The organism is Sphingomonas sp. FW306-05-A, assembly GCF_058782275.1.
In genome coordinates this window covers 1,647,970-1,705,640 of record NZ_JBYSXN010000001.1, presented here as the reverse complement: position 1 = coordinate 1,705,640, position 57,671 = coordinate 1,647,970, and the positions used below count along the sequence as shown (strand labels likewise).

41 protein-coding genes, 1 tRNA gene and 1 riboswitch (1 of these 43 running past the window's edge) are annotated in these 57,671 nt (G+C 64.6%); of the genes, 19 read left to right on the top strand and 23 right to left on the bottom strand.

Translation table 11 applies throughout. The features are described from left to right. The 3 genes in view from AC3WJR_RS07735 to AC3WJR_RS07725 are tightly spaced (at most 4 nt apart) and all read left to right on the top strand, a layout consistent with a single transcriptional unit that may run on beyond the window. Window positions 1-1,615: the final stretch of a type 2 lanthipeptide synthetase LanM family protein gene (locus tag AC3WJR_RS07735; RefSeq protein ID WP_492723644.1), read on the top strand. It extends 1,670 nt beyond the left edge of the window; the window shows 1,615 of its 3,285 coding nt (coding positions 1,671-3,285); its start codon lies beyond the left edge, outside the window; its stop codon occupies window positions 1,613-1,615. A 4-nt stretch (window positions 1,616-1,619) separates the two neighbouring features. Then, complete coding sequence (locus tag AC3WJR_RS07730; protein WP_492723641.1) at window positions 1,620-2,531, top strand: Nif11-like leader peptide family natural product precursor; 912 nt, start codon at window positions 1,620-1,622, stop codon at window positions 2,529-2,531. Next, window positions 2,518-3,969, top strand: coding sequence for an alkaline phosphatase family protein (locus AC3WJR_RS07725; protein WP_492723639.1), 1,452 nt, complete (start codon window positions 2,518-2,520; stop codon window positions 3,967-3,969). The genes AC3WJR_RS07730 and AC3WJR_RS07725 overlap by 14 nt, the downstream gene beginning before the upstream one ends. Window positions 3,970-4,171: 202 nt before the next feature. Here AC3WJR_RS07725 and AC3WJR_RS07720 read toward each other — a convergent pair whose 3' ends face one another. The 3 genes from AC3WJR_RS07720 to AC3WJR_RS07710 all read right to left on the bottom strand — a co-directional run bounded on the left by AC3WJR_RS07720 (window position 4,172) and on the right by AC3WJR_RS07710 (window position 9,063). Then, entirely contained in the window at window positions 4,172-5,551 is a 1,380-nt protein-coding gene (locus tag AC3WJR_RS07720; RefSeq protein WP_492723637.1) for a family 43 glycosylhydrolase, read from the bottom strand. A 99-nt stretch (window positions 5,552-5,650) separates the two neighbouring features. Further along, the gene (locus AC3WJR_RS07715; protein ID WP_492723635.1) at window positions 5,651-6,784 is read right to left on the bottom strand and encodes an acyltransferase family protein; all 1,134 of its coding nucleotides are present in this window, start codon (window positions 6,782-6,784) and stop codon (window positions 5,651-5,653) included. Continuing rightward, the gene (locus AC3WJR_RS07710) at window positions 6,781-9,063 is read right to left on the bottom strand and encodes an alpha-N-acetylglucosaminidase (RefSeq protein WP_492723633.1); all 2,283 of its coding nucleotides are present in this window, start codon (window positions 9,061-9,063) and stop codon (window positions 6,781-6,783) included. Before AC3WJR_RS07710 ends, AC3WJR_RS07715 begins: the two co-directional genes overlap by 4 nt. 526 nt (window positions 9,064-9,589) lie before the next feature. Here AC3WJR_RS07710 and AC3WJR_RS07705 point away from each other — a divergent pair. Beyond that, entirely contained in the window at window positions 9,590-12,607 is a 3,018-nt protein-coding gene (locus AC3WJR_RS07705) for a TonB-dependent receptor (protein ID WP_492723631.1), read from the top strand. Window positions 12,608-12,839: 232 nt separating this feature from the next. On the opposite strand, the gene AC3WJR_RS07700 is transcribed toward AC3WJR_RS07705, so the two are convergent. Further along, window positions 12,840-13,625 (bottom strand): LytTR family DNA-binding domain-containing protein, encoded by a 786-nt coding sequence (locus AC3WJR_RS07700; protein ID WP_492723629.1) that lies wholly within the window; start codon window positions 13,623-13,625, stop codon window positions 12,840-12,842. 67 nt (window positions 13,626-13,692) lie between these two features. Here AC3WJR_RS07700 and AC3WJR_RS07695 point away from each other — a divergent pair, with 67 nt between their 5' ends. The 3 genes from AC3WJR_RS07695 (at window position 13,693) to AC3WJR_RS07685 (ending at window position 16,418) form a co-directional block, all read left to right on the top strand. Continuing rightward, the gene (locus tag AC3WJR_RS07695; protein WP_492723627.1) at window positions 13,693-14,724 is read left to right on the top strand and encodes an alpha/beta hydrolase family protein; all 1,032 of its coding nucleotides are present in this window, start codon (window positions 13,693-13,695) and stop codon (window positions 14,722-14,724) included. Between the two features lie 100 nt (window positions 14,725-14,824). Next, window positions 14,825-15,955 carry a TonB-dependent siderophore receptor gene (locus AC3WJR_RS07690; RefSeq protein ID WP_492724224.1) on the top strand — a complete coding sequence of 377 codons (1,131 nt, stop codon included), beginning with the start codon at window positions 14,825-14,827 and terminating at the stop codon, window positions 15,953-15,955. Window positions 15,956-16,121: 166 nt separating this feature from the next. Beyond that, window positions 16,122-16,418, top strand: coding sequence for a DUF3325 domain-containing protein (locus tag AC3WJR_RS07685; protein ID WP_492723625.1), 297 nt, complete (start codon window positions 16,122-16,124; stop codon window positions 16,416-16,418). A gap of 104 nt (window positions 16,419-16,522) precedes the next feature. Here the strand turns inward: AC3WJR_RS07685 and AC3WJR_RS07680 are convergent, their stop codons facing one another. Together AC3WJR_RS07680 and AC3WJR_RS07675 are read right to left on the bottom strand one after the other, a co-directional pair. Further along, complete coding sequence (locus AC3WJR_RS07680; protein ID WP_492723622.1) at window positions 16,523-17,959, bottom strand: PepSY domain-containing protein; 1,437 nt, start codon at window positions 17,957-17,959, stop codon at window positions 16,523-16,525. Window positions 17,960-17,966: 7 nt separating this feature from the next. Then, window positions 17,967-20,099 (bottom strand): TonB-dependent receptor, encoded by a 2,133-nt coding sequence (locus AC3WJR_RS07675; RefSeq protein WP_492723618.1) that lies wholly within the window; start codon window positions 20,097-20,099, stop codon window positions 17,967-17,969. Between the two features lie 206 nt (window positions 20,100-20,305). Then, window positions 20,306-20,545: riboswitch (cobalamin riboswitch) on the bottom strand. Window positions 20,546-20,905: 360 nt separating this feature from the next. On the opposite strand from AC3WJR_RS07675, the gene AC3WJR_RS07670 reads away from it, so the two are divergent. Continuing rightward, window positions 20,906-21,190, top strand: a complete 285-nt coding sequence (locus AC3WJR_RS07670; RefSeq protein WP_492723613.1) for a hypothetical protein — start codon at window positions 20,906-20,908, stop codon at window positions 21,188-21,190. Window positions 21,191-21,232: 42 nt separating this feature from the next. Here the strand turns inward: AC3WJR_RS07670 and AC3WJR_RS07665 are convergent. From AC3WJR_RS07665 to AC3WJR_RS07645, 5 genes are all read right to left on the bottom strand, one after another. Next, window positions 21,233-21,307: transfer RNA gene (locus AC3WJR_RS07665), tRNA-Glu, on the bottom strand. Between the two features lie 69 nt (window positions 21,308-21,376). After that, entirely contained in the window at window positions 21,377-23,140 is a 1,764-nt protein-coding gene (gene recJ, locus AC3WJR_RS07660; protein ID WP_492723609.1) for a single-stranded-DNA-specific exonuclease RecJ, read from the bottom strand. Between the two features lie 56 nt (window positions 23,141-23,196). Continuing rightward, on the bottom strand, window positions 23,197-23,877 hold the full coding sequence (locus tag AC3WJR_RS07655) for a prolyl hydroxylase family protein (RefSeq protein ID WP_492723607.1): 681 nt from the start codon (window positions 23,875-23,877) through the stop codon (window positions 23,197-23,199). A 73-nt stretch (window positions 23,878-23,950) separates the two neighbouring features. Beyond that, entirely contained in the window at window positions 23,951-24,904 is a 954-nt protein-coding gene (locus tag AC3WJR_RS07650; RefSeq protein ID WP_492723605.1) for an RcnB family protein, read from the bottom strand. Window positions 24,905-25,015: 111 nt separating this feature from the next. Next, complete coding sequence (locus AC3WJR_RS07645) at window positions 25,016-25,555, bottom strand: (2Fe-2S)-binding protein (protein WP_492723603.1); 540 nt, start codon at window positions 25,553-25,555, stop codon at window positions 25,016-25,018. Window positions 25,556-25,662: 107 nt separating this feature from the next. Here AC3WJR_RS07645 and AC3WJR_RS07640 point away from each other — a divergent pair, with 107 nt between their 5' ends. After that, window positions 25,663-27,102: an alginate export family protein gene (locus AC3WJR_RS07640; protein ID WP_492723601.1), complete on the top strand. Its 1,440-nt coding sequence runs from the start codon at window positions 25,663-25,665 to the stop codon at window positions 27,100-27,102. Between the two features lie 154 nt (window positions 27,103-27,256). After that, entirely contained in the window at window positions 27,257-29,518 is a 2,262-nt protein-coding gene (locus AC3WJR_RS07635) for a glycoside hydrolase family 3 C-terminal domain-containing protein (protein WP_492723599.1), read from the top strand. Between the two features lie 180 nt (window positions 29,519-29,698). Here AC3WJR_RS07635 and AC3WJR_RS07630 read toward each other — a convergent pair whose 3' ends face one another. The 4 genes from AC3WJR_RS07630 to AC3WJR_RS07615 form a co-directional block, all read right to left on the bottom strand. Next, entirely contained in the window at window positions 29,699-30,460 is a 762-nt protein-coding gene (locus tag AC3WJR_RS07630) for a class II aldolase/adducin family protein (protein WP_492723598.1), read from the bottom strand. Window positions 30,461-30,519: 59 nt separating this feature from the next. After that, complete coding sequence (locus AC3WJR_RS07625; RefSeq protein ID WP_492723596.1) at window positions 30,520-31,638, bottom strand: CaiB/BaiF CoA transferase family protein; 1,119 nt, start codon at window positions 31,636-31,638, stop codon at window positions 30,520-30,522. Continuing rightward, window positions 31,638-32,822 carry an acyl-CoA dehydrogenase gene (locus tag AC3WJR_RS07620; protein WP_492723594.1) on the bottom strand — a complete coding sequence of 395 codons (1,185 nt, stop codon included), beginning with the start codon at window positions 32,820-32,822 and terminating at the stop codon, window positions 31,638-31,640. The genes AC3WJR_RS07625 and AC3WJR_RS07620 overlap by 1 nt, the downstream gene beginning before the upstream one ends. A 166-nt stretch (window positions 32,823-32,988) precedes the next feature. Further along, complete coding sequence (locus AC3WJR_RS07615; RefSeq protein ID WP_492723592.1) at window positions 32,989-34,245, bottom strand: TetR/AcrR family transcriptional regulator; 1,257 nt, start codon at window positions 34,243-34,245, stop codon at window positions 32,989-32,991. 156 nt (window positions 34,246-34,401) lie between these two features. On the opposite strand from AC3WJR_RS07615, the gene AC3WJR_RS07610 reads away from it, so the two are divergent. From AC3WJR_RS07610 to AC3WJR_RS07590, 5 genes are all read left to right on the top strand, one after another. Further along, a complete protein-coding gene (locus AC3WJR_RS07610) occupies window positions 34,402-35,679 on the top strand; it encodes an acyl-CoA dehydrogenase family protein (protein WP_492723590.1) in 1,278 nt (425 codons plus the stop codon). A 191-nt stretch (window positions 35,680-35,870) separates the two neighbouring features. Next, complete coding sequence (locus tag AC3WJR_RS07605; RefSeq protein ID WP_492723588.1) at window positions 35,871-36,956, top strand: Zn-dependent alcohol dehydrogenase; 1,086 nt, start codon at window positions 35,871-35,873, stop codon at window positions 36,954-36,956. Further along, on the top strand, window positions 36,953-38,008 hold the full coding sequence (locus AC3WJR_RS07600; RefSeq protein WP_492723586.1) for a phosphotransferase family protein: 1,056 nt from the start codon (window positions 36,953-36,955) through the stop codon (window positions 38,006-38,008). The genes AC3WJR_RS07605 and AC3WJR_RS07600 overlap by 4 nt, the downstream gene beginning before the upstream one ends. Window positions 38,009-38,122: 114 nt before the next feature. Then, on the top strand, window positions 38,123-38,887 hold the full coding sequence (locus AC3WJR_RS07595) for an SDR family oxidoreductase (RefSeq protein ID WP_492723584.1): 765 nt from the start codon (window positions 38,123-38,125) through the stop codon (window positions 38,885-38,887). 13 nt (window positions 38,888-38,900) lie between these two features. Further along, window positions 38,901-39,704: an SDR family NAD(P)-dependent oxidoreductase gene (locus AC3WJR_RS07590; RefSeq protein WP_492723581.1), complete on the top strand. Its 804-nt coding sequence runs from the start codon at window positions 38,901-38,903 to the stop codon at window positions 39,702-39,704. Here AC3WJR_RS07590 and AC3WJR_RS07585 read toward each other — a convergent pair whose 3' ends face one another. From AC3WJR_RS07585 to AC3WJR_RS07555, 7 genes are all read right to left on the bottom strand, one after another. Then, entirely contained in the window at window positions 39,705-40,805 is a 1,101-nt protein-coding gene (locus tag AC3WJR_RS07585) for a catalase family protein (protein WP_492723579.1), read from the bottom strand. Window positions 40,806-40,894: 89 nt separating this feature from the next. Continuing rightward, window positions 40,895-41,776: an acyl-CoA thioesterase gene (locus AC3WJR_RS07580; RefSeq protein WP_492723577.1), complete on the bottom strand. Its 882-nt coding sequence runs from the start codon at window positions 41,774-41,776 to the stop codon at window positions 40,895-40,897. Between the two features lie 148 nt (window positions 41,777-41,924). Next, window positions 41,925-43,052, bottom strand: coding sequence for an acyl-CoA dehydrogenase family protein (locus tag AC3WJR_RS07575; RefSeq protein WP_492723575.1), 1,128 nt, complete (start codon window positions 43,050-43,052; stop codon window positions 41,925-41,927). Between the two features lie 144 nt (window positions 43,053-43,196). After that, window positions 43,197-44,378, bottom strand: coding sequence for an acyl-CoA dehydrogenase family protein (locus AC3WJR_RS07570; protein WP_492723573.1), 1,182 nt, complete (start codon window positions 44,376-44,378; stop codon window positions 43,197-43,199). A 4-nt stretch (window positions 44,379-44,382) separates the two neighbouring features. Next, window positions 44,383-45,690, bottom strand: a complete 1,308-nt coding sequence (locus AC3WJR_RS07565; protein WP_492723571.1) for an amidase family protein — start codon at window positions 45,688-45,690, stop codon at window positions 44,383-44,385. A 144-nt stretch (window positions 45,691-45,834) separates the two neighbouring features. Then, window positions 45,835-47,868 carry a 3-hydroxyacyl-CoA dehydrogenase NAD-binding domain-containing protein gene (locus tag AC3WJR_RS07560; RefSeq protein WP_492723569.1) on the bottom strand — a complete coding sequence of 678 codons (2,034 nt, stop codon included), beginning with the start codon at window positions 47,866-47,868 and terminating at the stop codon, window positions 45,835-45,837. A gap of 126 nt (window positions 47,869-47,994) precedes the next feature. Then, window positions 47,995-49,230, bottom strand: a complete 1,236-nt coding sequence (locus AC3WJR_RS07555) for a serine hydrolase domain-containing protein (RefSeq protein WP_492723567.1) — start codon at window positions 49,228-49,230, stop codon at window positions 47,995-47,997. 140 nt (window positions 49,231-49,370) lie between these two features. Here AC3WJR_RS07555 and AC3WJR_RS07550 point away from each other — a divergent pair, with 140 nt between their 5' ends. From AC3WJR_RS07550 to AC3WJR_RS07540, 3 genes are all read left to right on the top strand, one after another. After that, a complete protein-coding gene (locus AC3WJR_RS07550) occupies window positions 49,371-51,116 on the top strand; it encodes a class I adenylate-forming enzyme family protein (RefSeq protein ID WP_492724222.1) in 1,746 nt (581 codons plus the stop codon). Between the two features lie 48 nt (window positions 51,117-51,164). Next, complete coding sequence (locus AC3WJR_RS07545; protein ID WP_492723564.1) at window positions 51,165-52,913, top strand: chloride channel protein; 1,749 nt, start codon at window positions 51,165-51,167, stop codon at window positions 52,911-52,913. 364 nt (window positions 52,914-53,277) lie between these two features. Beyond that, window positions 53,278-54,615 carry a hypothetical protein gene (locus AC3WJR_RS07540; protein WP_492723562.1) on the top strand — a complete coding sequence of 446 codons (1,338 nt, stop codon included), beginning with the start codon at window positions 53,278-53,280 and terminating at the stop codon, window positions 54,613-54,615. Between the two features lie 335 nt (window positions 54,616-54,950). Here AC3WJR_RS07540 and AC3WJR_RS07535 read toward each other — a convergent pair whose 3' ends face one another. Then, window positions 54,951-55,883: a glycosyltransferase family 2 protein gene (locus tag AC3WJR_RS07535; protein ID WP_354280686.1), complete on the bottom strand. Its 933-nt coding sequence runs from the start codon at window positions 55,881-55,883 to the stop codon at window positions 54,951-54,953. A gap of 530 nt (window positions 55,884-56,413) precedes the next feature. Between AC3WJR_RS07535 and AC3WJR_RS07530 the strand changes: the two genes are divergently transcribed. After that, a complete protein-coding gene (locus tag AC3WJR_RS07530; RefSeq protein ID WP_354280688.1) occupies window positions 56,414-57,646 on the top strand; it encodes an AI-2E family transporter in 1,233 nt (410 codons plus the stop codon). Window positions 57,647-57,671 lie beyond the last annotated feature (25 nt).

The window sequence follows — 57,671 nt, the reverse complement described above, 5'->3', positions numbered from 1 at the left end:
CAGCGCGCTCCATTCGATCGACCATCCAAAATGTCTGATGGACCCGCTGGAAGTCGACCTCGTCTTCGCAACGTTCGAGGAACACCCCCGCCGCTGGGATGAATCCCGCCGGATCGGCCGCGTCGAACGGGCCGCGCTGTGGCGCCGCGACGTGCCGTATTTCCTGCTGCCTGCGCAGGGGAGGGATCTTGCCGCGCCGGATCTCGACACCTGTCCCGCCGGGGTCGCCTGCTTTTCGTGCAGTCCGCTGGAATGGGCACGGCACCGGATCGCCAGCCTCGACGACGATCATCTCGACCGACAGATACGGTACATCCAGGCGAGCCTGGACCCCGCCTTCGAGGAGCGTTCGGCATTTGCCGAAAGCGCCATCGACTATGCGCAGCAGTTGGCCGACCGGATCTGCGCAACGGCGGATGCGACCAACGCTGACGCGCCCTGGCATGGTTTCGGCTTCAACGCGGCAGGCAAGTACCGGATGCCGATCGGCCCGGACCTGTATGACGGCAGCGCGGGTATCGCATTGTTCCTCGCCTATATCGATCGACTAAGGCCTGACGACCGGTTCCGTGAAACTGCCGAACTGGCGCTTGCCCATTGCCGTCGGCAGCAGGATCGCACGAGGATCGGCGGTTTTTACGGGTTGGGCGGTACGCTCTATCTGCTCGTCCACCTCCACGCCTTGTGGAGGGACGACAGCCTGCTCGACGAAGCCGAAGCGATCGTTGGGAAGATTGAGCAGTTGATCGGCACCGACCGCTATTTCGACATTCTGTTCGGCGCTGCAGGGGCGCTTCCCGCGCTTCTCGCACTCGAGGCCGTTCGGCCGGGTGCGCCGCTTGCCTGCGCAAGGGCCTGCGGCAATCACCTGCTGCGGCATGCCGTTGACCGGGACGGCGCGCTCAGCTGGCCGCCGAGGGAAGACGATGGCGCGCAAGACCATCTGACAGGCTTCGCCCATGGTGCGGCAGGCATTGGGTGGGCGTTGATTCAGCTGGGCGAAGCCACCGGCGATCCACGCTACGGGGAAGCCGGGCGTCAGGCGTTTTGCTATGAGATGCGCCATTTCGACGCGCAGCAGGGGGATTGGCCGGACCTGCGACAGACCGCCCTGTCGGTTGCGGGCGTGCCTCGCTATGCCAATGCCTGGTGCAATGGTGCGGCAGGCATCGGGCTCAGTCGTATCGATTGTTGGGATCGGCTGGGCCGGTGTGATTCCGCGATGCTGCAGGAAGCGCTCACTGCCCTCAGCGCCACGATCCGGAATTATCACCGCCTGGGCAACGATTCGCTCTGCCACGGCCGCGCCGGCAACGCCGAGTTGCTGCTGCGCACTGCCCTGATGCGCGACGATCCTGCGCTCCAGATGGAAGTAAAGATCCAGGCCCGCTCAATGTGGCAGGAGTTTGAACACTCCAAGGCATGGCTGTCAGGAGCAAGCGGTATCGATGTGTCGCCCGGGCTGATGGTTGGGCTGTCCGGGATCGGGATGTACCTGCTGCGCCTTGGCCGTCCTTCGTCCATTCCGTCGCCGCTGCTGCTCGATCCGCCAATGATACAGGCCGCTGACGATCCTGTTCCCTCGGAAAAGGAAGAACTCTATGTCGCGGCGTGACTGCATGGCTTTCCTGCGCGCGGTGGAGGCATCACCTGTTCTGGCGTTGAAACTGGGGGCGATAACGGCACCCCAGGAAATCGTGCATCTGGCCCGCTCGCTAGGCCACGCCTTTTCCGCCAGCGAGTTTTTCGCCGCCTGCGCCGGGATGCAACATGCCCCCACGGCATTGGGGGTCCCGATCGAACCGGGGCAGTCCGACGCTGCGGTCGATCCCGTCGAACTGCCGATGGGCGCGCTGCCGAATGGGGATGCCGTGCTCGCCGCGGTATGCGCGCTGCGGGCGGCGATGCCGCTGCCCGAGGGCGGGGGGAGTGCACCCGAGCAATGGCCCGCGGTCCGACATAAGCTGGCAGACCCGTTCTCGGACCCCGATGCCGCCGCCGGGCCAGTGCGCACTGCGTCCATCTTCGATCTGGATGCCGATCCAGGCCGACCCGGCTATGCCCGCTATTTCGAAGCGAAGCTGGAACTGCTGCAACTTTTGCGCGGCTGGCTGGGCGATACCGCTCGATTTTCCGGCAGCTTCCTCTACCCGCCGGGCGGTTGGCAGGCGTGGCATACCAACGAGAACCAGCCTGGCTGGCGCCTGTACCTGATCGATCCCGGCAGCCCCGGCGACAGCAGCGGAGAGCAGTTCTTCCGCTATCGGCGGCCCGACACCGGCGAGATCGTCACGCTGCGGGAGGATCAGCCGATCGCCCGCTTCTTCCGCATCGAAGGCGCCGGTAGCGGGGTGTTCTGGCACTGTGTTGCTAACCTAGCGCGCGCGCATCGCTGGAGCTTCGGCTTTTCCATTCCTTCGGACTGGCAACGGCAGCTCGCCGTTGCGCGTGCAGGCGTACCAACGCCGAGGCCGTTTGTCGCAAGTTTAGGTAAGTTAACCACAGGGGAGACCATCAATGACGTTGCCTAACATCACACATGTGTTCGTCCTGATGCTGGAAAATCGGTCCTTTGACCACATGCTCGGTGCGTCGGGTCTCCCAGGAATTGCGGTTCCACCCGCAGGCACCTCTAACAGTTACAAGGGCGTTAACTACCCGTTTGGCAATCAAGCCCCCGCCGTGATGGCGGTCGATCCGGGGCATGAATTTCCGGATGTTGTTGTCCAGCTCGCAGGCAATGGCGCCTCGTATCCGTCGGGAGGTCCTTATCCGGCGATCAATATGAGCGGATTTGTGGCCGATTATGCCTCGTCGCCGAGTTCGGGGGAGGGTAATGCGCCCACGGCGGATCTGGGGCAGATCATGCAGGGATTCCCGGCCAGCGCCTTGCCTGTCCTCAATACCCTCGCGGCCGAATTTGCGGTGTGCGACCATTGGTTCTCGTCGATGCCCGGGCCGACCTGGCCCAACCGCTTCTTCGTCGCCGCGGCGTCGTCGGGCGGATTGGACCACAGCCCCTCCGCTTCGGACATCATCACCTGGGAAACGGTCAGCGGATTTTCCTTCCCGAACGGAACGATCTTCGACAAGCTCGGCAGTAATCGCTGGCGCCTGTACGCCGATGGCAGCCTGACGATCTTCGGCGGATTGAAGGGCATTTTCCCGTGGAGTATCGACTGGTACGCCAATTTTGCGACCGACGTTGCGAGCAGCAGCTATCCCGGTGGCTTCACCTTCATCGAGCCGGACTATGGCAATATCGTCACTTTCCAGGGGGGCACGTCCCAGCATCCGCTGGATACCGTCTCGGGTGGGGAGCTGCTGATCAAGCAGACCTATGAGGCGATCCGCAATTCACCGCACTGGAACACCAGCCTGCTGATTGTCACGTATGACGAGCATGGCGGGTTTTTCGATCACGTGGCCCCAGGGCCAGCACCGGCACCAGACGACGGCTCGCCCAAGAAGTACAATGAATATGGCTTTGATTTCAAACAATATGGTGTGCGTGTACCAGCGGTGATCGTGTCGCCGCTTATCCCCAAGGGCACCGTCAACAGCCAAGTGTACGACCATAGCTCCGTACTCGCCACGGTAGAGCCGTTGTTCGGTATCAAGGCGCTTACCAAGCGCGACAAGACCGCAAACAACCTCCTGTCGCTGCTCTCGCTTTCCACGCCGCGTACCGATACGCCGACGGTCCTGCCCGACCCCGCACCGACGCCCAAATCCGGCCTTCGTTATGTCGCGCCGCCGCCGGCCAATTCAACAGTAGACGCGGGGAATTTGCCCGGGTTCCTGCATTCGGCCATGGTGCAGCATGCGGCGTTGCTGCCGGAAAGTCAGCGAAAGGAACTGCTGGCGCGGGTACAGGCGATCCGCACCAAGGGCGATGCCGCGCATTATTTCATGGAGGCAGAACCCAAGCTGAGGCTCGCCCGAAGCAAGGACTTCGTGCGACCTTGACCAAGAGGAACCGCCGCCGTGTAACCCACGGCGGCGGTATTTCTTTGTTCAAATACAGTACATTAGCATATTTTTTGATGACGTAATAAGAAGATGTCGTCATCATCGTCACATCCGCGCATCATTATCGCGTGCTAGGCCCGCGCAGGACTGCGCTCGACCGATCGCCATTTACACGGGGTCAGCGACGCGAGCGCGGATATCACTTGATCGTCCACTCGATCACCGCCGATTGTTTCGCGTAAAGACGCAGGTAACGCGCCTTGACGACGTGACGCATGACGATCGGCGATCCCTGTTTGGAAGCGGGTGCTACGATCGTCGTCCAACGACGTCCGTCCGTGGACGCGGCAACGCTGATATCGACCGCCCGTCCGGGAAAGAACGGCCGCACGCTGCTGCCTTGGATCTGCCGGACCCGTCCGAGATCCGCCTGCAACCACGGGGCGGAATCGTCTCCGCGTGCGATCCATGCCGTGGCGTAATTGTCGTCACCCGCCCGCTGTGGGGCGTGTTCTGCGTCTATAGCGCTCGACGCGCTTGCCCGCCACGGCAGGCCGGTTGCCCGATGCGCCGCCTGACCCGGCAAGTTAACGCCGTCATGCGTCGGGGTCACGCGCGCGATCCGGTCGCCGTCGATCGTCAGGGCGTCGACCGCAACCTGTCGCAAGACGGTCTTGTTGGCGGGGGGATAGGGCAGGCCATTCCGGTGGTAGAGGATGTACGGGCGATTTTCATAGCGGAAGATGGCGTGGTGCCCGGGACTGATGATCTGCCGGTCGGCGTGTGTTTCAAGGATCGGACTGTTCGGCGCTTCGGTGAACGGTCCCATCGGCGACTTTCCCACCGCGTATCGCACCTGATAGGTGTCGCGCGTGGTGTTGCCCCAACTGTAGGTCAGCAGATACGACCCTCCCGATTTGACGAGGAATGGCGCCTCAAAATAATGCGCGGGCGTGCAATCCTTCGGCGCACCGTCGAGCTTGGTCATCGTCTTATCGAGGCGCGCGACGAAGCACCGCCCGTTGACCCAGTTCAGCCCCGATCCCCAGAACAGGTAAGCCTGGCCGTCGTCGTCGATGAACGCCTCGGCGTCGATCATATGGTAGCCGGGGCGGAAGTCCCCGGGGATCAGCGGTTTGCCGCCGTTCGCGTCCGCCCACGGACCCGCCGGGGAGGGGGCGCTTCCGACCCAGATCTCGCTGCCGACCGAGACGTACATGTACCAGCGCCCATTCGCCGCCTTGACGACCGATGGCGCCCAGACCTTGGCATCCCCGGACGTCTTGCTGGTGGCGGCGGCCTTGGTCGGCCAGGCGGGCGTCGAGAATGTCCAGTTGCGGAAGTCGTCCGATGTCCACAGCCCGAGGCGGTCGTCGCCCCACGGATCGATCGTCGCGAAAATGTACCAGCGGCCCTTGTCCCGGACGATCGACGGATCGGCGAAATAGCCGGGCAGCAGCGGATTGCGCGCACCGGGCGCATCCCAGCGGGACGGTGCCGGGGGTTTTGCCGCCGAGGCCGATACCAGCGCCGCGATCGAAAGCGCAGCGATCGAAGATGCAATGGCTATTCTACGCATTGGTCGGGCCACTTCCGGTCAACCGGATGCCTGGAGACGGTAGCGCCGGCCCAATCGCTTGCTTGCAACTTGCTACCATGACGCATCTCCCTCTTATCATTATGCCTTCAGGACGAGGCCCTTGCGATCCATCCACCAGCCAACCGCCCAGCACAGCATGGTGTAGGCGAACGCGCAGAGCAGCGATCCCAACGCACCCGGCGCGACCCGCTGTAGGACTTCGATCCCGACCCATCCGTACAGGCCGTGGTCTCCACCTGCGGGTATCAGGTTGATCGCAGTTATGAACAGTTCGGAAAAGAGGTAGATTGCCAATGGATTGCGCCCCAGAATGAGGAAAAAGCGCGTACCCCGACGAATACCGGCGATCTCGACCAGCGCGATGACGCCGGCGAGCGCGATGCAATCGATCCCCGTTGTCACCAAGACATACGAGCCGGTCCAGAGCTTCTTTGCGATCGGGAACCACGGCGACCACGCAAGCCCGGCAACAATCAGCGCAGCACCGATGACCGTCATCAGCCGCACCGTCCGGGACAGAACGGCCTCGCGCTGCACGGCGCGCCCGGCCAGATAGCCCGCCAGCACGTTGACGATCGCCGGGAGCGTGCCGAGCAATCCCTCCGGATCGAAGCCACCATCCTTTTTGTAAAGATGTCCCGGCCCGAGCAGCCACAGATCGAGTTGCGTGCCGATCGTACCGAACTTGTCATAGGCCATGCCGGGTGCGGACAGGAGCAACAGCATCGCCCAATAACCCAGCAGCAGTCCAGCGCACGCCATCAGGATCTGCCGTACGCTCAGCCAGCGCACGAGAAGGCCCGCCGCGACATAGCATAAGGCGATCCGTTGCAGCACGCCCGGGACGCGCGTCAGGGCAAACGGGATCGGGGCCCATCCGTCATCGCCTTCCGCTACGAAAGGAAACCAGTACATTAGGAAGCCGAGCACGAAGATGATGCTGCCCCGCCGCAGCAAGCGCGCGAGATAGGCGCGCGCGGGCAGCGGATTGCGCATCGCGAAGCTCATTGCATTGCCCATGGCGAACAGGAAGCTGGGGAAGATCGCATCGGCGAGCGTGAAACCGATCCACTTGGCATGTACCAACTGCGTAAAAGCAGGCGCGCCGGGCCCGGCGGTATTCACCAGGATCATCAGGAAGACGGTGATCCCGCGGAACACATCCAGCGCGGTAAAGCGGCGGGGGCGGGGGGTATCGATCGTGCTGGTCATGTCCGGTCTGCTTCCGCCAGCAGCGCGCGGACCGCGACGAGCGGTGCGGCTGGCCGCTGACGCGGCCAGGTGCGGCCGTCCTTGAGCCACGACTGCTCCCACGCCTTGATCGCTGCCAGCGTCGCCGCCTGGTCGAGCGGGGTATGGGCTTGCGCTGCCTTGCGCTGGGCCGCGAGAAAGATCTGCCAGCGCGGCAGGTAATAGCCGGCATACAGGCCTTGCCACGCCCGCGAGCCATAATCGGACAAATTGCCCTCGCCGCCCCAGACGGTCACGATCGCCTTGGCCTGCTGCTCAAAATCGGCTTTCTCGGAAGGCGTGTCGCCATAGGCGCGGGCATCGGCGATCCAGCTGCCGAGCGTTTCCTGCTGGTTGCCGATCAGCGCATCGATCCCTTGAGCGAGCCGGGCGGCGGCTGCGGCGTCCGCGTCGCCTTTCGCCACGTCGCCGGCGGCATAGGCCGCAACCGCTGCGCGCAGTCGCACGTCGAGCCGGAGGCTGGCATAATGGCGCGTAAAGTCGATCACGTCATAAAGCAGCAGCGGCGCAGGCTGACGGGGTGCGTTGGCGAGCAAGCCGGCGATCCCCGCGCGCAAAGCCGGGGCATCACCCGGCGCGGCCGGATAGTCGGCACCCGACAGCGTGGGGCGCTTGAAGAAGAGATACGCGCCCGCCTTGGTCTCCCACCAGCGCGGCGTCCAATAGCGGGTGGTGTATGCCCCCGCGATCACCTTCTCCCATGCTGTTACGATCCCGGTGGGCGCCGCACCGTATCGCGCCCGGGTATATTCGGCGATCCAATCGGCAACCGGACGGCGCGGTTGCTCCCCCCATGCGAGATCATAGGCGTAGGTATAGGCCACGGAGTTGCTGTGCAGCCCCTCGGGGAACAGTCCGAAGCCCGTCAGATTGCCGCGTCCCGCGCTTTGCGCCAACGCCGCAAGATCGTCTCGGTAAAAACCGAGATCGCCATAGACGGGATTGCTGCCACCGTAATTGTGGACATAGCCATATACCCAGTTCTTGCCGTTGAACGCTTCGGTCGACTTCCAGATACCGGGATAGCGATCGTTGCCGATGTCGAGCACGAGCATGCGTTCGTTCGGGACACGGCTGAGGAACGCGCGGATCGCCTCGGGCGTCCAGAAGGTCTTGTCGGCGCCGAACAACCAACCTTGCATGACCCAGGTCGCGTTCGGGGCGGCGGCGGTCACCGACTGGAACAGCTTCTCTCCATAAGCCGCAAGCCGCGCGTCGCGCACCGTGGCGGGCAGGGCGGCGGCGCGGGTCGCGGCGGAATTGGCGATGCTGTCGCCATATTGTGCCGAACGGGCGTCGCTGCCGTCCTCGGCGATCGGTGGCACCATTTCGTTGAAGGCATCGGCGAGGTAATAGTCGCCGGAGCCGTACGCCCGCGTATAGAGTTGCGTGAAGCGCTTCGCGAGGGTCGCGAACAGCGGATCGGACGGGTCGAGCCAATAGGTTGGGGCGAACCCTTCCCACGCCCGCATCCGGTAGATGCGCGCCTGCGGATGACGGTCGGCGAATGCCTTCGGGACATAGCCGGAAAAAGCCGGAAGGATCGGCTTCATCCCCAAGGCGTGCATCCGCGCCAGAATCTGCCGCTGCAACTGATGCTTCTTTTCGATCCAGCCGGCGGACAAAGGCGCGCGATAGCCCGCGATGTTGCCCATCCGCTGCCACGGCAGGAACGGCGCGGCGGACAGTCCGGCGGCAATGGTCGCGTCGTCGAGTCCCTGATCGCGCCACAGCGCGCACCAGAGATAGTCCTGGCCCTCCATCGCGAGCGGCGTGTCGATGCCGCGCGCCGCCATCCAGTCGATCTCGCTGCTCCAGCGATCCCAATTCCACCACGGCGTGGTGTAGCCGAAGGTGCACGTGTTGAGATACGTCCGCAGCGTAAACGCCGATTCCACCGGGCCAGTATCGTCGTTCGGCATCGTGCCGATCGGCGCGACCCGGCGCCCCTCCCAACTGAGCGACAAGCGGCCTTGCCGCTGCAAATATTGCGTCGCGCCGTGTACCAGCGCGACGGACGAGGATCCCTCCACCAGCATGTGACCCCCGCGCGCGACGCGCACACGGTAATAGGGTTTGGCCGCGGGTTTGACCGCCAGCGTCACCCGTGCGGCGGGGATGCCGAGCCGCCCGAGCGCATCACGTGCCGCGATCGTATCGCGGGTCTGCGCCGGAGCGGCATCGGCCATCACCAGCAGGACAAGGCTCGTCAGAAGCGGGAGATACAAAGATCTCTTCATCGAGGTGTAATCACTGCTCTTGAGGACCGTTGGGCCTGAATCGGGGGGTGGCGGACAAACAGTACGTCCGCCCCGTGCAGCTGGCCAGTTGTGAGATGGCTGCCGTGGTTTTCCAAACCTCAGAGTGACTGACCTTCTGCCGATGGCCAACGCGCGCCCGGCGGGCAATCGGTTGCCGGTGCTGTAGCCGTCGGACGCCACCTGATCGCGAGCTACGCGCCGCCGGAGTCGACGACTACGATCGAGGATCATTGTGCTGTTCGTCCGGTACCAATCGTTTCATTCCCACACCGTAAATGATCGCGCAAGGCTGGTCCCTTGGCGCGGTTTCTTCAAACTTCGTAGCAGCTACTGTCTGCCGACAAAATGGCCAAATCACCAATTTGACTGACCAATCCATGATGTATGGTTGACATGTTGGTAAGATATGTGAAATCCCCTTATTTAAGAACAAGGCCGGATCGGTCCGTCTCGGGAGGGATATTTCTCCCCGTGATCGGTCTGGCCGCAACAAGGGGGGATTATCATGATGGGCGTATCCAACGTGTCGAGCCGTATGCGCATTACGGCGTTGCTGGGGGCGACAATGCTGGCCGGTGTTCCGGCCTTTGCCCAGACCGCGCCCACGCCGGCACCGTCGCAGCAGGACACGCCGACCCCAACCGTCGCGACGCCCGCCAATCCCGACCAGTCGACCGCGGCAGAGCCCGGCGTGCCGCAGGATACCGCGTCGGCTACCGATGGCGACATCGTCGTAACCGGCTTCCGGCAAAGCTACGCCAACGCGATCGCGTCGAAGCGATCGCAGGTCGGGATTACCGACGGCATCTCCTCCGATGGACTGGGCCGCTTCCCCGACCTGAACGTGGGTGAGGCGCTGCAGCGTGTTCCCGGCGTCCAGATCAATCGCGAGGCGGAAGGGCGGAACGCAACGATCAACCTGCGCGGCTTGCCGGGCGAATATGCGCGGCTGACCGTCAACGGCGTTGCCTTCGCAGAGCCGATCCTGAGCGATGCCGCCCCGCTTGGCGCGTTCAACTCGGATATCTTCAGCGGCATCGTCATCGACAAGAGCCCGCTCGCCAATGCCCAGTCGGGTGGCCTGAGCGGCAACGTCGATCTCCAGATCGCGCCCGCGCTGGGCCGCAAGGACGGCGGATCGCTCAAGTTCGCCTATGAGTATAACGAGCTGGGCAACAAGAAGTCGCCCGCCGCCACGGCAAGCTACAATCATCACTTTAGCGACGACTTCGCCATGTTCGGTGTGTTCGCGTACAAGCGGGAAAACTTCCGCCGCGATTCGCTGCTGTTCAACAGTTATCTGACCGCGACGCCCGCACAGGCGCAGGCCAATGCCGCGACCCTTGGTGCCTACTACCCGACTTCTGCGGCCTGTCCGTCGTGCACGGGGGCGACCTCCACCGCTGGCGTGCTCTACAATTCGCAGCTCCGCCAGTATAGCCGCCTGAACGAAGGTAACTTGTACAGCGGCGCTGCCGGCGCGGAGTATCGCCTGTCGGACAAGGCGAAGATCGGTGTCACCGGCTTCTACACTGATCGCAACTTGCCCAAGACGCGGCAATATCTGCTCATCACGTCGCAGACCGCCGCCAGCGCGATCAAGGCGCTCAGCGCGCCGGTGTTGCAAGGGGACGGTCGCTACGTCCTGAACGACTATGATTATTCCAATGCCGACGTGGTGTCGTCCTCGCGCGACAATGCGCAGCATCAGAAGGCGTGGGGCGTCAACGCGAACGGCGAATGGAAAAACGACGACTGGCGGCTGAACGCGGTTGGCACGTTCTCCAAGGCGTCCAACAACTCGGTCGAAATCGGCCTGGATGCGGAAACGCTGCAGACCGCTGCGGGCAACGGTGTCAACGGCACGCTGCATACCGGCGCGGGCAATCTGGACGATTTCTCCTTCGCGCTTGCTCCCACCCCGGCGGTCAGCTTCTCCGGCATACCGAACGGCACTTGGGGCGGCGTGTCTCAAGGCCTGCCACAAGCCTATCTGGACGGGGCGACGCTGGCGACCAGCACCAACCGGTTCAACTTCCAGGGGTCGCAATCCTACGCCTTCAACGACCTCTTCGCCGGCCAGTTCGACGTCGAGCGCAAGTTGGGGGGCTTGATTACCGGTCTCCAGGTCGGTGCCCGCTTCGAGCATAACAAGTTCACGTCGCGCGGTTATCGCATCATGGCCTTTGGCCTGCCGGTGCAGAACATCACGAGCGCGATGCTGACCCAGAATCCGGTCGCGGGCGATTTCTTCAGTGGCAACGGCGGCAGCCCGACGCAGAACTGGCAGTCCATCGACCTCGATGCGATCCTGCCCGCCTTGCGGCCGGTGCAGACCTATCCGGGGGGAGGATTGTCGCCGACGGGCTACAACATCTTCTATTCCGACAACAGTTATCAGCTGTACAACTTCACCAACCAGAACAACCTGGCGATTGGCTACGGACAGGTGAAGTATGAGTTCCAACTGGGCGGCGTCACCATCCGGGGCAACGGTGGCCTGCGCTTCGAGCATACTGACAACAAGATCGAGACGCTGAACCGCGTGACACTGACCGGCGTGATCGGCACGCCAAGCGATTTCCGGACGCTCATCAACGAGAACAAGTACGACAAATGGCTGCCGTCGTTCATCGCGGTCGCCGACATCACCGACAAGCTGATCGTTCGCGGTGCATTCTACCGGACGTATGTCCGGCCGCAGCCGCGCCAATTCTATCCGACCACGGTGGTCAGCGCGCCGAACAACGGCGTCTATACGCTGACGTTGGGCAATTCCAGTTTGAAGCCGTATGATTCGACGTCGTTCGATATCTCCGCCGAATGGTACAACCGTCCGAACAGCCTGGTATCGATTGCGGCGTTTCAGAAGCGGATCACGGGTCTGATCGCGACAATCACCGATCCGCGACAGCTTTGCCCGTCGGACGGCTCGCCATACGGCCTGGGTACGTTGACGATCAACGGGGATCGTTGCGAAAGCAGCCTGACCTTTACCGCCGGCGGCGTCACTCAGCCTTACCTCGTTGCGGCATCCGGCTTCGTCAATCGCGACAATCCGATCACCGTTCGCGGCGTCGAGGCGAACGTGCAGCAATCGTTCGACTTCCTGCCGGGCATCCTGCGCAATCTGGGCGGCGGCGCGAACTATGCCTACACCACGATCAGCGGCACCACGAATTCGGGCGCCGACGCGACGCTGCCCGGCGTATCCAAGCACAACGTCAACGTCATCGGCTATTACGAGACGCCCCGCTTCGGTGTCCGCACCGTCTACAACTGGCGCAGCAGCTACGATCTGGCGTCGGCGGGTACCTTTACCGGTGCCGCACGGAAGGTGCGCTCACGCGGTCAGGTCGACATGTCGGCGTCCTACAACCTGACGGACCGGTTTTCGCTGTCGGTCGACGCGTTCAACCTGACCAACGCCAACCGCTACGAATATGAGAACCAGCAGAGCCTGCCGCGCCGGTTCGACTATGACGGGCGGACCTACACCGCAACGGTGCGCGCCACCTTCTGATCTTGAGGAGGACCGGGCGCTTCCGGCTTTCGCGCTAGCCTCTACCCTGTTGCCGGTCGGTCCGAGAGGTCCGGCCGGCCTTTTTGGGTAACGAAAGCATCACCGCGGGCTATGATGCTAAAGGGCGGTATCGCACGATGTGATCCGCCAGCCGGGCGCAATGCTTTCGCGCAATTGTCGATAAGTGCATCGCTTCTGCGCTTGTATCGGCAGACCGAACTCGGCGAAATTGTTATCGTCCCAGTGTATCTTTGATCCACCCGGCCGTCCGCAGGTGGGTGACAGCGGATCGGGCAACGGGTGCGACGACGCCATTGGTCAACCGCAACCGCAAGGATCGAGCATTCCCTTCGACGGCCGTGACGGCATGGGTCGCCACCCACCAAGAGCGGTGTGTGCGCAGCCCCTCTGCCTTTACCGCTTCGATCGCGCGGTTGAGCGGCATGAGGATCAACTCGGAGCCACCGGGGCGATGCACGCGAACGTAGTGGTCCTCCATTTGCAATGCCAGAACCTCTCCCCCCAATGGCGTTGCCACTGGATTCAGCAAGAGCGGCATCCCAGCAGCAGTATGCGACATCGCAGCAGAACGATGCAGGACAAAGCCGACAGCCGCCATCACGATCACGCCGATTGTTGCCGTCTGCGCGAACCACAACGGGAACGACAGGTTGAGCCGCGCCAGCTCGGGCCACAGCCGGAACGCGGCCATGCGCGTTGCCAACGCTTCGGGAATGCTGGCGAGCAACGCCGCCCCGACCAGCGCAAGCCACCATCTTCGCGAACCGACCACGGTCGAAACCCCGACGATCCCATATGCCGCACCGTAGAGGGCGAGCCCGAGCAACATCGCACCGACCCAATAGGCGAGCAGCCGAATGGGGCCCCCGTTCATGTAGCTGCCGAACGGTCCAAGGATCGCCAGGAGGGCACCGACGACAATCGCCAGACTGACCCAGCGCACCACGGGGATCGCCACGCGGTTGCGGGCAGAAACAAGGTTGGGCGGATGGGGCATGCCATCTTCTACCGCGATTACGGGTGCGGACGAAACCCGATTGCCGACTGGCGTACCCATTCGCCCATTGGCGAATAGCGGGCTTCCGCGAAGCGCGTTTGCCGGGTCATCCAGATGCTTCACCCGGGAGTCCCTTATGTCGTTGCGCCTCACTATCGCTGCCCTGTTCCTTGCCGCTGTCGCCCCTGCGGTCGAAGCCCAATCCGTAGCGGCCGGGTTTCAGCATCGTGTGACGCCAGATGGTATCGAGGTGGGCGTCTGGTATCCGACGTCGGGGATACCGGTTCGCCAGCGACTCGGGCTCTATACGCAGGACGTGGTGCCCGACGCTCGCCTGCCGAAGGGCAGGCATCCGTTGGTCGTCATCTCGCACGGCACCGGGGGGGATTTCGCCGGTCACGTCGATACGACCGTCGCGCTTGCGCGGGCCGGCTTCATCGTCGCCGCGCTCACTCACCCGGGGGATAACTGGCGCGACAACAGCCGAGCCACCCGGATCGAGGGTCGCCCGCCCGCACTGAGTGCGACCATCTCGTACATGTTGAAGGCCTGGCCGGGCCACGCCGCCATCGACCCCAATCGCGTTGGCGCCTTCGGTTTCTCTGCAGGTGGCTTCACGGTTCTCGCGGCGGCGGGGGGAAGGCCCGACATGACGCGCTTTGCCGATCATTGCGCGCAGCATCCCGTCTTCTTCGTATGCACGCTCCTGAAGGCGCAACCCCGAACGCTGACGCGTGTCTGGCCGTCGATGACTGACCCGCGGATCAAGGCAATTGTCGTCGCTGCCCCCGCGATCGGTTTCACCTTCGATCGTGCTGGATTAAGGGGCGTGCGTGTCCCCGTGCAGCTCTGGCGCGCGGACGACGACGGGATCCTCCCTGCGCCGTTCTACGCTGATGCGGTTCGTGCAGCGCTGCCGAAGACGCCGGAGTTCCATTCCGTGCCGGGCGCAGGGCACTTCGACTTTCTGACCCCATGCGCCGATCCGGCGACCATGCCCCAGCTATGCGCCAGCGCACCGGGCTTCGACCGAACTGCCTTTCATGCCGACTTCAATGCAGACGTCGTGCGGTTTTTCGTAGAAAAGTTGCGCCGTTGATCGTGACGGTTGTGCCTGATGGCACGCTATTGCAGGGCCATTCGGCCTGTTATGCCAATACCGGATCAAGCCACGTTGAGGAACCGGTCGGGAGCAGACGCTGATCCTCGGCGCCGACTATCAGGCGAGCTCAGGGACATCCTATTTCACGCGGCTGTCGAATTACGCGCGGATCGACGTCTTTAATCCGGTGTCACCGGCTGAGCCGCCGCTCGACCCTTATGGACCGCTCCCGGCCTATCCGGTTCAGGGAACCGTCGGCCAATGCGCACCGGTGCAGACACCCGCGCAGTGCGTCACCCAGGTCTATGGCGGGACCGTCACCAACCTCGAACAATATGGGCTCTACGGGCAGATGCGGTTGAGCCCGGTTCAAGGCGTGACATTGATCGGTGGCGGCCGCCTGACATGGTTCGATACCGACAGCCAGACGCTGCTCCCGACGCGGGGTCTGCGGACGGGGTATACGATCGAAAACCGGTTCACCCCGTATGCCGGGGTCGTGTGGGACCTGACCAGGCAGCTCAACCTGTACGCCAGCTACGCCGACAGCTTTACACCGCAGGCGCAACCGGTCGGACGGCAACGCGGCGACGGGGGCGGCATCGAGCCGATGATTGGCGCGCAATATGAGGCCGGCAGCAAGCTGTCGCTGATGAACAACCGGTTGTTGCTGTCCGCAGCGGCGTATCAGATTTCCCAGAAGAACCGGCTGTTCAACGATCCGGTCGATACCACGCTCTATTATCAGCTCGGCAAGGTGCGGTCGCGCGGGATTGAGGTGAAGGCAAGCGGGGAAATCCTGCCGGGTTGGCGGATCAACGGTGGCTACAGCTACACCCGCACCAAATTGCTGGAGGACATCAACCCGGCGCTGGAGGGCAGTTCGATTGTCCCGGTTATTCCCAAGCATATGGGCAAGGTCTTCACCAACTACGCGCCGACCAGTGGGCGGTTCGCCGGGGCAAGCTTCGGCGCAACCGTAGGCGGTACGCCGTCATCGGTCGCGGCGAACGGGACGCGTACGGTATCGACGCTGGTTCGACAGGGCAGCTATGCCGTCCTGGACATCCGCGCTGGGTATAGCCTGACGCCACGGCTCGGGGTCTCGGTCAACCTTAATAACGTGCTTGATCGCACCTACTATGCCCGCATCTTCTCGACCGTGCGGGGCAATTACTACGGCTCTCCGCGGACGGTGTTCGCGACCTTGCGGTACACGATTCAATGAGCAGCGCAGGGGGGCATTCCCACGCGCAGGCGCGCTGGGCGCGGCGCGCCGATATTGCGCTGCGCGTTCTCGCTGCGGTGCCGCTCGGTTACGCTGCTTCTTCCGTCGCGCGTCCGGGACGACGTGCCCCTTCGGTAAGGTCTGTTGATACAGAAAGGCCTACGCTATGAGCTGCGCCACAGTCCTTCTTTGCATCTGTGGCTTCCTGTTCTTCGGCCTTGCTACGGAGGCTCATCATCGGCGTCGATGCAGCGGCGTGTTGTCAGCGCGACGGTGTACGGCCATGCGGGTCGCGGGCTGGAGTTCGCTTGTTGCGGCATTGCTGGCGGCGGTCATCGTTGGTGGCTGGGACTTCGGTCCGGTGCGTTGGATGGGCGCAGTCATGCTCGGTGCCGGTGCCGCGTTTCTGTTACTGAACTTTGCCTCTGCGTGGATGCAGCAGTCATTCTTCGTCAGACGGTAAATGCGCGAGCTACGACTTGATGCACCGTCAATGAGGTCAAAAAAATCGCGGTTCCGATTGGCCAGCCGAACAGGACGAACATCGGGGCGTAGGCCATCGCCTCGTCATCGCGCGAGCCGTTTCCATCCAAGCCATATGCCGCTTATCGACGTCACCAGGCCCGCGATGGAGAACAGCCAGATCAGCCCATCCCAGGCCGGTCGGTGCAGCGTTAGCGAGTTCAGATCCCATTTGTGGAGGAGGTCGAATGCCCAACGGTACGCCCGCTGGCGCGCATCGACGGTCTTGAGTATTTGCCCGGTGGCAGGATCGACATAGCACCAGGTTTGCGCCGGATCAGCGAAACGTAGCCGCAATACTGGCAGCCGCGGCAGCTCCGCGACGGCATACCAATATGCATCGGGCAGGGTCAGGCGATCGACCGAGAGGAGCGGCGCGAAGCTCTCCATTTGGCGTGCGGCCGTCACGATGGCTGTCTCTGCAGCGCGGGAAGGTGCGAGTGTTGCCGCATGCAAAACTACTCTCCGCCCGTCATGATAGGACAACACGATGAGCGGGGTTCTGGCATGGTCAGTCAGCTCTGCTTCAACCGCACCTGCGCCAGCGACGCGGAGCTGGTCGAATGCCATGTCCGGCATCTGATCGGAAGCCTGATAGATCCGCATCGCCGCCTCGTCCGGCTTCGTTCCGCGAAACAGATGGCCGGGATCGACCGACAGCCAGCCGCTGGAGACCCAGGCGATCAGGAAAACACCACCCACCAGCCCGGCAACATGATGCCAAAGCATCCAGCCGTTGTAAGGCGTCATCCGTCCGCCTTTGAAGCGGCGTACGCCGATGCGGGTCCGCAGGATGCCGATCCACATCCCCGCGACCGCCGCGGCGATGCAGGGACCAGACACCCACAGCACGACCTGACGCCAGGCCGTTTGATCCTGTCGTAGCACCGTCGGATAAAGCCAGTGCGGCACCGAACCGAGCCAGTTCCAGAACCGCTCGCGACGCGTGGTGACTTGAACGACGGCACCCGTCGTCGAGGACACATAGGCCTCCGTGCCGGACGCGTCGGCAAGCGCAACCTTCCAAAGGGGACGGTGCCGATCAAAACCGCCAGCGACCGTCCACTGATCGCGGGTCAGCCGTTCTACGTGCTGCGTCGGTGCGTTTCCAAAACGACCGGCGATCCGACCGGCGTAAAGAGCATCGACCGGTCGCAGGACAGTACCGCGACTGGCCGAGACCGTCGTGTGCGTTCCGTTCCATCCGGTCACGCGCCAGACAGGCGTGCCGTCGCGCATTTCGAGCAACAGCGCCTGCGGCAGCCGTCCGCCGTCTAGGGGGGGCGGCACGTCCACCGCTGCCCAGTCGATCGCCTCGCCCCCAGCCAGCGTCTCGGCTGACGAGAGGGAGGGATAGGGCACGTAGAGCATCACCAGCCCGGACAGGAACCACATGGCGAAGAGCAGGCAGCTGGCGATACCGATCCAGCGATGAACGAGGTACAGCCAACGCCGGGCAGTCTTGCCAAGCGTCGGCTGCATGAGGGCGTTAAAAGCTGGCACGAAGCGACACGTCGATTGAGCGGGGACGACCAAGAACCCACTGCTGATTGTTGTACGTGCTGAGCGCGTAGGCCCGGTCGAACAGGTTGTAGGCGTGGATATCGACCGCGAGGCGTGGCGTCACCGCATAGGAAAGCGTGGCATCGACCGTGGTGTAGCTGGGGACGCGGAAGCTGTTGGCGTTGTCCGAATAGCGTCGTCCAACGTAGCGCAGCCCGGCGCGTGCCTGGAGCGCGTGCGTCGTGTTCCAGCGCAGCCAGAGATTGGCGAGAGTCTCGGGCACGTCCGGCGGGGTATTGCCGTTGAAGCTCGAACCGCCGGAGACGAAGTCGTCGAACGTCGCGTCGAGCACGCTGCCGTTCGCATCGATCCCGATACCATAAGGCAGATCGAGCGATACCGCGGCCTCGATGCCCTTGGCCGATCGTTGGCCTACCTGCTCGACCGGGCTTGTCGGGGTCAGTTGCGCCAGCAGGCGTTTCTTGACGATGCGATAGGCTGCGAGGGTGGCGGTGCCGCGACCATCAAGGAACACCGCCTTGCCGCCGACTTCAACCTGATCGCCCACCGCGTTGCTGAACTGCACCTGCCCGGTCGAATAGGTGGTAAGCGTCCCCAGCGGGTCCACGCCGGTAGCATATTGCGCATAAAGCGAAACCGTCGGGATCGGCTGATAGACGCTCCCGACCCGCCAGGTCACATTGTGCAGCCGCTTGTCGAGCGCGAACGTCTCGGTGCTTGCGCCGCCTGGATAGTCGATCGACCAGCGGCGGATCTTGTCGCGCTCGTAGCGCACGCCACCGACGATCGAGACGTGCGTGCCGAGCTTCAGCCGGTCCTCGGCGAAGACCGCATATTCGTTGGTGCGCGTACGATAGCGCGGTGCGATCCCCTGCGTATCGACGATCAGACCGGGATTGAACGCGAAGGGATCGACCTCCGAAGCCTGGGGATCAGACCCGAAATTGTGGGAGTAGGTGAGTTTGATGAGGTTGACGTCAAAGCCCACGACAAAGTCGTTGCGGACGCCATCGGCGACGTCCGTCCTGAGCGTCACGCTGCCCTGATCGCCCCACTGCGTCTGGTCGTGGACGATCCCGGTCATGTCGGTGCGGAGGATGCGGCCGGGTGTGCCGGCGTTGCCACTGCCGTTGGAACAGACGCCTTCTGCGGCGATCCAGCAATAGCTTTCGAGATTGAGCCACGACCGTTTGGAGGTCAGGCGATAGGCCTGGTTGCTGACGCTGACCGCATCGCTTGGCGTCCAGTCGACCTGCAGGCTGGTGCGGTTGTCGCGGTAGCGAATATAGCCGTCGCGCGTGTTGTAGTTTCGCTCCCGGATGCGGTCGTCGAGCCGTCCGTCGATCAGCGGCGTACCGAAATAGCGCATCGGCTTCTGGTCGCCATAATCGTCTCGCGCGGTGACGACGAGCGTGTCGGTCGGTGCCCAGCGCAGCGTCCCCGACACGGCATGGCTGCGCGACTGGCCACGATCGACATAGCCGTCGGAGCGGCGGTAGCTGCCGTCGATACGATAGGACAGGCGCTCGGTGATCGGCCCCCCTGCATCGGCCGCCACATGGAAGCTGTTCTGCGAGCCATAGCCGATCTCGCCTTCCATTTGCGTACGCTGCGTATCGGGTTTGCGCATCAGGACATTCACCGCGCCGCCAAGCGCGCCCTGGCCGTAGAGCACCGAGGCCGGACCACTCAGGATGTCGATCCGTTCGACCATCCACGGATCGGTCGGAAAGGTGATCGTGCCCGCAGCCGGGAACAGCCGTACGCCGTCGATCAGTTGGAGCACGGATCCCTGACCGCTAAAGCCCCGCGCGGCGAGCGCGGTGCCGCCATTGCCGGGATTGCCAGCGTTGCTGATGCCCGGTGCGCGGCTCGTCGCGTCGATCACCGACATGTCGCCGCGCGCGCGGATCGTGGCGCCATCGATGACCGAGATCGTCGCGGGGGTCTCGAGCGGCGTGAGGCGCAGGCGGCTGCCGGTCTGATTTGGCGTGGTTAGCGTGACTTGGGCATGCTGGCCGACAACCAGGATGTCCTCGGCGTCGGAAGCAGGCGCGGACTGGGCCGTGAGCGGTGCTGCGAGAACAGGCGATAGCAAAGCGCCCGCGAACGCGAGGCGAGAAGACAGGAACGGCAATATGGTAACCCCCGGGCGTCGAGCGAACCCGGCAGGGACCTCCCGCGAACGGCCGACATCCGCGCCAGCCGGACGCCATCGCGACCGGCACGCATGCCCGTGCGGTCCCCACCGCACACGTCGTCGCTCGACGGAGTACCGTGCCGCGGCCACCCCCTGGGCCAGGCAAGAGCGACCAGACGCCGGCAGGTCTCCTGGCTCACGGGTCATCACACGATGCACGGCCTTCCCAGGCCTTGCGTGACATCACGACCGGCCCAGTGGCTGCTCCTTCCGAACAAGGAAGAAGCGAAATGCATCGCGCTCGCCGCTTACAGTTGCAGGGACAGCCTCGGCTTCAGGTGGCGAGCCACCCTCACCGCGTTCCCTTTTAAGCCCCTTTCGGGGCACCGACGCGATCATGCCGGCCTCTTCACTTGGAACAGGTCAGCGGAGACTGTGTATCCTGACGAAGATCATCCGGCAATCGGTCGAAGCGACTATTGCAACGGCCCAGACGGAAACTCGGTGGTCCTCAACAAATAGTGAGAGTTGGGAACGGGCGCATGCATCACGATGTCAAGGTCTGGGGCATTGCTGCATTACGGAGTACCTGACCCGACACCGCCTCAGCCTTGGTCGGCAAACCGAACACTGAAATCGAATGCTCTATTGTCAGCGTGTCACGGACTCACTCCAGTTGTGCGCGACTAGTCGCGTGCAGACGACGATGTCCCAAATGCAGGTATTCCTCGATTAGTCTGCTACCGGCCAAGACGTATTTGCTGATGGCATCCCGCCTGATACGTATCATCGTCGCAACTCATTACGAGGTCACCGCGATGAACGGCATGGATATTGACACGGTCATCCATGACACACGCGTGGTGGGGGAGCGTAAGCTGTCGCGTGGCTTCATCGAGCGTATGAACACCATTCGTCTAGGGTGTAAGCGCCACGATCTGCGCTTGGCCTGTTGGCGGGAATTGAAACATCGAGGGCGCGGAGTCGCGTCGCAAGAGGGACGCCCGATTGGGCACCCTATTCTCAACTTATACGTGGTCGGTTTCTAATGTTCTAAATCTCGTCACCATATTGAAAACTGCTTTTCAAAATGGTGACCCCTACGGGAATCGAACCCGTGCTTCAGCCGTGAAAGGGCCGCGTCCTAACCGCTAGACGAAGGGGCCGTCCCCGATTGCTCGGGAAGCGAAGGGCCGGTTAGGCAAAGTCTGCGCGGCGGTCAAGCGCTTTACGCATCAATTTGCCCATGCTGCGTCATCGAGGTGTAATTCTGCGGATGGTCGCGTGCCCCAGTCGTCCAGTTTAGCGCGCCCTGCGAGCCACAGGCGGCGGTGGGGCGGGGCGCCGAGCAGGGCCTGGCCCAGCAGCCCTTCTGCTGCGCGAAACGCGACCGTCTTGAGCGTTCCGCCTCCGTCCCCGGAAACAATCGCCCGGACATGCCCGTTGCCGACGATGTCGGCCTTGATCACGCGGACCGGTCCCGCGACGATTCGCGGTTGCGGCCAGCCCATGCCGTAGGGGCCGCCCGCTTCCATCGCAGCGACCAGTTCCGGGTTCACGCCCGCGGTCGTCAGCACCGCGTCGAGCAAGAGGGCGCGGTCGCCCATGGCGCGCGTGACCGCTGCGTCGAGCCGGTCGCTCAGGAAGTCGTCGAGAAGCGCGATTCGGTCTTCGGCAATCGTCAGCCCTGCCGCCATGGCGTGCCCGCCACCCGCGACGAGCAGCTCCGAGTCCTTTGCCGCCAGCACTGCCGCGCCAAGGTCGACCCCCGGGATCGATCGGCCCGATCCTTTGCCCATCCCGGCATCGTCGATCGCAATCACGAGCGCCGGGCGTCCGTATTTCTCCTTCAACCGTCCCGCGACAATGCCGATGACGCCGGGGTGCCAGCCATGCCCCGCGACGACGAGCACCGCACGGTTGCTCTTGGACTGCGCGATGATATCCGCGGCTTCCTGGACGATCGCCTCGATCGCGCGGCGTTCCTCGTTGAGCCTATCCAGTTCGACCGCGATCGCATCCGCCTCGGCCTGATCGCGGGTGGTGAGCAGCCGCACGCCGAGATCGGACTTGCCGACTCGCCCGCCCGCATTGATGCGCGGTCCGAGTGCGAAGCCGAGATCGCTGCACGTAGGGGCGCGCGTGAGACGCGAAGCGGTAATGAGCGCGTTCAGCCCGATATTGCGACGCTGCGCCATCACCTTCAGGCCCTGCGCGACGAATGCGCGGTTGAGGCCCTTGAGTTGTGCCACGTCCGCGACCGTGCCGAGCGCGACAAGGTCGAGCAGATCGAGCAAGCGTGGTTCGGTACGGGTCTCGAAATAGCCGCGTGCGCGCAATGTGCGCACCAGCGCCGCGGCGAGCAGGAAGGCAACGCCAACGGCGGCGAGGTGACCGTGCGCCGCGCCATCGGTCTCGTCGAGACGGTTCGGATTGACCAACGCATGCGTCAGCGGCAGCGCGGCGGCACATTTGTGGTGGTCGACGACGACGACGTCGACCCCGGCTTCGCGCGCGGTCGCGAGCGCGTCGAACGCCTGTGCGCCGCAATCGACGGTGATGATCAGGCTTGCGCCCTCATCGTGCAGTCGGACCATCGCGGGACCGGTCGGACCGTACCCTTCGGTCAGGCGATCGGGAATATAGGGGCGGGCCTCTGTCCCAAGATCGCGCAGCAGCAGGATGACGAGTGCGGCGGACGTGGCCCCGTCGACGTCGTAATCGCCGAACACTGCGACCTGTTCACCTGCCACGACCGCATCGGCTAGCCGGTTCGCGGCCTTGTCCATGTCCTGGAAGATCGACGGGTCGGGCATGAAGCCACGGATGCTCGGTGCCTTGTACAGCGCGATGTCGTCACGCGAACACCCGCGCGCGAGCAGCAGTTGGGTGACGAGGTCGTCGGGCGCGAAGCCCGGGTCGCGGGCGTCGGTTTCGAGCAAACGCCAGCGCCAGGGCTGGCCGAGGATCGAGCGGTCAATATTGAGGACGGTGTTCACGGCCTCGCTGTAGGGGATCGGGCCGGGCGCGCAAAGGCCGCGACGCGGTTGACCGATCAGGACTTGATCCAGCTGCCTTCGCGAAACCATTTGGTGATGATGTATTTTGTGCCCCCGGTGACGGGCATACCCTCATGCAGCGTGTCGGTATTCGGGCTGCCGTCGGGGCGCATGTTGTTCCACGCGAGCAGCAAGCCGCGTTTGGGCGCGATCCGCACGCCGATCAGCGGGAACCACGTCGCCCCACCCTCGTCGACGTCGTTGAGGTAGATCATCGCAGTCCAGGTCCGTTGCCCGCCGCTTTCGATCATCTTGGGCCAGTAGGGCTGGTCCTGGTTGAAGTAATCGTTGTGCGCGCGGAAATGCTGGCCGACCGCGTAGCGTTGCCCCTGCATTGTCTCGCCGTGGACAGGATCGATCCCGAGCAGCGCGGCGATCGCCTCGTCGGTCGGGCGGACGTCGGGGGACCAGCGATCCATGTCACAGCTCTCGCTGGTCCGGAATTCCTGCACGGCGTCCTCGGCCAGGACGGTCGAGCGACGGCGGTTGGCGTCGATGATCTTGGCGAACTTCGCGCAGGTGGCGGCATCGAGGAAATCGGGGTGGCGATAGATCTGTGCCCCGTCGACCTGCGACCGCGTGACCGACGGATTGGCGTCGAGGCGGCGCGATACCGTCTCTCCGAACGTGCGACGCACCGGCGACGTCGCCGGCGACTTTTTGGAAAAGAAGCCCATGTCCCGTAACTTTGCTGTCGGATCAGCAAAAGACAAGGGGGCCGCGCCGCTGATTGGCGCGACCCCGATCTGTTTACCAGAAGATGTCGTAGACCGTATCGACGACATTGCCGGTGCGGACGTCGACCAGCAGTGCGTCGTTGTAGTAGCGGACCCAGCGATATGGGCCGTAGGCCGGCGGCAGGCGGTAATAGTCTGCGTTGTCGATCCAGTAATCCTGCCGGAACAACAGCGAGTTCAGCTGGAAACCGATCCCGAACCGGCGATAGCCATAGCCCCAGCCGCTTGGCGCATAATAGCGGGGCAGGCGGTAAACCCCGTAATTTTGACGCCGATAGGTGCTGTAATTGAACCGATTGTCGCGCCGCCAGTCCCGATTCCAAGCACCGTTGCCACCGTTCCAGCCACGATTGCCGCCGTTCCAACCCCGGTTTGCGCTGCGTATGTCGCCCCCGCGGCCATTGCCGTTCTGCCAGTCGTTGCCTCGGCCGTTCAAATCCCGGCGATCGTTTCCGCGCCAATCATTGCCCCGCCGATCGTCGCCCCGCTGATCGAAAGAACGGCGATCGTCAAACCGCCGGTCGCCCTCGGTCCCGCTGCGCTGACCAAAGCCCTGGTTGGGGCGCTGGCCGGGTTGGGCCGTGCGATCCCATCCGCCGGGACGCTGGAAGCCGCCGCGGTCGCCGTCCGGGCGGTTCGGCCGGTCGGGCCGTTCGAACCGCGCCTGCGGCTGTCCCTGCGGCTGGGGCTGCGGTTGAACCTGGGGCTGGGCGGGCGGCTGACCCTGGAACTGGGGTTGCCCGTTGGCGCGCTGCTGCCAGCGCTGGCCGCCGTCCTGTCCACGTTCGCCGCGGAACCCCTGGCCCCGATCCTCGCGCTGGAACTGGCCCTGCGGTTGCGCCTGTTGTCCGGGTTGGCCGCCGCGTCCTTCGCCGCGACCGCGGCGTTCGCCGCCGTCCTGCGCCAACGCCGCCGCCGGGATCAGGGCCGTTGCCGCAATGATGGCGGCGAGCAAAGACTTGCGCATCGATGATGTCCTTTACCGCGGCAGGGCAGAAGACCGGGCCGTTATGTACGATGTACCTCGCGCACGCTGCATCATGGCTGAATTGTCATGACAGCATTGCGAAAGCTTTCCTCACCGTCGCACGACCAGCGCGGGAACGCTACGCGCTGCTTCGGCGGGGAGGGTGCCGGGGGCAGGGGGCGCATCGACCGTTTCGTCGCCGCGCTGGATGCTTGCGGCGAGCATGATCGCCTCGACCAGTCGCGGGTAGATGCCGCAGCGGCACAGGTTGGTGATCTCGCGGCGGATGTCGTCCTCGCTCGGGGTGCGATTGTGCTGCAGCAGGACCGACGCCGCCATGACGATGCCGGGAATGCAGAAGCCGCACTGTACGACGTTCTTTGCGATGAACGCGGTCTGCACCGGGTGGCTGCGGTCGCGTGACAGACCTTCGATCGTGGTGACGTAGCTCCCCTCGACCGCCCCGATCGTGCGCTGGCACGATCGCACCGCAGCCCCATCGATGTCGACGGTGCAGGCACCACAATCGCCCGTGCCGCAGCCATATTTCGTGCCGGTGAGATTGGACGCTTCGCGCAGTGCCCACAGCAGCGGGGTGGCAGGGTCCATCGCATATTGGACGGGCTGATTGTTGACAGTGAAGCGGGTCATGACAGCCGCCGGTCTTACGGGAACTTCAAAGGCTATCAAGCGCTTCGAGCCACGGGTGGTGTCGCGTCAAATCAGGGCGTGGCAATCAGGTGCAGGGATTACACGCAATGACGCCGGTTCGGTTGTTACGCGGTGCCGTTCGATACGGTGCCTGGGCGAGCATCGTCGGCGCGCCTGCGCTTGCGGGTGCGCAGTCGTTGCCCGCTTCCCCGGCATCGTCGACCGAGAAACCGGGGCAGGAGGATACCGCCCCCGCAAAGGACGACAGCGGTCTTCTCGTTACCGCGGCGATGCGCGTCCGGTACGAGACGGTGGGGGGACGGCCTCGCCCGGACTTCGCACGATCGGAGCAGGCGTTGCTGGTGCGGACCGGGGTTGCGGTGGAATATGGCCCCGGGCCGCTGACGATCGGGGGCGAACTGGTGGATAGCCGGGGCTATGGCATCGGCAGCACCAGTCAGCTCGACAATGACGACATCAACGCGCTCGAACTCCCGCAGGCGTATCTCAAGCTGCGACTGGATCATGGCACCGGCCCGGTCGGCAAGGTGGCGATCGAGGGCGGTCGGTTCCTGGTCAATCTGGGGTCCGGGCGGCTCGTCGCGACCGACGAATATCGCAATACGATCACGGGGTTTACCGGCCTGCGTGTCGATCTCGAGCCGAGGCGCAATACCGACATCAGCGTGTTCTATCTCTTGCCGCAGGAACGCCTGCCCGACGGCGAGGACGCCATTCGGCGCAATGTGGTCCGGTTCGATCGCGAGACGTTCGACGAGGTCTTCTTCGGGGCCTATGTCCGGCAGAAGCAGGTGTTCGGTCGCGGCCAGATCGAAGCGGCCTATTACCGACTGGCAGAGCACGATTCGGTCGATCGCACCACAGCGGATCGGCGGCTCCACACGATTGACGTGCGGCTGTCCCGGGAGCCGGAACCACGCGCGTATGATTACGATTTCGAAGGGGCTTACCAGTTCGGTCGCGCAAGCGATTCGACGATGGCCGACGCGACCAATGCGCGGGTGACGGCGGGCTTCGCCCATGCGGCGGCCGGGTACAGCTTTGGCGGTCCGCTCAAGCCGCGCATCGGACTTTTCTATGATTATGCGAGCGGGAACGGGCGGCAGGACGGTACGGGCGGCGTGTCGCATCGGTTCGATACGCTGTTCGGCAGCCGTCGCAATGACTTCGGTCCGTCGGGCACCTATTCGGCGCTGGCGCGGGAGAACATCAGCGCACCCGGCATCCGGTTCGAAGCGAAGCCGACCAAACGCACCGAGGTTCTGGCGGACTATCGCGGCGTCTGGCTCGCATCGCGCTATGACAGGTTCTATAACATCCTGGACCGTACGGGTCGATCGGGTCGGTTCGGCGGGCAACAGGTCGAGGGGCGCCTGCGCTATTGGGTCATACCGGAGCATCTTCGTCTCGAAAGCAACTTCGCCGTGCTGTTCAAGGGCGACTTCCTGCGGAACGCGCCCGATGCGATCGCGCAGGACGATACGACCGTGCGCTTCATCGAAACCAACCTGCTCGTCACATTCTGAAGACGGCGCCTGGAATTCTGAGACCGAAACCTGACATCGCCAGCAGAGTACGACGTTTGCCGGATCGGTTCGGTACCGATACGGCTATATCCCATCATCGGCATGACGGCAGCGATTCGGGGCCAATCGAACCGCGATCCAGGGAGAGAAACGAATGACGTTCCGTGTCGCGGCTGCGCCGCTGTTGCTGATCGCCGGGGCCGCATCGGCGCAGGTCGCCGCGCCGCCTCCGCCCGCCAAGGTCGCACCCGATGCGGGGATGCCGGCACTACCGGCGTGGGACAAGCCTGCGCTGAAGGGCGCATGGAACGACACGAAGCGGACCCCCGAAGCACGCGCCAAGGCGCTCGTCGCCGCAATGACGCGCGATGAGAAGCATACGTTGGTGTTCGGCTACTTCGGCACCGATTTTCCCATCTCGCGCTACACCGCGCCCAAGGAAGCCCTCGCGGGATCGGCTGGCTATGTTCCGGCAATCCCGCGCCTCGGCATTCCAGCGCAATATCAGACCGACGCGGGCGTCGGCGTCGCCACGCAGGGCGGGGCGAAGGTCAAGCGGGAGCGGACTGCCCTGCCATCGGGGATCGCGATCGCGGCAAGCTGGGATCGCGACGCGGCCTATGCGGGCGGCGCGATGATCGGCGATGAGGCGCGGCGGTCCGGGTTTAACGTGATGCTCGCGGGCGGGGTCAACTTGATGCGCGAGCCGCGCAACGGGCGGAACTTCGAATATGGCGGCGAGGATCCGGTCCTCGCGAGCACGATCGTCGCGCAGCAGGTGATCGGCATCCAGTCGAACCATGTCATTTCCACGATCAAGCATTACGCGTTCAACGACCAGGAAACCGATCGCAACGCGGGTAACTCGGTGATCGACCATAGCGCCGCACGCGTGTCCGACCTGCTCGCGTTCCAGTTGGCGATCGAGGCCGCCAAGCCCGGTTCGATCATGTGCTCCTACAACCGCGTCGACGGCGCCTATGCGTGCGAGAACAGCTGGTTGCTGACCGACGTGCTGCGGCGTGACTGGGGCTTCAAGGGCTATGTGATGAGCGACTGGGGCGCGGCGCACAGCACGGTCGCCGCCGCCAACGCCGGGCTCGACCAGGATTCGGGCTTTCCGTTCGATACCAAGCCCTTCTTCGGGCGACCGCTGGCCGAGGCGCTCGATCAGGGGACGGTCAAACCCGCGCAGCTCGACCTGATGGCGGAGCGCATTCTGTACGGGATGTTCGCGCACGGGCTGTTCGAGCATCCGTTGCAGCAACAGACGATCGACATACCGGGCCATGCCGCGATCACGCGCGCCGCGGCCGAGGCGGGAACGGTGCTGCTCAAGAACGAGCGCAACCTGCTGCCGCTGACTGCCAGCGCCAAGCGGATCGCGATCATCGGCGGCCACGCCGACAAGGGCGTGCTGGCGGGCGGCGGATCGTCTTTGGTCTATCCCGTCGGTGGCAATGCGGTCCCCGGGATCACCCCGGTCTACTGGCCGGGCCCGGTGATGTATTATCCGTCCTCGCCGATGGAGGAGATCAAGCGGCAGGCCCCCGGTGCGGACGTCCGCTTTGCCGACGGCAACGACCCCGCCGCCGCTGCCGCGCTGGCGCGGGACAGTGATGTCGTGCTCGTGTTCGCGACGCAATGGGCCGGGGAGTCGTTCGATGTGCCGATGGCGCTCGACGGGAAGCAGGACGCGCTGATCGATGCGGTCGGCGCGGCCAACCGCAACACGGTGGTCGTCCTCGAAACCGGCGGTCCGGTTGCGATGCCGTGGCTCGACAAGGTCGGTGCGGTGCTGGCGGCGTGGTATCCGGGGACTGCCGGTGGGGCGGCGATCGCCAACGTGCTGACGGGCAAGGTCAATCCGTCGGGGCGTTTGCCGGTCACCTTTCCGCGCGGGGTGGACCAGTTGCCCGATCCGGCAGCGCCGCACAGTGGCGACGTTGTGTACCGCGAAGGGGCCGCCGTCGGTTACAAATGGTTCGACGCAAAGGCGCTCAAGCCTTTGTTCCCGTTCGGTTATGGTCTGTCGTATACGCAATTCACCGGCAGCGGGCTCAAGGCTGGCGTAGCGAACGGGACGATCACCGCAAGCTTCCAGATGCGCAACACCGGCGCGCGGGCGGGGGCTGCCATCGGGCAGATTTATGTCTCGCCGGTCGCGGGCGGATGGGAAGCGCCCAAGCGGCTTGGCGGGTTCGCGAAGGTGGCACTGGCCCCCGGTGCGAGAAAGAATGCGTCGGTGACGGTCGATCCGCGGGTGCTGGCGACGTGGGACGAAGCCGGGCAGCAGTGGCGCATCGCCGGTGGCGCTTACCGTGTGATGTTGGGGACCTCCGCTGCGGACATCACCCAGACGGTGACGGTGACCGTCCCGGCGCGGACGATGCCTGCGACGTGGCGGGCGCGGTAACTGGCTGGCCGTTGACCTGAGCGAGGTGGGCCAGTGCGAAGGTGGCGCTGGTCCTTCGACTTCGCTCAGGACGAACGGTGGTGGTGAGGACCGAATTGCGGGTGCGTGGGTGCTTACCGTTGCACCCGCCCCCCGTTCGGGCTGAGCGAAGTCGAAGCCGCTTACCGGGCGCGTCCCTCTTCAGGCGCGCCACCCGGTGTCGATCTTGTCGACCAGTCGTACCATCGCGGCGAAGTCCGCCTGCCCGGGGCCACCCGGAACCTGCGCCATGTGCAGGTCGCGCTGGTGGACCGCGACGACTTCGGGGGATACCTCCAATGGGGTCCCCATGCTCGCCGTCGCCACCTGGATTTCGCACGCGCGTTGCAGCGACCAATGCTTGATGAACGCCTCGGGCAAGGTCCGGCCCATCACCAATATGCCGTGGTTTTTCAGCAACATGACGCGCTTGTTTCCCAGATGCTCTAAAAGCCGCGTGCCTTCCTCGTCGCGTACCGTCACGCCCTCGAAATCATGATAGGCGATCTGGCCTGCGAAATTGCATGCGTAGAAGTTCGTCGGGCGTAACCCGCCCTCGACCGAACTGACCGCCATGCCTGCGGTGGTGTGGGTGTGCATGATGCAATGCGCGTCGGGCAGGTGCCGGTGGAACAGTGCGTGCTGGACGAACCCGGCGCGGTTGACGGGGTAGGGGCTGTCGTCGAGCTTGTTGCCGTCGATGTCGATCTTGACGAGGCTGGAGGCGGTGACTTCACTGAAGTGCAACCCGAACGGGTTGATCAGGAATGCGCCTTCCTCGCCCGGGATCTTGAGCGTGATATGGTTGTAGATCATCTCCGACCAGCCGAGCATCGCGAACACGCGGTAGCAGGCGGCGAGTTGCTGGCGCGCCTCCCATTCGGCCTCGGACATCGGCACGGTACGGACTGCGGCGGTGGCCATGGATCGTCTCCTATCTGTGCTTTTCTGGAATTATCGCATGATCGCCGGGAGCGCGCAAATCACAGCAGCGCCGCGATCTCGGTGGCGCTGAACCCCGCTTCCTGGAGGATCGTCGCGCTGTCTGCCGCGCCGGCCATCCGGGGCGGAACGGTCGCGCTGGCGGAATAGCGCGGGGCGGGGGCGGGTTGAACGACGTTTCCGCTGGTGACGAACGTTCCCCGCGCGATGTTGTGCGGATCGGCGACCGCTTCGTCGAAACCGAGCACCGGGGCGACACACGCTTCATGTCCGGCGAAGGCTTCGATCCAGGCATCGCGCGAGCGTTCCCGGAACCGCTCGGCGAGCGCGATCTTCAGTCGTGGCCACTGCGCCACGGCGAACTGTCCGTCCCATTCCGGCCCGTCGAGCGCCATGACGCGACGCAATGCGGCATAGAATTGCGGTTCGATCGCGCCGACCGCGATCCATTTGCCGTCGGCGGTTTCGTAGGTGTCGTAAAAGGGCGCGCCACCGTCGAGCAGGTTGGTGCCGCGCGCATCGTTCCACAGCCCCATCGCGCGGAAACCCCAGACCATGCTGGAGAGCACGGCGGCGCCTTCGGTCATTGCGGCATCGACGATCTGACCCTCGCCGGTCGCTTTCGCGTGGAGGATCGCCGCGAGCATCCCGAACGCGAGCATCATGCCGCCGCCGCCGAAGTCCGCGGCGAGGTTGATCGGCGCGGTCGGTTTGCGCCCCGCCTCGCCGAGCGCGTGGAGCGTGCCCGAGATCGCGAGATAGTCGATGTCGTGCCCGGGCGCATCGGCTAGCGGGCCGGTCTGCCCCCAGCCGGTCATGCGTCCGTAGACCAGCCGCGGATTGTCCGCGAGCAACAGATCCGGGCCGAGACCGAGCCGTTCCATCACCCCCGGACGGTATCCTTCGATCAGCCCGTCGCACGTGCCCGCCAGCCGTCGCACCGCTGCAACCGCATCCGGCCGTTTCAGATCGAGCACGATCGTCCGGCGTGATCGCAACAAAGGGTCGCGCGACGGGTCGGTCAGGCCGCCGCTGGAGGGCCTTTCGACACGAATCACCTCCGCGCCGTGGTCCGCCAGCATCATCCCGCAGAACGGCCCCGGCCCGATCCCCGCCAGCTCGAGGATACGCAATCCGGCGAGGGGCGGGGCGGCGGGCATCAGAAGGCCGCGATGCCGGTGATCGCGCGTCCGAGGATCAGCGCGTGGACGTCGTGCGCACCTTCATAGGTGTTGACCGTCTCCAGGTTCATCATGTGGCGCATCACCTGATATTCGCCCGAGATGCCGTTGCCGCCGTGCATGTCGCGCGCCATCCGCGCGATATCGAGCGCCTTGCCGACGTTGTTGCGCTTGACGATCGAGATCATCTCGGGCGCGAACCGGCCCTGGTCCATCAACCGCCCGACCCGCAGGCTCGCCTGCAGCCCGAGCGCGATCTCGGTCTCCATGTCGGCCAGCTTCTTCTGGAACAGCTGCCGCCCCGCCAAAGGGGTGCCGAACTGGTTGCGATCGAGCCCATATTGGCGCGCCGCATGGAAGCAGAACTCCGCCGCGCCGAGCGACCCCCAACTGATCCCGTAGCGCGCACGGTTGAGGCAGCCGAACGGACCCTTCAGGCCCTGCACGTTCGGCAGCAGCGCGTCTTCGCTCAGCTCGATCTCGTCCATCAGGATCATGCCGGTGATCGACGCGCGCAAGCTGAGCTTGCCCTCGATCTTCGGAGCGGAAAGGCCTTTCGCGCCCTTTTCGACGATGAAGCCGCGGATGCCGTCGCCATGCGCGTCCGACTTTGCCCAGATCACGAAGACGTCGGCGATCGGCGAATTGGAAATCCACGTCTTCGCGCCCGACAGCAGATAGCCGCCATCGACCTTCTTCGCGCGCGTCGTCATGCCGCCGGGGTCGGACCCGGCATCGGGTTCGGTCAGACCGAAGCAGCCGATCCATTCGCCCGTCGCGAGCTTAGGCAAATACTTCTGCTTCTGTTCTTCCGAACCATAAGCGAGGATCGGGTACATCACGAGGCTCGACTGGACCGACATCATCGAGCGGTAGCCTGAGTCGATCCGCTCCACCTCGCGGGCGACCAGGCCGTAAGCGACATAGGATGCGCCGACGCCGCCATATTCCTCGGGCACGGTCGGGCCGAGCAGGCCGAGCGCACCCATTTCGCGGAAGATCTCGGGATCGGTCGTTTCGTTCTGGAATGCGTCGACGATCCGGGGGGCGAGCTTGTCCTGCGCATAAGCGCGCGCGGTGTCGCGGATCATGCGTTCGTCGTCCTCGAGCTGGTCGTCGAGGAAGAAGGGGTCTGCCCAATCGAAACGCGCCATGTCGGCCATGAGATACTCCGTTGACTGTCTTACTTGCTGCCCGGTCTGGTCCGCTTCCCCGGCGGAGGCCGGGGCCCAGGGGCGGAGCGATCGTTGTCGAACGCTGCGCCCGCCTGGCACGTCCATCGCGACTGGGCCCCGGCCTTCGCCGGGGAAGCGTAGGATGGGCGGTAGGTTATGTGTTCAGCACGCGATCATCGAACAATCCGAACACGATGGTGGACGCATAATAAGCGATCGCCCGATCGCGTGGCATAGTGCCGGCCCATTTGCGCATGTCGAACGCGGCATTTTGCAACGCCATCAGTGCCTGTGCCGCGATCAGCGGATCGACCGCACGGATCGATGCTTCGGCGACGCCGTCACTGATCGTCCCCGCATAGCGACGCGCGATGCGGTTGGAGCGATCGACCATCTCGCGCCGTCCCTCGGCCGGGAGCCCCGACAAGGCAGTCGTGCGCAACAAGGGCCCGCGTTCCGAGAATTGGACGTCGAGCAGTGTCGCGATCGTCCCCGAAAGCCGATCCCATTGCGACCCGCCGCGTTCGTCGGCGAGATGCTGCGCGTCGGCGATCGTGTCGAGGCTGCGCTTGTAACAGGCAAGCACCAGATCGTCCTTGGCGTCGAGGTGATGGTAGAAACTGCCCTTGGTGACGTTCAATTGCGACGCGATCCGCTGAACCGACGCGCCGCGATAGCCGAGCTCGTTGATCAGCCGGGTCGCCGCAAGCAGGAAGGCCTCACGCCCGGGCTCGGGTTCGTCATGCGCGAGGTCGATCAGCTCGGGGTTCCAACGCGCCTTGGGCGCGGCGATGCCGTGCGCGAACACGTCCATCAGGCGTTCCTCGACCCGGGCAAATTGATCGGGTTCGTAGCGCACCAGCCAGATCGGCAACCAGAACGTATTCTCCAGCAGGACGTGCGCGCGTGCGCCGAACAGGTCGGTCTGGGCGCGTGTTGTGGCCGTGCCCCACAGGCTGCGAGTCTTTCGGAAGACTTCGCGCCAACCCGTCATCAGGCGGCCCAGCACGGGTTCCTCCATCGCGCGGAGATCGGACAGGATCGCGAACGCGGTTTCCTCGCCACGCTGGATCGCCGCCAACCGTTCGAAATTGAGCGCAAGATAGCGTGCGACGCGGTCGCGGGGCGTCGCTTCAGCGAGCGATTCGTCGAGCATCGCCTGAAGCCGTTCGAGCGTCTGTTCGAAACACGCTGCCGCAAGGTCCTCCTTGCGCTTGAAATAGTAAGTGACGCTCGTTGTATTGAGCCCGACCCGGCGCGCGACGTCGGCGAAGGTCATGCCCTTGGCGCTCTGTTCGTTGATCGCTTCCGCCGCAGCGGCCAGGATCGCATCGCGCTTGGCGCGGAATCGCTTGGTGCTGGTGCCGGGATCCGCCGCTTCGGCGGTCTGTTCGATAGCTGTTTCCTCCATGCCGGAAACCTTACCAGCATCTTTTAGAAGAAACAGTCCTTTTTCGACTGACCGCATAGGGCCGCAATTTCCCGCTCGAAGCGGCTTTACCGAAAACCCGGTACGGTATACCCAACGCCGGTGAAGGCCGCAAACGGCCACCCTTGGAGAGACGCGATGGACTTCAGCTTCACCGAACGCGAAACCTATTTCCGGGATCGCGTGAAGAGCTTCATCGACGAACAGATCCGCCCGCGCCAGTCCGAATATGACGCGCAGGCGCATGAAGGCGAGCGCTGGAAGGTCATTCAGGTGATCGAGGAGATGAAGGAGAAGACCAAGGCCGCTGGTCTGTGGAATTTCTTCATGCCCCCGCATTCCGGGCAGAACCACGTCGACGACACGTTCGAATTCGAAGGCACGCAACTCAGCAATCTCGAATATGCGTTATGCGCCGAGGAGATGGGCAAGGTCGGCTGGGCGAGCGAGTGTTTCAACTGTTCGGCACCGGACACGGGCAACATGGAAGTGTTCCATCGCTACGGTACGCGTGAGCAGAAGGATCGCTGGTTGCGGCCGCTGATGCACGGCGAGATCCGCTCGGCCTTCCTGATGACGGAACCCGCCGTTGCTTCTTCGGATGCGACCAACATCGAGACCAGCATCGTCCGTGACGGCGACGAGTATGTCATCAACGGAACCAAATGGTGGTCGTCCGGCGTCGGTGATCCGCGCTGCAAGGTCGCGATCACGATGGGCAAGACCAACCCGCAAGCCTCGCGTCACAGCCAGCAGAGCATGATCCTGGTGCCGATGGATACGCCCGGCGTGACGATCAAGCGGATGCTGTCTGTCTATGGCTATGACCATGCGCCGCACGGGCACGGCGAAGTGGTGCTCGAAAATGTCCGCGTGCCGGCCGAGAACATCCTGCTCGGCGAAGGCCGCGGCTTCGAGATCGCGCAGGGGCGCCTCGGGCCGGGCCGAATTCATCACTGCATGCGCACCATCGGCGTTGCCGAGACCGGCATCGAGGCAATGGCCAAGCGCCTGCTCAGCCGCATCGCGTTCGGCAAGCGGATTGCCGACCAGTCGGTGTGGGAGCAGCGCATCGCGAAGGCGCGGATCGACATCGAGATGACCCGGCTGCTGTGCCTGAAGGCTGCGGACATGATGGACAAGGCGGGCAACAAGTCCGCGCAGCTCGAGATCGCGATGATCAAGGTGCAGGCCCCCAACATGGCGCTCCAGATCCTCGACGATGCGGTCCAGGCGCATGGCGGCGGCGGGGTGTCGGGGGACTTTCACCTAGCGCATGATTGGGCGGCGCTGCGCACGTTGCGGTTCGCCGATGGGCCGGACGAAGTCCACAACCGGGCAATCGCGCGCAACGAGTTCGGCAAATACGCCGATCTGCCCGCAGCGGTGACGGCGAAGGAAGCGATGCGGCGCTAGGGTACTCCCTCTCCCCGCTTGCGGGGAGAGGGCAGGGGAGAGGGGCAGTCCGCCAACACAACAGACATGGGCCGGTGTGGAGAGACTGCCCTCTCCCCGGCCAGTTTAGGGTGAAGCGTGCCCCGCACGCTTCAGGATCGTCCGGGGGACGATCCGGCCCAAAACTCCCGCAAGCGGGAGAGGGAGAAGACGTGAAAGCAGCCATCCTCTACGCGCCCAAGACTGAGCTGGTGATCGATGACGTCGCGATCGCCGACCCGGCGCCGCGCGAAGTGCTGATCCGCACCGTCGCGTGCGGGGTGTGCCGGTCCGACCTGCACTTCGTCGATGGCGCCTTCCCGCATCCGATGCCGACGGTTCCCGGCCACGAAGCCGCCGGGATCGTCGAGGCGGTCGGATCGGACGTCGCGCATCTGAAAGTTGGCGATCACGTCGTCACCTTCTTCACGGTGTTCTGTGGGGCGTGCGAGATGTGCGTGACGGGGCGGCCATCGTTGTGCGTCGATCCGTCGACGCGGCGGCCCAAGGGTGCGGACCCGCGATTGAGCCTTGCGGACGGAACGCCGCTCGCGCCTTTCCTTAATCTGTCGGCCTTTGCCGAGATGATGCTGGTCCACGAGAACGCCTGTGTCGCGATCGACAAGGTGATGCCACTTGACCGTGCCGCGCTGCTCGGTTGCGCGGTGATCACCGGCGCGGGATCGATCTTCAATGACAGCCAGTTGCGGCCCGGCGAAACCGTCGCGGTGATCGGGTGCGGTGGGATCGGGCTGGCTGCAATTAACGCCGCGAAGATCGCGGGAGCGGGCATGATCCTCGCGATCGACCCGGTCGCCGAGAAGCGCGCGTTGGCGGAGAAACTCGGCGCGACGCACAGCTTCGATGCGAATGCGCCGGATCTGGCGAAGCAGGTCGCGGCACTGACCGGGGGCGGGGTGCATTATGCGATCGAGGCAGTCGGGCGGTCCAACACCGCTGAACTCGCCTGGACGATCCTGCGGCGCGGCGGGACCGCGACGATCCTCGGCATGATCGCGCCGGGCAATGAGGTGAAAATTCCCGGCCCGACCTTCCTGACCGGCAAGAAACTGCAAGGATCGCTGCTGGGGTCGACGCGCTTCCCGATCGACATGCCGCGGCTCGTCCGGCTGTATCTCGACGGCAAGCTCGACCTGGATACGATGGTGGCCGAGCGGATCCGGCTGGAAGACGTCAACGACGCTCTGGGCAAGCTGCGCAGCGGGGACACGGTGCGATCCGTGATCGAATTCGCATGACCGACTTCGCCCCACAGACGATGGCGGTTCCCGACAAGGACCGGCTCGATGAGGATCGGCTGACCGCGTGGATGACGGCGAACGTCGCCGGGTTCGAAGGCCCGCTGACCTATGCCAAATTCTCGGGCGGGCAATCGAACCCGACCTTCAAGATTTCCGCTGCCTCGGGCGACTATGTCCTGCGGCGCAAGCCGTTGGGCAATCTGCTTCCTTCTGCGCATGCGGTCGACCGCGAACATCGCGTGATCGCCGGACTGTACCCGACCGGCTTTCCGGTGGCGCGGCCTTATGGGCTGTGCACCGATCCGTCGGTGATCGGGACCGACTTTTACGTGATGGGGTTCGCGGATGGGCGTAACCTGTGGGACGGGACGCTTCCCGATTTCGCGCCTGCCGAACGCACCGGCATCTACAATGCGATGTGCGACACGCTGGCGGCACTGCACACGACCGATCTTGAAGCCGCTGGGCTCGGCGATTATGGCCGCCCGGGCAATTACTTCGAGCGGCAGGTTGCGCGCTGGACCAAGCAGTATCGCGCGTCCGAGACCGAACGGATGGACTCGGTCGAGCGGCTGATCGACTATCTCGGCCGCACCGTGCCGCCGCAGACGCGGACGTCGATCGTCCACGGCGATTACCGCATCGACAACATGATCTTCCACAAGACCGAGCTACGCGTGATCGCGTTGCTCGACTGGGAGCTGTCGACGCTCGGCGATCCGCTTGCCGACTTCAGCTATTTCCTGATGAGTTGGGTGACCGCGCCCGAGGGGCGTTCGGGTGTGCTTGGCCATACCGGGCCGGCGACCGGCATCCCGACGATCGAGGAGATGGTCGCGCGCTATTGTGCCGCGACCGGGCGGGACGGGGTGCCCGATCTCAACTGGTATTTCTCGTACAATCTCTTCCGGCTGACCGGCATCGTGCAGGGCATCAAGAAGCGGATCGTCGAGGGTACGGCGTCGAGCGCGCAGGCCGAGAAGTCGGCGGCGGGGGTGTATCGGCTTGCCGAGGCTGCGTGGGCATTCGCGGTGAAGGCGGGGGCTTAAAGCACTCCCTCTCCCCTCAGGGGAGAGGGCTGGGGAGAGGGGCAGTATCGGGACGCGGCGCTTGTAACAGCCCCTCTCCCCGGCCCTCTCCCCGAAGGGGAGAGGGAGAAGAAGATGTCGCAATTCGATCTATCGGGAAAAGTCGCCATCGTGACCGGCTCCTCGCGCGGGATCGGCAAGGCGAGCGCCTTCGAACTTGCGGAGCATGGCGCGAAGGTCGTCATCTCCAGCCGCAAGCAGGACGCATGCGACGCCGTGGCCGCGGAAATCAATGCGCGCTTCGGTGAAGACACCGCGATCGCGGTGGCGGCGAACATCTCCGACAAGGCGGGTCTGCAGCGTCTCGTCGATGCGACGCGCACCGCGTTCGGGCAGATCGACGTGCTCGTCTGCAATGCCGCCTCCAACCCCTATTACGGTCCGCAATCCGACATCGCGGATGATCAGTTCCGCAAGATCCTCGACAACAACATCGTCTCCAACCATTGGCTGATCACGATGGTCGCCCCCGAAATGCGCGAACGGCGCGCCGGATCGATCATCATCGTGTCGTCGATCGGTGGCTTGCGGGGGTCGACGCTGATCGGGGCTTATTGCATCTCCAAGGCCGCCGACATGCAGCTTGCGCGCAATCTCGCGCACGAATTCGGCCCCGATAACGTTCGCGTCAATTGCATCGCGCCGGGGCTGATCAAGACCGACTTCGCGCGGGCCTTGTGGAAGGATCCCGAGCGGATCGAAGCCGCGAACAAGACCGTACCGCTGCGGCGGATCGGCGAACCGGAGGAGATCGCGGGCGCGGTCGTCTTCCTCGCCAGCCAGGCGAGCAGCTTCATGACCGGGCAGACGATCGTGCTCGACGGTGGCGTGACGATTTAGGGGAGGCCAGTACATGACACAGCGTTTCACGGGCAAGTCGATCATCGTCACGGGGGCAGGGTCCGGCATCGGCCGCGCCAGCGCATTGCTGTTCGCGCGCGAGGGTGGATCGGTGCTCGTCGCCGACCAAAGCGATACGGTGCATGAGACCGCGGCGCTGATCGATCAGGCGGGCGGCGCCGCCCACGCGATCCAGATCGATGCGGGCGACGAAGCGGATGTCGTCCGCGCGGTGCAGGTCGCGTGCGAGTATTACGGCGGGCTCGACATCATGTTCGCCAACGCAGGCATCTCCGGCGGGATGGCGAACCTGTTCGATACCGACGTGGCGCTGATTACCGAGGTGTTGCGGGTGAACCTGATCGGTCCGTTCCTGGCGATCAAACATGCCGCCCCCAAGATCGCGGAGCGTGGCGGCGGTGCGATCGTGCTGACGGCAAGCGTCGCCGGCATTCGTTCGGGGGCGGGGTCGCCGGCGTATTCGGCATCCAAGGCGGGGGTCATCAACCTTGCGATGGTGTCGGCGCAGCAACTGTCGGGATCGAACGTGCGGGTGAACGCGATCTGCCCGGGGCTTACCGAAACCGGCATGACCAAACCCACGTTCGATTATGCGCGCGAGGCGGGGAAGATCGACAGGGTCGGCCGGCTCAACCCGCTACGTCGCGGTGCCCAACCCGAGGAACTCGCCGAGGTCGCGGCGTTCCTCGCGTCGGATGCGGCGAGCTATGTCAACGGCCAAGCGATCGCGGTCGACGGGGGGCTGTCGAGCAGCCACCCCGTCACCAAGCAGGAATATGGCAAGACCGCGGTCTGATCAGTCGAGCGCGGGCAGCGCCTTGGGTTCGTGGATCGGGCAGCGGTTGAAGTCGGCGCGGAAGTCCGACGACATCTGATACGCCGACTTGCGCACCCGGTTGATCTGGCCGAGCGGCTGGTGTGCCGCGAGCCCGGTCCACACGCTGAACCGCATCCCGTCGTCGATCGCCTTGGCGCGATCGGCGGTCCAGCTTGGCTGCGCGGCTACGCGGATCGTTGCGACCGTCGTGAAGGGGCTTTCCGCCTCGTCCCAGACCGCATCGGCTTTCTCGATCGGCATGGTTTCGAGGTCGCGGCACAATTGCACGCGAAGCTCCCACATGGCGTCGCCAGCCGTCATCACAGAGTTGATTTCCTCGCGCAACGCATCGGGGCGGTTGTGCGTGTCGACCTTTTCCTTGGTGTGCGCGGTCAGATTGCCAGACACCGGGGCGAGCGAGAACTTGGCGATATAGCTGCCGAACCGGAACGGCGTTGCGCTATAATAGGTCTCGCCAAGCGGGTGGACGTTGGGCGCGCCGCCAAGCGTCTGCAGCGCGGGGCTGGGCAGGCCGATCGCCTCGAGCGCCGCTTCGGTTCCGCGCAGGACCGCGGACAGGACCTTCTTCGCGCCTTCCGCCTTGTCGGTGGTCTTGGCGAGCAGCTTGAGGTTGGCGAGGAACGGCTTGGCGTTGGGGGTCGCGAACGCGGGGCCGTTGATCATAATGAAATCCTGCGTCGTCTCGTTCTCCGAGCCCGGAAGACGATCGCCCGCGACGTCGAGCAGCTTGAACGCAAGTCCGCGCGGCACGGAGATCGAATCGTCTAATATGTCGCCCGGGTTGGTCGAGAAACGCATCACGACAGGATGCTCGCCCGGCGTGGCGAAGACGCCCTGCGCGAGTTCGGCCGGCAGATTATCGTTGATCGACAGCGTACCCTCGACCAGCCCGTGGCTTTTCGCATGGACCGACCGAACGGCATGACCGTAGTTTTCGGAGGTTGTCTCGAGAATGTCGTGCAGCGCCTTGTTGAGGCCCTGCGACGTTTCGCTTTCGTCTTCGGTGGTCGTCTCGACATTGGGGGTGAAGGCGACGGGGGGCTTGAGCGCTTCGGACATCGGATACTCCATACAACGGTACGCCGATGATAACCTGCCGATCCGTCCGGTGTTCCGCGCGCCAATACCCCCCCACTTATTCCCCAAACCTATTCCCGAAGTCGGATCAGCCCTTCCTGCGCGACGCTGGCGACCAGCCGCCCGTCACGCGCGAAGATCTTGCCGCGATTGAACCCGCGCGCATGGCCGGTCCACGGGCTGTCGCAGGCGTAGAGCAGCCATTCGTCCGCGCGGAAATCCTCGTGGAGCCATAGCGAATGGTCGAGGCTCGCGGTCTGGAGCTTGTTCATCATCCAGTTGACGCCGTGCGGCAGCGTCGCGGTTCCGAGCAGCGACATGTCCGACGCATAGGCGAGGATCGCGCGGTGCATCGCCGGGTCGTCGCCGATCGGTGCGACGACGCGAAACCAGCTGTTCTGGAACGGCGCGTGCGGCACGGGATCGAGCCAGCTGCGCGGGGAGACCGGGCGGATCTCGACCATCCGCGGGCGGAGGAACATCGTACGATACCGTTCGGGGATCCGGTCGATCATCGCGAGCCTAAGGTCGCGGTCGTTGGTCAGGTCCTCGGGCGGGGGGACGTCAGGCATCGCGTCCTGATGCGCGAGCCCACCCTCGGGGATTTGCAGCGAGCAGGCGAGGTTGAGGATCGGCACGCCGCGCTGGGTCGCGATCACCCGGCGGGTCGAGAAGCTCTTGCCGTCGAAGTCGCGCACCACGCGATAAAGGATCGGGTGATCCTCCGCGCCGGGGCGCATGAAATAGGCGTGGAGCGAATGCGCGGCCTTGGGCGCGTCCGTCGACCGCTGCGCTGCCTGGAGCGCCTGCGCGATTACCTGTCCGCCGAACACGCGGCCGAAGCCGTCGTTACCGCGCGCGCCACGATAGAGATCGGTGTCGATCTCCTCGACGTCGAGCAGGTCGATCAGGTCCTGCGCGAGTTGGACGGCGTCGGGTTGGGGGTCGGTCATTACAGGGCTTCACTCTCTCGTGCTTCCCCGGCGAAGGCCGGGGCCCAGTCGCGCAGGCCAGCGTTATCGACGCGCAGCGCCTGCCACTACCCGCTCACGACTGGGCCCCGGCCTTCGCCGGGGAAGCGCATTTTGGCAAGGGGTGCGCTCAGTATCCCGCTGCCCGCGCGATCCGGTCCGCGTGGAAATTCGCGTCGCCGAACATCTCGGCCAGCACGCGTGCACGCTTCATGTAGAAACCGATGTCATATTCGTCGGTCATCCCGATCCCGCCGTGCATCTGGACACCTTCCTGCACCGACAGCGTGGTGGCGAGCGCGGTCATCGCCTTGGCAACCGACACCGCCTCGTCCGCATGCGCCCTGCCCGCATCGAGCAATTGCTGCGCCTTGAGTACCGCTGCGCGCGCGACTTCCATTTCCGAATAAAGATGCGCCGCGCGGTGCTGGAGCGCCTGGAAGCTGCCGATCAGCGTGCCGAACTGCTTACGCTCCTTGAGATAGCCGACGGTCATGTCCATCGCGCCGCCACCGACGCCGAGCAACTCGGCTGATGCGCCCGTCCGCCCGGCGCGGAGCAGGCGGTCGAGTGGCGTGCGCCCGCCGTCGACGTCGCCGATCACCGCGTCGGCATCGACCTCGACGCCGTCGAACGCGAGCCGCGCCGCGATGCTGGCATCCGCGAGGCGTTCGGGGGTGGCGGTCAGGTTCGCCGCGTCCTTGGGGATCGCGAACAGCGTTACGCCCTCCGCATCGGAAGCGGTGCCAGCGGTGCGTGCGGCAACGATCAGCAGGTCGGCGACGTGGCCATGCGTGACGAACTGCTTCCTGCCCGAAAGCTTGAAGCCGTTGCCCGATCGTTCGGCGATCAGCGTCACGGTGTCGCGATGCTTCGCGCCCTCGTCGATCGCGAGCGCGGCGACGGTTTCGCCGCTGAGGATGCCGGGGAACCAGCGTGCGGCGTGCGCGCTGCCCTTGAGCGCCGTGACCGCCGCGACGGCGGTCGTGAGGAAGGGCGAGGGCGACAGGTTGCGGCCGATCTCCTCGAGCACGACGCCCGCCTCGACATGGCCAAGCCCGAGGCCGCCATCCGCTTCGTCGATCAGGATGCCGGTGAAGCCCATCTCGGCGAAGCTGCGCCAGAGGTCGCGGCTGAAGCCGGTTGCGTCGTCTGCGTCGCGCAAGCCGCGCATGTGGCTGACTGGGGCCTGCTCCGCGACGAAATCGCGGATCGTGTCCTGGAGGGCGGTCTGGTCTTCGTTGAGATACAGCGGCATTATACTCTCCCTCTCCCCGCTTGCGGGGAGAGGGCCGGGGAGAGGGGCAGTCTCTCGCGCCGGCCCATGTTGTTAGCGGACTGCCCCTCTTCCGCGCTTCGCTTCGCTCGCTTGCCCTCTCCCCGCCAGCGGGGAGAGGGAGAATTATGCCGGCAATTCCAGGATGCGTTTGGCGATGATGTTGAGCTGGACCTCGCTGGTCCCGCCCTCGATCGAATTCGCCTTGGTGCGCAGCCACGCGCGCGCCTCGCGACCGCCCCCCGAGGCTTCGCTCTCCCATTCGAGCGCGTCGGAGCCGCCTGCCGCCATCTGGAGTTCGTGGCGGCTCTTGTTCAGCTCGGTGCCGTAGTATTTCATCATCGATGGCTGCGCGGGGTGGGCGCGGCCGGCTTTGAGTTCGTCGATGAAGCGTTCGGACATCGCCCCGAATGCCTTCGCGCGGACTTCGAACATGGCGATCGTTGCACGCAGGAGCGGGTCAGCGAGGCGGCCTTCATGGTCGAGGCCAACGGTCGCAATAGCGCCCTCGATTAACGGGTTACCGCCGGTACTTGCCAGCCCCATGCCGGAGATCATCTCGCGTTCGTGGCCCAACAGATATTTGGCGACGTCCCAGCCCTTGTTCTCCTCATGGATGCGCTGGGACTTGGGGACCTTCACATTGTCGAAGAAGGTCTCGCAGAACGGGGAATACCCCGAGATCAACAGGATCGGCTTGGTCGAGACGCCTTCGCTCGCCATGTCGAACAGCACGAAGCTGATCCCGCCTTGCTTGGACTCCTTCGAGGTGCGGACGAGGCAGAAGATCCAGTCGGCCTTTTCGGCGTAGGAGGTCCAGACCTTCTGCCCGTTGATCAGATAATGGTCGCCCGTATCCTCCGCCGAGGTGGCGAGCGAGGCGAGATCGGAACCGGCGTTGGGTTCGCTATACCCCTGGCACCAGCGGATTTCTCCGCGCGCGATCTTGGGGAGGTAATCGAGCTTCTGCTCCTCGGTGCCATATTTGAGCAGTGCCGGTCCAAGCATGGAAATACCGAAGGAGTTGAGCGGGTTACGCGCCTTGATTGCGGCCATCTCTTCGCGCAGCACCTTCGTCTCGGCGGGCGACAGGCCGCCGCCGCCATAGGCCGCGGGCCAGTCGGGGACGGTCCAGCCGCGCGAGGCCATTGCGTCCATCCATTCTTTCTGGCCGGGCTGGAAATCCGGGTTGCGGCCGCCCCAGCAGGCGTCCTTCTCCGAGCGGACGGGCTGGCGCATTTCGGGCGGGCAATTGGCTTCCAGCCATGCGCGCGTTTCGAGGCGGAATGTGTCGATATCCTGCGTCATTGGGTCAACTCCTCACCAGTTCGTACGCCGCGCGCGCCACAGCGAGCGCGGTAAAATCGCGGTTATAGTCGGAAATCACCTGCACCCCGATCGGCAGGCCGTCGGGGTCGGTCCCGATCCGCACGCTGGTCGCAGGCAACATCGGGAAGGTGGCGAGACCGGGATAGGCCATCTGGAGACCGGCGGGGGTGTCGAACCCGTCGATCGCGGTGATGCGGGTCATCAGCGGGGTGTCGTCGTGCGGGTAGGCGGTGGTGCCCCAGATCGGCGCGATCACCGCATCGTATTGCGTGAACAGCCGCGTCCAGTCGCGACGGCACTTGGCCTGCGCGTCGACCAGCGTGAACCAGTCGGGGAGCGCGAGCGGCTGCCCGCCTTCCATCGGCGCGCCGCGCGCCATCGCGACGACGAGCATGTGGATATAGGCGCCGTGCTGCGCGACGAGATCGGGAAGGAGTGCGCTGGCATCGTCGACCTGCGCGCCTGCTGCTCGGAAGGCGCTGCCGACGTCGGCGATCGCGGCCTGGATCACGGTTTGCGATTTGGCGAGCGGATGCTCCGAGAGGAGCAGGATCCGCCAGTCGCCGGGGCCGCGCGGGGCGGGTCTTGCGAGCGCGTCGCCGCCCATGACGTCGAACAGCGCCTCCAGATCGTCCGGGTCGCGGGCGAGTGGGCCGACGACGTTGAGCGCAACACCACAACTCTGTGTTCTCGGGAAGTTATGACCGAAAGATTGGAGCGCGTTGTAGGTTGGTTTGTGGCCCCATACGCCGCAGAAGGCCGCGGGGAGGCGGATCGATCCGCCTATGTCGGAGCCGATCTCGATCGGCACGAAGCCTGCGGCCAGCGCTGCTGCGGCGCCGCCGGAGGAGCCGCCGGGGACTCGGGTCTGGTCGAGCGGGTTGCGGGTGCGCCCGTAGACCGGGTTGTTGGTTTGCAGGTCGGCGAGCGCGACGGGGATGTTGGTCTTGCCAAGGATGATTGCGCCCGCTTGCTTGAGGCGGGTGACCTGGACGGCGTCTTCGGTTGGCACGAAGTTGGCGTGCTCTTCAAAGCCCCAGCAGGTGACGAGGCCGGCGACGTCGAAGCTTTCCTTGACGGTCATGGGGACGCCGAGGAACGGGCGGGTGTCGTTCTTGGGGCTGGCGTCGATGGCGCGGGCGGCTTCGCGGGCGCGGTCGAAATCTCGGACTACGACTGCGTTGATCTCGGTGTCCCCGGATTCGATGCGGGCGATTGCGGCTTCGCATTCTTCGAGCGCGGTGGTTTCACCGGCTCGGATGGCGGCAGCGGTTTGGAGGGCGGTTTTCACTTCTCCCTCTCCCCGCAGGCGGGGAGAGGGCAAGCGAGGCGAAGCCGACGCGCGGGAGAGGGGCAGTACAGAGAGGTCGCTCTGCTGAACTGCCCCTCTCCCCGGCCCTCTCCCCGCAAGCGGGGAGAGGGAGAAGAAAGTGCATTACCCATTGAACCGGCCGCGGCTTTCCGCCTTGCTCTTCAGCAGTTCCGCCACCGCGAACCCGTGCTTCTCCAGCCCCGCGACGATCGTCTTCAGCCCCTCGGTGTCCGCCCAGAACATCGGCCCGCCGCGATAGACCGGCCAGCCGTAGCCGTAGATCCACACCACATCGATATCGCTCGCGCGCTGTGCCATCTTTTCCTCGAGGATCAGCGCGCCTTCGTTTACCATCGTGTAGAGCGTCTTCTCGACGATCTCCTGGTCGCTGATCTCGCGCCTCTGCAGGTTCGATTTCGAGCGGAAATCCTCGATGATCTCGGCGACCCGGGCCGAAGGCGTAGGGTTCCGCTTCTCGTCGTAATCGTAGAAGCCCTTGCCGGTCTTCTGCCCCCAGCGGCCTTCGGCGGCGAGTGCGTCGCGGATGTTCTCGATCCGGTTGGGGTCGCGGTGCCAGCCGATGTCGACGCCGGCGAGGTCACTCATCTGGAACGGCCCCATCGGCATGCCGAATGCGACATGGACCTTGTCGATCTGCTCGGGCGTGGCGCCTTCCATCAGCAGCTTCATCGCCTCGACCTGGCGGGGCTTGAGCATCCGGTTGCCGATGAACCCGTCGCACACGCCAGCGACCACCGCGACCTTCCGGATCGTCTTCGACAGCGCCATCACGGTCGCGAGCACATCGTCATCGGTCTGCGCGCCGCGGACGACTTCGAGCAGTTTCATGACGTTGGCAGGCGAGAAGAAGTGCATGCCGAGCACGTCGCCCGGGCGGTTGGTGGCGGCGGCGATCTCGTCCACGTCGAGATAGGAGGTGTTGGAGGCAAGGATCGCACCCGGCTTGGCGATCGTGTCGAGCCGCGCGAAGATGTCTTTCTTCACGCCCATGTCCTCATACACCGCCTCGATGATGAGATCGCAGTCCGCGAGCGCGTCGAAATCGAGCGTCGGGGTGAGCGCGCCCATCGCGGCTTCAACCTGTTCGGGCTTGAGGCGGCCCTTGGCGGCGGAGGCTTCGTAATTCTTGCGAATCGTGCCGGCCCCGCGATCGAGCGCTTCCTGCGCCATTTCGACGATCGTCACGGGGATGCCCGCCGACAGGAAGTTCATCGAGATGCCGCCGCCCATCGTGCCCGCGCCGATCACGCCGACGCGCTTGATCTCGCGGAGCGGGATCTTCGGGTCGATCCCGTCGATCTTGGCGGCCTGCCGTTCGGCGAAGAAGATGTGGCGCTGGGCTGCGGATTGCACCCCCATCATCAGCTTCATGAATTCCTGGCGTTCGAACGCGATGCCCTCGTCGAAGCTGGAGCCGTCGGTCGCTTTCTCGACGCAGGCGATGTTGGCGGCGGGAGCCTCGAAACCGCGGAAGCGCTTGGCGTTGTCCTTCTTGAACTGGGTGACGGCTTCGGGATCGGCCTGCGCCACCTTGTCGCGCGCCCGGGGCAGGGGCTTTGCGTCGGCGACTTCGCGCGCGAAGGCAATCGCGTCGGCCTCGAGGCTGTCTTCGTTGGCAAGTCTGTCGATCAGCCCGGCGGCAAGCGCGAGCTTGGCGGGGATCGGGTCGCCCTTGGCGGTGAGTTCGAGCGCGAGTTTGACGCCCGCGATCCGCGGCAGGCGTTGCGTTCCACCGGCGCCGGGGAGGAGGCCGAGTTTGACCTCGGGGGTGCCGATCTTGGCGCTCGGGACAGCGATGCGATAATGGCAGCCGAGCGTCACCTCGCACCCGCCGCCGAGCGCGGTGCCGTGGATCGCGGCGACGACGGGCTTGTCCGAGGCCTCGATCATGTCGACCACCGTCGGGAGGCCGGGCTCCTGCATCGGTTTGCCGAATTCGGTGATGTCCGCGCCCGCGAAGAAGGTGCGGCCGTCGCAGCGGATCACCATCGCCTTGACCTGCGGGTTGGCAAGGCCTTCCTTGATCCCGGCTTCGAGGCCCTGGCGGACGGCAGCACCGAGCGCGTTGACCGGCGGGTTGTTCGAGATGATGACGAGGACGTCGTCGTGGAGCTGGGTGGTGATCGGGCCGGTCATCGTCTTCTCCTGTTCTTCCCCGGCGAAGGCCGGGGCCCAGTCGCGGAGGTTTTTGTAACTTGGCGCAGCGCCCACCAACTCAGGTGGCGCTCCTGGGCCCCGGCCTTCGCCGGGGAAGCGAAAGATTTAAGTTAACGCGCTGTAGATCAACGTCTTTAGCTCGCGGCGGATTGGGTACAGGCTGGACGGCGAGACTTGCGTCATGAACACCATGTGCAGTTGCTCGACCGGATCGATGAAGAAGGCGGTCGAGAACATCCCGCCCCAATAATATTCGCCGACAGAGCCGGGGATCATCGAGCGCGCAACGTCGATATTGACCGCGAAGCCGAGGCCGAAGCCCGTCCCCGCATTCGCCGCCTCGCTGAACAGCGATTTGGACATTTTCGATAGGTCGGACCCGCCGGGCAGATGGTTGAGCGTCATCAGGTCGATCGTCTTGCGCCCGAGGATGCGCGCGCCCTCGAGTTCGCCGCCGTTGAGCAGCATCGTGCAGAAGCGGTGATAGTCGAGCGCGGTCGATACGAGCCCCCCGCCGCCGGACACGAGTTTGGGCGCGCGGCTCCACGCGCTGGCGGCGCCACGGTCGTAGAGGATGCGGCCCTTGTCCGGCACGAAGGTGTAGCAGTCGGTCAGCCGGTCGATCTTGTCCTCGGGGACGTGGAAGAAAGTGTCGTCCATCCCGAGCGGCGCGAAGATGCGGTCGCGGACGAAGGTCTCGAGCGGCACGCCCGACACGCGCTGGACGACCGCGCCGAGGACGTCGGTCGCGACCGAGTAATTCCACGCGTCGCCCGGCGAGAATTCGAGCGGCAGCTTGGCGAGCGCGGCGATGAAGCCGTCGAGGTCGTGATTGCCGTGCCAGCTTTCGAGCCGGAGCTCGCGGTGCGCGGCGTCGATGTTGGTGCGGTTCTGGAAGCCGTAGGTGAGGCCCGCGGTGTGGCGCAGCAGGTCGATCATGCGCATTGGCTCGGCGGTCGGGCGGGTCTGGAACGGCACGCCGCCACCGCCACCGGCATAGACGCCGACCCCCTTGAACTCGGGGAGGACGTGGTGGACTGGCGTGTCGAGCGCGACCCGGCCCTCCTCCACGAGCATCATGAACGCGACCGAAGTGACCGGCTTGGTCATGCTCGCGATGCGGAACAGCGAGCGTTCGTCGATCTGTGCTGCTTCTCCCTCGCGGGCCGGGCCGAGCGAGGAAAAATGTGCGATCTCGCCGGCTTGCGCGATCAGGATCTGCGCATGCGGAAGCTTGCCGGTGTCGAGGTAGCGTTCCTGCAGGAAAGCATCGATCGCCGCCAGACGGCGGGTGTCGAATCGGCCGGATACGGGTGACGCGATGTTCATCTCGGCTTCCATACCCCCCATTCGAAACGCGTGCCACCCTATTGCCTTGAGTGGCGCGCAAATCAACACTAACCTGTGCGAAACAGGATCACGCGGCAAACCCGACCTTCAACTTCGGGAATGTGCGACGTCAGGAGAGAGTCGTCTTGGATATGCAACCGCTTGTCGCGCTCGACCCGGCCTGGCCCCGGATGACGCTCGCCGATGCCGCCGCCGCGCTGACCGCTGCGGGGACGAAGTTCGAGATGGAGACGCTCGACGTCGAGGGTGTGCCGACTCGCGTGTGGAAGCATGCGCCGCCGTCGCTCGGCTGGCTGGCGGCGGCGTCGCGGGCGCATGGGGAGCGGGTGTTCACGGTTTATGAGGACGAGCGCGTCACCTATGATGCCAATGCGCGCGCCGTGGCGGCGCTGGCGCAGGCGTTGCTGGCGCGCGGCGTGGCGAAGGGCGACCGGATCGGGCTGGCGATGCGGAATTTGCCGGAATGGCCGGTGATCTTCTTTGCGGCAGCGAGCGTGGGCGCGATCGTGGTGCCGCTCAACGCGTGGTGGACCGCAGGGGAGCTGGCGTACGGGATCACCGATTCGGGATGCCGGATGCTGTTCGTCGATGACGAGCGCTATCGGCGGCTGGTGGAGCATGGCGTCGATTTCCCGGCGCTGGAGACGATCGTCGTCGCGCGCGCGTCGACGCCGCTTGGCGGGAATGCCGAGCGACTGGAGGATCTGATCGGCACGCCGCATGATTATGCCGCGCTCCCGGAGCCAGCGTGGCCGGAGGTGGCGGTCGCGCCCGACGATCCCGCGACGATCTTCTACACCAGCGGCACGACCGGCGCGCCCAAGGGGGCTTTGGGGTCGCATCGCAATTTGACGACCAACATCCTGTCGGCGGCCTATTCGTCCGCGCGTGCGAGCTTGCGGCGCGGTGAGACGCCGCCCGAGCCGACGCCCAAGACGCTGCTGATGGTGATTCCGCTGTTCCACGTCACCGCCTGCTCGGCGACGATGATGGGGTCGATCGCGGCGGGGAACACGCTCGTCTTCATGCGCAAATGGGACACCGTGCGCGCGATGCAGCTGATCGAGACCGAGCGCGTCCATATGACCGGGGGCGTGCCGACGATCGCGTGGCAGATCCTCGAACACCCCGATCGCGCGCGCTACGATCTCTCGTCGCTCGAAGCGATCGCTTATGGCGGCGCGCCGTCCGCGCCCGAGCTGGTCAAGCGGATCTATACCGAGTTCGGCGCGCTGCCCGGCAATGGCTGGGGGATGACCGAGACGATGGCGACCGTCACCAGCCATGCGGGGGAGGATTATCTCAACCGCCCGACCAGCGCGGGGCCGCCGGTCGCGGTCGCGGATCTCCGCATCATGGACGAAGCGGGCGAGCAGGAACTTCCCATCGGCGAGGTCGGCGAATTGTGGGCGCGCGGGGCGATGATCGTGAAGGGCTATTGGAACAAGCCCGAGGCGACCGCCGAGACGTTCGTCGACGGCTGGGTCCGCACCGGAGACCTCGCGCGGGTGGACGAGGAGGGGTTCGTCTATATCGTCGACCGCGCGAAGGACATGATCATCCGCGGCGGGGAGAACATCTATTCGTCCGAGGTCGAGAACGTCCTCTACGCGCACCCGGCGGTGACCGACTGCGCGCTGATCGGCGTGCCGCATCGCACCTTGGGGGAGGAACCCGTCGCGGTCGTCCACCTGGCGCCTGGCAAGACCGCGACCGAGGCGGAGCTGCAGCAATGGGTCAAGGCCCGGCTGGCGATCTTCAAGACCCCCGTCGCGATCCGCTTCGTGCCGGAGACGCTCCCGCGCAACGCCAATGGCAAGATCCTCAAGAAGGACCTCAAGGCCTTGTTCGCGGATCGGATAGACGTGGCGGCGTGATGCCGCGGCGGGGCTAGCCGGACGCGCGGTCGCGCAGTACCGCGCGGCATGTCCTGGCGGTCGCGTCTCATTCTCCCTCTTGCGCACATGCGCCGGGGCATCCGCGCAAGCGAATTCGCGCTGATCGTGCTTGCCGTCGCGATCGGCGCGGCGGCAGGGCTGGGGACGGTGGTGCTCGGTGCGATCGCACGCACGTTGCAACACTGGATGTTCGCCTTGCCGACCGGACAGCGGCTCAGCGCGACCGATTCGCTGACCTGGGCGCAGCTTGCGATGGTGCCGGTCGGCGGCGCGGTACTGTCGATCTTCTCTTGGGGTGTTCGTAGCAAGCGGCGGCGGATGGTCGACGCGGTCGAGGCCAATGCGTTGCACGGCGGGCGGATGTCGGTTTCCGACAGCCTTGTCGTATCGGGGCAGACGCTGATCTCGAACGGCTTTGGCGCCTCGGTCGGGCTGGAAGCCGCTTATGCGCAAATGGGCAGCGTGATCGCCTCGGTTGCGGGCGCGTCGCTGCAATTGCGCCGGAGCGATTTGCGCAATCTGGTCGGTGCAGGCGCGGGCGCGTCGATCGCCGCGGCGTTCGGGGCACCGCTCGCGGGGGCCTTCTACGCGTTCGAAATCGTGATCGGGGCCTATACCCCCTCGGCCATCGCGCCGATCGCGGCGGCGGCCATTTCCGCAGTCTTCGTCTCGCAACTGTTCGGCGCGCAGCCCTATGTCATCGATTCGTTCGCGAGCATACCGGCCGAGACGCACCATTACCTGTTGTTCGCCGGGCTGGGCGGGGCGTGTGCGCTGATCGGCATCGCGCTGATGCGGCTGGTGGCGATCGTCGAGCAGGGCGTACGGGCGACGCCGGTGCCCGACTGGATGCGGCCGATCCTGGGGGGGCTGGTGTTGATGCCGATTGCCTTTTGGTCGCCGCAAGTTCTGTCCTCGGGGCATGGTGCGCTTCACATGGATATCGCGGTCGGCGCGTCGCTCGGGTTTGTCGCGTTGGTGTTCCTGGCCAAGGCTTCGGCCTCGATCGTCTCGCTCGGTTTCGGGTTTCGCGGGGGCCTGTTTTTCGCTTCGCTGTTTCTCGGCACGCTGATCGGGCATCTGTTCGCGGGGGTGCTGGAATGGCTTGCGGGATACCCGGTGGTCGATCCGCACAACGCCGCGATGGTCGGCATGGCGGCGCTTGCGGTGGCGGTCGTCGGCGGGCCGATGACGATGGCGATGCTCGTGCTGGAGGCGACGCAGGATTTTGCGCTGACCGGCGCGGTGCTTGCCGCCGCCTTGGTGTCCTCGACGATCGTGCGCGAGACGTTCGGCTATTCCTTCTCGACCTGGCGGCTTCATCTGCGTGGCGAAACGATCAAGAGCGCACGCGACATCGGGTGGATCCGCACGCTCACGGTCGGCACGATGATGCGGCGGGAGACCCGTGCGACCGAGAGCACGCTCAGCATTGCCGCATTCCGTCAGCGCTTTCCGCTCGGGGCGACGAGCCGGGTAGTGCTGGTGGATGCGGAACAGCGCTATGCCGGGATCGTGCAGACCCCGGCGGCCTATGCCGACGGGCTGGACCCGGAAGCCCCGGTGGGATCGATCGCGATCAACGGCGACGTGGCCTTGTCGACGGAACTCGACATCGCCAGCGTGATGAAACGCTTCGATGCAAGCGGCGCGGACGAACTGGCGGTGATCGACGGCGCGCGGCACGTGATCGGGATCCTGTCGGAGTCACACGTCCGTCGCCGCTATGCCGAAGAACTGGAAAAGGCGCAGAACGACCTGTTTGGAGAACGGTAAGCCGCGAATGTACCTTTGCTCATCATTCGCGACTGAGCAAATTGGTAAGCGGGCTTATGCTGACCGATCCCGCACTTGAAAACTTCGCAATCCTAGAGGGATGAGCGGTAATCGTCAGAATAGTTGATCTGATTTGGTATTGCGCTGCACATGGTTAATATTCTAGCAGCGATGTCGTGTCGGCCGCATTCGTGCGGACCGGTTCGGTCTGTGGATCGGCCCGGCTAAGCAGAACAGAAGACGGCTACACCGCACTCGGCGAGGATAAGAACAGAGCCCCAAGATGCTTCCTGCGTATCCGGGATGGCATCTTCGTCCGATTCACGTCGGGCGTAGTCGAAGTAAGAACACGGGAATTTGTGCTATGTCCTTGGTCGCAGGCTTGCGGGATCGCAACATAAACGGACTGGCCGTGGGGCTGCTCGTCATCGGTGCGATCGAGCGCGTGGGGTGGCTGGTATCGCGGCACGAGTTTCGCTCGGCCAGCGGCGAGGCGTTCAATGTCGCGGCGTCGGTGGCGCGGGACGGCACGATTGCGGACGTGTTTGCCAAGGGCAGTGGCCTGACCACGCACTTCACGCCGATCCTGCCGTTCATCGCGGGGCACATCTACCGCATCTTCGGCCTGCAATCGCCCATCGCCGAATCGATCCTTGCGGCGTTTTCCATCGGGACGGTGCTGGCGACGGGCTATCTGCTGTTCCTGTGCCTCGGCAGGCTGGGTACGCCGCCGTTGTGGCGTCTTGGCGCACTGGCGATCTATTGCGTAGCGGCGATCTTCCCGGAACTCGAGACGACGACCTTCCGCATCTGGGAGGGTGCGCTCGCGTGTCTGCTGAGCGCCTGGGTGCTGTTGCGTGTGCTCGATGCGGATCTGGCGTCCGATCGGCGACTGAAGACCTGGATGATCACGTGCTTCATTGCGTGCGTCTTGTTCTTCCTTAATCCCGCAACGGGCCTTGCCTGTTTTGCGATGCTGGGCATCTGGTTGCTCCGGCATTGCCCGATCCGCACCTGGCTTCCCTATTTCGTGAGCGCGGCGGTGATCCTGCTGGCGGTCCTTACACCGTGGACGGTGCGCAATTACGAGGCGTTCGGCCGGTTCATCCCGTTGCGCAGCAACATGGGGCTCGAACTGGCGCTGGCCAATCATCCCGCCGCGGTCGGCACCGGAGACCAGCGCGAGGTGTTCTGGAACAGGTTGCAGGAGATCCATCCGCAGGAAAGCCAGGCAGCATTCGACCGGATGCAGGCGATGGGCGGGGAGCGAGCCTATGCCGACGCACTGGGCGTCGAAGCCAAGCAGTGGATCCGTGCGCATCCGGTCGAGTTTGCCGCGCTCTCGTTGCGGCACGTCGTGCAATTCTATTTCCCGCCGGAATGGCAGTGGAACATCTACAGCAAAATCAATGCCGCGATGAAGCTGAAGCTCACGCTGACATGGGTGTTCGCGGGACTTGGGTTGATCGGCGCGTTGGCCAGTGCGCTGCTGTGGCGGGGCCGGTACTTCTATCCTGCGGCGCTCGTGCTGATGACCGCGCTGCCCTATGCGATGGTCCAGCCGGTGCTGCGCTATCACTATCTGATCTACGCGATCACGCTTTTCCTCGGCGTCGAGCTGGTACGGCGGTGCGTCATGGCCGTCTTGCCGAACCGCGCGTCGGCCACCGTAGACGTCGCTGCTGCTACCGGACGGCGCTGAGCGCTAGTCTCATCGGGGATCAGGCGGTCGGGACCAACGGCGCTTTCCCGGCGAAGGCATGACCTCTGCGGATCTAGCTGTTCTCCCGCGAAGGCGGGAGTCCAGGAGTCGCAAGAACTGTAAGCTGTTGTATTGCTTGGCTCTGGGTTCTCGCTTTCGCGGGAAAACAGCAAATGACGGGTCAGCCAACGGGCTCGCGCAAAACTCTGGCGAAGGCTGGAATTCAGTCGAAGGTGCAAGCGCCGCGGCGGAACTGCCGGGCTATGCGGCGCTCTCGCAGGAATGTTCTTGCCAAGGGCTCACGCTGTCCAACCAGCGCGAGCTCTCGCGAAACCTCAGTCCCGCTTGCCCGGCGCCGGATACGCCAGATACGCCAGCCGCCGCACTTCGAGGCGTCCGCGCACCACGGTGTCTAGGATCAGCCCGGTAAAGCCGTTGAGCGCCCCCAGGATAACCAAACCCGAGATGAGGATGAAGGTCGGGAAGCGCGGGACCAGGCCGGTTTGCATATAGGTGACCAGCAGCGGCACCGACAGGATCGCTGCGATCAGCAGGAACACTGCGCCGATCGCGCCGAAGAACAGCACGGGGCGCTCGATCCGGTACAGCGCGAGGATCGTGCGCAGGATCCGCCAGCCGTCGCGATAGGTCGACAGCTTCGAGGTCGAACCCTCGGGGCGCGCATAATAGGGCGTCTCAATCTCGGCGACCGGCATCTTGAGCTCGAGCGCGTGGACGCTGATCTCGGTCTCGATTTCGAACCCCGCCGAGAGCGACGGGAAGCTCTTGGTGAATCGGCGCGAGAAGACGCGGTAGCCTGAGAGGATGTCGGTGAAGGACCGGCCGAACAGCTTCGCCAGCATCCCGGTCAGCAACGCGTTGCCGAAGCGATGGCCGCGACGGTAGGATTCCTGGACTTCGCTGATGCGCGAACCGACGATCATGTCGAGCTGTTCGTCGACCAGTCGCGCGATCAGCGCAGGCGCGGAGGCCGCGTCATAGGTCGCATCGCCATCTGCCATGATGTAGATGTCGGCGTCGATATCGGCAAACATCCGACGCACCACCGCGCCCTTGCCCTGGATCCGTTCGCTGCGCACGATCGCGCCTGCAGCCTTGGCGACCTCGACCGTACGGTCCTTGCTGTTGTTGTCGTAAACGTAGATCCGGGCGTCGGGCAAAGCGGCACGAAATCCCGCGACGGTCTGCGCGATCGCAGCTTCTTCGTTATAACATGGCAACAGGACGGCAATCGACGGCGCGGTCATTATGAACTCCCTAAACTCGGTGTGGTTGTCCCCGCGTCAGGGATTACCGAGTCGGGCGATAGCCGCTGCGGCCACACAGTGCCACCGTCGAGGCATTAATTTGCGGTAAAGTCGTCGGGAAAAGATGTCGGATCGTCAACGCGCGATGAGGATTCAGCCAGCTTTCGCACCCACGCCGTCCGCAAGTTCCTCGGATCGGCGCTTCAATTTAATCGCTTCGTCGATCAGTTCGGCGGCATGGTTCGCATCGCGTTCGCTTACGGCAAAGGTCACGCAGTTCATTGCCTCACGGTGCAACCGTGTTGCGCGGGATTGGGATCTGTCAGGTTTTGCGGGCATTGGTCTTCAGATAGGTATGGGGTGATATGGAGAACAAAGCCTTCCCGGCTCAATAGGTTCCAAGGTGCGAACCGGATCAGACAGGCCTATGCGGCGGCGCAGGCAGGGCGATTTGCACGCGGCAAAGAATCGCCTCGATCTTGCCGATACCGTTGATTGCGCATCGACGGAATGGCGCTACGGTCACGGTCATGGCCGAACGAGACGACATCCCTACAGGCGCCTTCGGGCTGGCACCATCCGGTGGCGAGCCGGACGACGAGGCGCGGATTGCGCTCCGCCGTGACCGGTTGCTGGCGGCGCTTACGCTGACCGCCGGCGTGGGGCTCGCAATGGCGACGCCGTTCGCGCTCAAGGCGGGGGCGGAGTTCTTCCTGCCGACGACCGCGGCGCTGGTGATCGCGGTCGCGCTCGTCCCGATCCTCGAATGGCTCGAGCGTCGGCGCGTTCCGTCGGCGTTGGCGGCGTTGGTGTGTGTGCTGCTGTTCCTCGTCGCGGCAAACGTCGCGCTGGCGGCGATCATCGTGCCGGCGACCGAATTCTTCCGGCGGTTGCCCGAACGGATCGACCGGATCCAGATGAACATCGCGCCGCTGATCGACCTGTATTCGAGCCTCGAGAAATATCTCAACCGGACGGTGCAGCACCTTGCCGCGTCCGGCCCCGTCAAATCGCCGCAGACGACCGCGGTGACACCGCCCAGCTCGATCCTAGAGCTGGCGGCCACCTCGGCCCCGCAAGTCATCATCCAGGTGTTCTTCGGGGTGCTGGTGGTGTTCTTCTTCCTCGCCGGGTGGACGCGGCTGCGCAAGCGCACGATCACCAGCCGGTCGAGCTTCGGCGGCGCGATGGCGACCGCGCGCGTGATCCAGAACGTCGTCGACGATACGTCCGCCTATCTCGGCACGATCACGATCATCAATCTTGCGCTCGGTGTCGCGATTGCGGGCGTATTGTACGTCATGGGGATGCCCTATCCGCTGATGTGGGGCGGGATCGTCGCGTTGCTCAATTACGTGCCCTATTTCGGCCCGATCGCGGCGGCGGGGCTGCTCGCGCTCGGCGGGTTGATGACGTTCCAGGACATCTGGGTAGCGTTGCTGCCCGCGTTCATCATGATCGGGTTTCATCTGGTCGAGGCGAACGCGCTGACCCCGTTGATCGTCGGGCATCGCCTGACGATCAACCCGATCCTGATCCTCGTCTCGATCAGCTTCTGGTCGTGGGTCTGGGGCACCGCGGGGACGCTGCTGGCGGTGCCGCTGCTGATTATCCTGCAGACCGTGATCCGTGCGGCAGGCAAGCCCGACATCGCCGGATTCCTGTTCGAGCACGGCACGTTGACGCAGCGCGGGCCGGCAAGTTTCGCGACTTCTGCGGATGATGCAGAAACGGTTGTTGACAGGGTAGGGGGTGTCGCTTAGGAGCCGCGCCTCACGCTTCTCAAGC

Bases quoted from the DNA above. Each gene is read 5' to 3' on its own strand.
- AC3WJR_RS07730 (WP_492723641.1), top strand. From the start codon at position 1,620: ATGGCTTTCCTGCGCGCGGTGGAGGCATCACCTGTTCTGGCGTTGAAA.
- AC3WJR_RS07725 (WP_492723639.1), top strand. From the start codon at position 2,518: ATGACGTTGCCTAACATCACACATGTGTTCGTCCTGATGCTGGAAAAT.
- AC3WJR_RS07720 (WP_492723637.1), bottom strand. From the start codon at position 5,551: ATGCGTAGAATAGCCATTGCATCTTCGATCGCTGCGCTTTCGATCGCG.
- AC3WJR_RS07715 (WP_492723635.1), bottom strand. From the start codon at position 6,784: ATGACCAGCACGATCGATACCCCCCGCCCCCGCCGCTTTACCGCGCTG.
- AC3WJR_RS07710 (WP_492723633.1), bottom strand. From the start codon at position 9,063: ATGAAGAGATCTTTGTATCTCCCGCTTCTGACGAGCCTTGTCCTGCTG.
- AC3WJR_RS07705 (WP_492723631.1), top strand. From the start codon at position 9,590: ATGATGGGCGTATCCAACGTGTCGAGCCGTATGCGCATTACGGCGTTG.
- AC3WJR_RS07700 (WP_492723629.1), bottom strand. From the start codon at position 13,625: ATGCCCCATCCGCCCAACCTTGTTTCTGCCCGCAACCGCGTGGCGATC.
- AC3WJR_RS07685 (WP_492723625.1), top strand. From the start codon at position 16,122: ATGAGCTGCGCCACAGTCCTTCTTTGCATCTGTGGCTTCCTGTTCTTC.
- AC3WJR_RS07680 (WP_492723622.1), bottom strand. From the start codon at position 17,959: ATGCAGCCGACGCTTGGCAAGACTGCCCGGCGTTGGCTGTACCTCGTT.
- AC3WJR_RS07670 (WP_492723613.1), top strand. From the start codon at position 20,906: ATGGCATCCCGCCTGATACGTATCATCGTCGCAACTCATTACGAGGTC.
- AC3WJR_RS07655 (WP_492723607.1), bottom strand. From the start codon at position 23,877: ATGGGCTTCTTTTCCAAAAAGTCGCCGGCGACGTCGCCGGTGCGTCGC.
- AC3WJR_RS07650 (WP_492723605.1), bottom strand. From the start codon at position 24,904: ATGCGCAAGTCTTTGCTCGCCGCCATCATTGCGGCAACGGCCCTGATC.
- AC3WJR_RS07645 (WP_492723603.1), bottom strand. From the start codon at position 25,555: ATGACCCGCTTCACTGTCAACAATCAGCCCGTCCAATATGCGATGGAC.
- AC3WJR_RS07640 (WP_492723601.1), top strand. From the start codon at position 25,663: ATGACGCCGGTTCGGTTGTTACGCGGTGCCGTTCGATACGGTGCCTGG.
- AC3WJR_RS07635 (WP_492723599.1), top strand. From the start codon at position 27,257: ATGACGTTCCGTGTCGCGGCTGCGCCGCTGTTGCTGATCGCCGGGGCC.
- AC3WJR_RS07630 (WP_492723598.1), bottom strand. From the start codon at position 30,460: ATGGCCACCGCCGCAGTCCGTACCGTGCCGATGTCCGAGGCCGAATGG.
- AC3WJR_RS07625 (WP_492723596.1), bottom strand. From the start codon at position 31,638: ATGCCCGCCGCCCCGCCCCTCGCCGGATTGCGTATCCTCGAGCTGGCG.
- AC3WJR_RS07620 (WP_492723594.1), bottom strand. From the start codon at position 32,822: ATGGCCGACATGGCGCGTTTCGATTGGGCAGACCCCTTCTTCCTCGAC.
- AC3WJR_RS07615 (WP_492723592.1), bottom strand. From the start codon at position 34,245: ATGGAGGAAACAGCTATCGAACAGACCGCCGAAGCGGCGGATCCCGGC.
- AC3WJR_RS07610 (WP_492723590.1), top strand. From the start codon at position 34,402: ATGGACTTCAGCTTCACCGAACGCGAAACCTATTTCCGGGATCGCGTG.
- AC3WJR_RS07600 (WP_492723586.1), top strand. From the start codon at position 36,953: ATGACCGACTTCGCCCCACAGACGATGGCGGTTCCCGACAAGGACCGG.
- AC3WJR_RS07595 (WP_492723584.1), top strand. From the start codon at position 38,123: ATGTCGCAATTCGATCTATCGGGAAAAGTCGCCATCGTGACCGGCTCC.
- AC3WJR_RS07590 (WP_492723581.1), top strand. From the start codon at position 38,901: ATGACACAGCGTTTCACGGGCAAGTCGATCATCGTCACGGGGGCAGGG.
- AC3WJR_RS07585 (WP_492723579.1), bottom strand. From the start codon at position 40,805: ATGTCCGAAGCGCTCAAGCCCCCCGTCGCCTTCACCCCCAATGTCGAG.
- AC3WJR_RS07580 (WP_492723577.1), bottom strand. From the start codon at position 41,776: ATGACCGACCCCCAACCCGACGCCGTCCAACTCGCGCAGGACCTGATC.
- AC3WJR_RS07575 (WP_492723575.1), bottom strand. From the start codon at position 43,052: ATGCCGCTGTATCTCAACGAAGACCAGACCGCCCTCCAGGACACGATC.
- AC3WJR_RS07570 (WP_492723573.1), bottom strand. From the start codon at position 44,378: ATGACGCAGGATATCGACACATTCCGCCTCGAAACGCGCGCATGGCTG.
- AC3WJR_RS07560 (WP_492723569.1), bottom strand. From the start codon at position 47,868: ATGACCGGCCCGATCACCACCCAGCTCCACGACGACGTCCTCGTCATC.
- AC3WJR_RS07555 (WP_492723567.1), bottom strand. From the start codon at position 49,230: ATGGAAGCCGAGATGAACATCGCGTCACCCGTATCCGGCCGATTCGAC.
- AC3WJR_RS07550 (WP_492724222.1), top strand. From the start codon at position 49,371: ATGCAACCGCTTGTCGCGCTCGACCCGGCCTGGCCCCGGATGACGCTC.
- AC3WJR_RS07545 (WP_492723564.1), top strand. From the start codon at position 51,165: ATGTCCTGGCGGTCGCGTCTCATTCTCCCTCTTGCGCACATGCGCCGG.
- AC3WJR_RS07540 (WP_492723562.1), top strand. From the start codon at position 53,278: ATGTCCTTGGTCGCAGGCTTGCGGGATCGCAACATAAACGGACTGGCC.
- AC3WJR_RS07535 (WP_354280686.1), bottom strand. From the start codon at position 55,883: ATGACCGCGCCGTCGATTGCCGTCCTGTTGCCATGTTATAACGAAGAA.
- AC3WJR_RS07530 (WP_354280688.1), top strand. From the start codon at position 56,414: ATGGCCGAACGAGACGACATCCCTACAGGCGCCTTCGGGCTGGCACCA.